Here is a 48,770-nt window from a genome sequence, read left to right as displayed (position 1 = left end):
GCCGCTCTTAAAGATCCCGCCAGCGCTCGAACTGGCGGGAGAAGTGCCTAATAAGAGTGGTGAACCACTCTTATTCCGCCTTAATCCGCGTGAAACGCGGAAATAAGAGCGATCAACCGCTCTTAAAGATCCCGCCAACGCTCGAACTAGCGGGAGAAGTGCCTAATAAGAGTGGTGAACCACTCTTATTCCGTCTTAATCCGCGTGAAACGCGGAAATAAGAGCGGTCAGCCGCTCTTAAAGATCCCGCCAGCGCTCGAACTGGCGTCCGCCCCTTGCATTACCTGCGTGGCGTGTCCAGCGCGCAACTAAAACAAATACGGTTCAGCCGACGTATTAAGCACGTACGAACTTATCCGGCGGTCACCGCTCTCTGGGCGCAGTAATCCCTTCGCGTGGAGCCGCCTTAACCAAGCGCCCGCCGCCTCTCGCCGTATGCCGAGATGTTCGGCTACGCGACTTGATTTAAGCGAATCTGCCCCCATTGCGGCCAATCTAATGATTTCTTTTTCCTGGTAGACAAGGGAATTTGACACACCGCTTTCGCCATACAAGCGCCCAAGCATGTGCAAGATCATTTGCTGACAGCGACGTCTTCGCTGCGTGAGATCATCGTAAGAGAATCGGATGATTTTCCATCCATCCAAGACGAGCTGGTTTTGTCGCATGAGATTATCACTAAAGCGTCCGCGATCAATATCTCTAGCATGAGGGCCATATCCATCAATATCGAAGCTGATCCGATAAGGTGGACGAATATATGCGAAATCGATGAAACGTGTGCCATCTTGAAAGTCTTTAACCTCGTACTCGGGGTGCAAGTGCTGAAAGTGCCCAACAGCTTGCCACCACAGTCCCTCAAGGAATAATTTCTCAGCATGACCATGTCCTTCCACGAGTCTCCTTAACCGTTCACCCGATCTCCTCGCTCGATGTAATTGGATAAAAGCTTCATACGCTACTTGAAATTCCATTCCTGTTACCTCCTCTAAAATAAATAAAACCGCCTCTCCCATAGCTGGGAAAGACGGTGTGCTTCACACGTCATAGTATTTAGTTCGAAAGGATAATGCTTATGGATAATTATGCTTTATTTTACTAATTAAGTGAATAAATAACCTATTTCGACGTTGTATATCTGTATACACTTGCTGTTCAGCAGTGGGATTCTCACCTATACCACACTCGCAATATGATCTTCTATATACTGCTCCAACTTAATCCGCACATATGGCGGCAAGCCTGACAGCATACAGCCATAGCGGAAGCTGCGTCCTTCTGTCACGATGCGAATGACGCGACCCGTGATAGGAGGTAAGCCTGCTTCTTGCGGGAAGTGGATGACAACGAACATATCGGGAGCTAACAGCACATTCGTTGTGATCTGTAGACCGCTCTCCGATAGATCGAAGAGCGTGCCGTCGATATTTTGCCCGGAGAAAGAGCCTTCTTGCTCCCATTGGTAGATGGAAAGCTTTAAGCTAATATCCAGCTGCACGCGTGTATTCTTACGGCGTTCACGACCTGAGAGAGGTGAAGCCGGTTTCACCACTTCAATGACAGGCTCGCTTGGCTTAACAACCTGCTGTCCCATCCATTCCTCGTAGCACTTAATGACAGCGCTGAGATCCTCTTCACCTAAGCCTTTGCTTAGGCCAATTTGGAATATATTGGTAGCCGATTGCAGCATCGGCGTCGGTAATTGAAATTTGCTAGAAATCTCTTGTGCGAGCAGCAAATCCTTTAGCATCAGCTTCAAAGAGAATTGAATGCTGAAATCGCGATCGAGAATTTTCTCGCCTTTGAGCTCGACTTGCTTGCTATTGGCTCCGCCAGAGCGGGCGATTTCTAAGAATTGGCTGGGGTCAATGCCAGCTTTAGTTGCAATGGACAAGCCTTCGGCAAGCCCTGCAAGGTTAATGCCGACCATCGTGTTGTGAGCGAGCTTCGCATAGGAACCTGAACCGCTCGGCCCGAGGTAAAGTGCTTTGCTGCCAAGTATGTGGAACAAGTCTTGCTGCTCCTCAAATACTGCTTGGCTGCCGCCGACCATGAACGTAAGCGTACCGGCTTCTGCAGCTGGCTTCGTGCCTGTCACAGGTGCGTCGAGGAAGTCGACGAAATGCGCTGCGAGCTCTTCCGCGAGCTTTTGGCTTGTGTGGGGCGATACGGTACTGGAATCAATAATGGTGAGTGCTGGATGGATCCCGCTCAGAATACCTTGCTCACTGTAAAATGTTTCAAGAAGCGCAGCATCATTGCTGAGCATTGTAAATAGGACATCTGAACTACGAGCTACTTCTGCCGGCGAATAGCCAACCTCAGCACCGAGTTGCGCAAGCTCGTCCACTTTTCCAGCAGTACGATTATACACGGTTACCATAAAACCTTTTTGAATAAGGTTAGCAGCCATAGGCTTACCCATAGTGCCAAGTCCAATAAAGCCGATACGTTTCATGTCCCTCACCTCTAACTTCATTTTAACATGGGAATTAATACCTGTGAATTACTTTATAGGATCTTTGACCTGAGACCAAAGTCTCTCTGCTTACGCCATCTTTCATCGTTAAATGTCATGTAAAATAGGATCGCTTGCTTGCATTTATACAAGCAAATAAGTATGCTAGGAAAAGGTAAAAAATAGAGATGGAGGCGAACCTATTGAGTAAAAAACTACAGTTTGATTACAGCAAGGCATTATCCTTTTTATCCCAGCATGAAGTCGATTATTTGGCAGCTCAAGTCGAGCTCGCACATGATCAACTGCATAACAAAACAGGCGCAGGCTCTGATTATTTAGGCTGGGTGGATCTTCCTGAGAACTACAATCGTGAAGAGTTTGCCCGCATTCAAGCATCTGCAAAACAAATTCAATCGGATTCCGACGTACTTATCGTGATCGGTATTGGTGGTTCCTATCTAGGTGCACGTGCTGCACTTGAAATGTTGTCTCATTCTTTTTATAACATTTTGCCAAAAGATAAACGTAAAACGCCTGAGATTTATTTCGTGGGAAATAATATCTCCTCGACATATGTGACACATTTGCTTCAATTGCTTGAAGGTAAAGATTTCTCTGTGAACGTAATTTCCAAATCCGGTACGACAACGGAGCCAGCGATTGCTTTCCGTATTTTCCGCGAATTATTGGAGAAGAAATACGGTAAGGAAGCTGCTCGCAAACGGATCTACGCAACAACGGATCAAGAGAAAGGCGCTCTCAAAACGCTAGCAACTGCCGAAGGTTACGAGACTTTCGTTATTCCGGATGATGTTGGTGGACGTTACTCCGTCCTAACAGCGGTTGGATTGCTTCCAATTGCAACAGCAGGCATTGACGTTGAAGCGATTATGAAAGGTGCGGCAGATGCGCAGCAAGAGTTCTCCAATCCGAAGCTCAGCGAAAATCAAGCCTACCAATACGCAGCAGTGCGTAACTCCCTGTATCGTAAAGGGAAAACGATCGAGATCCTCGTAAACTATGAGCCATCCTTGCACTTCGTTTCGGAGTGGTGGAAGCAATTGTTCGGGGAGAGCGAAGGCAAGGATTACAAAGGGATTTACCCTGCTTCCGTAGACTTCTCAACGGATCTTCACTCCATGGGACAATTCGTTCAAGATGGCAGCCGGATTTTGTTCGAAACCGTTATCCAAGTTGACCAAGTGGCTGATCATATCACCATTGGTACAGATGCGGATGATCTGGATGGACTGAATTTCCTTAGCGGCAAAACGATGGACTTCGTGAACAAGAAGGCTTTCCAAGGCACAATGCTTGCGCACACAGACGGTCAAGTACCAAACCTGATCGTAACTTTGCCGGATATGACACCTTACTCTTTCGGATATATGGTCTACTTCTTTGAAAAAGCATGCGGCATCAGCGGTTATTTGATGGGTGTGAATCCGTTCGATCAACCGGGTGTTGAAGCGTACAAAAAGAACATGTTTGCTCTATTAGGCAAGCCTGGCTATGAGAAAGAAAAAGCGGAGCTTGAAGCTCGCTTGCAACAATAATCTTCAACTTCAGTTAAAAACGATCAATCCTATCGGATAGGTCGTTTTTTTGCACCTTTTTTTCCATTATTTATGTGGTAAATTTTCTTTCCATATTGTCGAAGTCCTATGTTGTGTGTAGAATATAATGAAACAGTTGTTTCCTTCTACCGAGAAAGGTTGGCTATGCTAGCACATTATCGCACAATCCATTCGTATGGTTCGTCTGAGATTATCATCAAGAAGTCACGTTTCATCGGTCATGCTAAGCCCGTAGAGTCAGAAGAAGAAGCAATCCAGTTCATTGAAGCGATCAAGAAAGAACACAGGTCGGCTACGCATAATTGCAGTGCGTATGTCATTGGTGAGCGGGATCAAATCCAGAAGCAATCCGATGACGGAGAACCCAGCGGTACCGCAGGGAAGCCGATTCTGGAAGTGATGAAGCATCAAGGGCTCAAGAATACCGTTGTCGTGGTTACTCGTTATTTTGGTGGCATCATGTTGGGCGCTGGCGGACTCATTCGTGCATATACGGATGGGGCTGTTGCAGGCATAGAAGCAGGAAAGCCGATTTATAAAGTAAATCATCAGCTCGTGCTGATTGAAGTCGATTATACATGGTATGGCAAGCTGGAAAATGAACTGCGAAATCAAAAGATGCTGCTTGGGGACATTCAATTTACGGATAAAGTAACCGTTCCTTGTTATCCTTTGGCGGCTGAAGCGGAAGCATTCATGAATTGGGCAACTGATGTTACACAAGGTCAAAGCTTAATCGTCGCTGGTGAGAACGAATATATCGTTCACGAGAGCTTGCCTGAATAGACAGGCTCCCAGAAGACCAAAACAAATTTCATATGAGCTGAGGATGCGGAGGGATAGGAATGGCTAGGAAAGCAGTCGCGCAAGAGCTTAGTAGAGAACGAATTCTTACAGAGGCGCGGGAATTATTCGCTACTTTTGGCTATCGCGCTTTAACGATGCGAAGCATTGCTAAAGCAATGGGGTACAGTCATGGTGCGTTATATTACCATTTTAATGAGAAAGCTGAATTATTTTATGCACTAATTAAAGACGATTTCGCCTTACTTCTGCAGCGTCAGAAGGAAATGATTGTTCGTGAGCAGGGGTTTAGCGTGAATTTGCTTCAAAAGTTAATGATGGAATTCGTCTGGTTTGGTTTAAACAATCCGAATCACTACGAAATGATGTTTATGATTAACGAGCCAGAACTACAGCAGTACTCGCGTACCGAACAAGCTCAGTGCTTGGAGATGTTCGCCATTGTCATTCGTGAAGTCTTGGCAGATCAGCCAGGAGCTGAGAGTCGTAAGTTTACGCTTCCGTGGAATTTGTTTATGTCTTTACATGGCTTTATTTCTTATTGTATTCAGTTTAAGCTATCCTACGAAGAAGCACGCAAATTGGCAGATGAGCATATCCGACTGATCTGTGTTAGCCTGGATGTGGATTCAGCTGAACTGCAGCGTCCGCTAGTCAAAATGGTTGGGTCGAATGTACGGAAATCATTCGTAATATAGAAGCATGAAGGAAGTGAGACAATCTGTCTTTGCTTCCTTTTTCAATTTTGAGACAAACTACATTTTACATTACCCAGCCTGTGCTTTAAAATGATGAAAAGACACCGATGGAAGGATGATTACGATGGATTTGAATATATGGTCGGAAGAAAATGTTGAATTTATGTTTGAAGGCATCACGAGAAAGCTGCGTATGGCAACAGGAGGTTCCATTAAAGCCTCCAACGTGAAAGAAGAGAAGTACGAGGATTTGAAGGATCTTTATGATATGGTGACGAGCAAGGACCGCTTCAGCATTAGCGAGATTGATGCGATTACAACAGAGCTAGGGAAAATTCGTAAAGCGTAGTACAACATAAGCATGCCGCTGTTTCTGACCTTGAGTTGGAATGGCGGCTTTTTTTGTCGATGTGTGATTGGGTCATAATGACAATGAGTATCTGCTCTTCATACATACTAACACACCAATAGGGACAAAATAGGTAGAAATTGGCACATAAGGAGAACGTAAAATTGACTCAACATGGCGAGGCTTCCACTGCAACTTTGCCGCAATTCCCAAAGTCATTCTGGCTCGACTCTGTGGAGAAGATCCCTCAGTTTCCCAATCTGACAACCGATATGAAGACGGATGTAGTCGTCATTGGCGCAGGTATTACAGGGATCACTACTGCGTATTTACTCGCCAAAAAGGGTGTCAAGGTTGTCGTCCTGAATGCGGGTCCGATTCTGGAAGGTACAACAGGACACACCACTGCCAAACTTACCGTCCAGCATGGACTTATTTATCATGAGTTTCTTTCCCATTTTGGCGAGGAGAAGACTCGGCTGTATTATGAAGCGAACCACGAAGCGCTGATGCTTGTCAAACAAACGATCGAGGAGCTAGGCATTGAATGTCAATTTACCGAAGAAGATGCTTATCTGTATACGAGTGATGATGCGTATTTAAATCAAATACAAGACGAATATTTGGCATATGGGAAACTGCAAATCCCTGCAGATTATCTGGAATCAAACCCTTTGCCTTTCGCGACGAAAGCAGCGATTAGAATGAGGGCGCAGGCCCGATTCAATCCGGTGCCCTATCTAATTCGACTCATTCAGGAGATCACACAGCTGGGCGGTCAAATTTTTGAAGGAACAACGGTCGTCGGTGCATCCCATGAGCAGCCATCCATCGTTAAAACAAAGCAAGGGCATCAAGTTACTTGCAATTATGTCATCACAGCCTCCCACTACCCGTTCAACGACATCAAAGGCGCCTACTTCACTCGCCTGCATGCGGAGAAGTCGTATGTGATCGCTGCGCGTACGGAGAAAGCTTATCCTGGGGGGATGTACATCAATGTGGAGCAGCCAACTCGCTCTCTGCGTGCTGTCACCATCAATGGGGAACCTGCGGTTCTTATTGGCGGTGAGGGGCATAAGACAGGGCAAGGCCTGTGTACCCATCAATATTATGAGAATCTACAGAAGTTTGGGGAAGAGACGCTCGGACTGAAGGAGATTCTGTACCGTTGGTCGGCTCAAGATGTGTTCACACTAGATAAAATGCCTTACATCGGTCAGGCATTTTCCGATGCTCCTCATCTTCTCATGGCGACTGGCTTTCGCAAATGGGGGATGACCACAAGCATGGCAGCGGCGATGCTGAATACGAAAATAATTCTAGGGGAGCAAAGCCCCTACGAAGAAGTGTTCACACCGCATCGGTTCCATGCCGATCCTAGCGTCAAAACATTTGTCATGCAGAACGCCAACGTCGCGAAGCATTTTGTGGCTGGGAAGTTCGATTTACTGCATAAGCAACCAGAAGAACTTTCGCCCGATGAGGGCTCCGTCGTCAGCGTGAAGGGCAAGCGAGCGGGTGCCTACCGGGAACCCAATGGGGAGCTGCACGTGGTCGATACGACTTGTACCCATTTGGGGTGTGAAGTCGAGTGGAACGATGCGGAGCGAACCTGGGATTGCCCATGCCACGGGTCCAGATACAACTTCCAAGGAGATGTGATTGAAGGGCCTGCTAAGAAGGCGCTGGGAAAGCTGAGTTTGTCGTGAAGACTATTCCAAGTTATTAAGCGTACTGACCCTATAACTCCTATAGGGTTTATTTTTGATTTTGCGGCCCAGAGAGTGAGGGCCACTAAAATATTTATTGTAATAATTTGGAATTACTGATATATTCAGTTTTAAAAAAGAGGGGGAAGGAACACTGATGAATAGACATCTCGTACTATCGGTCAAGAATTTAAGAAAGACGTATAAAGGCACTAAAAATGAAATCAAAGCATTGAACGATGTCTCCTTTGATTTATTTAGTGGAGAAATGATTGCGGTCATGGGCACCAGTGGCTCTGGTAAAAGCACCTTACTCAACATACTGGGAACATTAGATGAACCGGATCAAGGGACGGTTACGCTTAACGGAAAAGTGACAGAGAATATGTTTCTTGAACCATATTCAACGAAATATCGCCGTGATAACATCGGATTTATATTCCAATCCTATCATTTGCTGAAGGATCTATCTGTAGCAGAAAATATAGCATTACCACTTCTTCTCAAGGGTGAAAAATCACAGGTTATTGATGAGAAAGTCCAGCGAATTACACAACTTGTTGGGTTGACGTCTTGGCAGAAACATCGGCCGTTTCAACTTTCCGGCGGGCAGCAGCAACGTGTAGCTATTGGTCGTGCATTGATTACTTCTCCACCCATTATTCTGGCAGATGAACTGACTGGGAATTTAGATTTCAACACGACGACGGACATCTTGAATGTATTAATTAATATGAAAAATGAGCTGGAACAGAGCATTATCCTTGTTACTCATGATCCATTTGTGGCCACTTACGCAGATCGGGTGCTCTTCTTCCATGATGGGCAAATTGTGAACGAGTATGCCTGTAGTCAGGAAAATGATAATATGGCATGCATTCTACAGAAATTCAGAGAAATTATGGAGAACCCTCAACGATGAAATCAATTCAAGGGTTAGCTTTCCGTTTCTTTAAGGCAAATAAATTCATTGCTTTTTCAACCATTATGAGTGTTACACTTTCGATATCTTTGATTATTACTATGGCGATTTTTTCGGCTCACGCGAAGCAGTCCCTTGTAGATGAAATGAAGAAGTTGTATGGTGACATGGACTTATCAGTTGGGTATAACATTAATCAAAAAAAGATTATTGATAAATCCCTTGAGAGTAAGCTAACGTCACAATTAAATATTAAACAGTTTTCTAGTGTAGTAGTGACTAGGTTACATGTTGATGATTTGAAGGCTGATGTATACACGGTTGGAGTTGACAATGATTCTTTAGCTCAAAGTAGATATAAATTCACTGAACATATAGACGATCATGAAATTTTGCTAAATAAAAGTTTAGCCGAAGCGTTGAAAGTAGGCGTGGGTAGTACAATCATGGTCCAAAACAACCCTTTTCTAGTGAAAGAGATTTTAAAAGATTCAGATACGACAGGTCCACTTGTGGACATTCTCCTAATCACCAGAGCCAAAGCTCAACAGCTCATGGCTATTGGGAATAAACAGAAGATTGAAGCGACTTTTGTCATGATTAAGGCGAATGCCAAAGAAAACATAACTTCATTAACCCAATCGATACAACAAATAGATCCAGACTTAAGAGTGGATGTGGCACTGGAAGATGAATTTGCACAGAAGAACTTGGCTTCCTTAGAGATATTTATGATCGTGTTATCGATTCTCATATTATTCGTGACCGCGTTCTTAATAAATTCCAATTTCGAAGTGTTTTTATATAAATATAAGAATCAACTTGCCATCCTGAGAGCAATTGGAGCAACAAAAGGTCAGATTTATTACGTTGTTTTCTTACAATGCAGCATGATTAATGGAGTTGGGGCGATTTTAGGTTTCGGGCTGTCCATTTTCAGCTATCACTATGTCCTGAAGTGGTTCGCAACATTATTTTCATTTTCGATGCCAGTGATACATTTTGACTATGGGGTAGCAATCACCATGTTGATTATCAGCATGTTCGTGATCGAGTGTTTTATGCTTTTTCCGTCACATAGAGCTGCGAAAGTATCACCACTTAAGATCATGCAGGAAAATGAACAGATTGACTTTTCGTACAAGAAAGGACGCAAAAAATTCGGGATTATCTTACTTGTGATCGGCATTAGTTTAGTTATCATTGTGAAAATCAACAATATAATATCGGAGAACTCGGATGCAGCTGGTTTTGTACTGTTTGCAGCACTGTTCGTACTCCTAGGGATATTTATATTATTTCCAGTTTATCTTGGTCCTATATTAACTAAACTATTACCTGTAGTTAAGAGATTTGCCGGGAACACAGCTTATTTAGCAATCAAAAGCGTCATTCCACAAGTGAAGAAGAATACGTTTGTAACTTTGATGATCAGTACACTGATGTCGATCGCTATCTTTGGATCTGCATTGTTTCAAACCGTTCAGCAAAGTGAGGAAGCCTATATAAAGTCTCAATATCCTACCCCTATTATTGTTGAAAGTCGTTTGATAGGAAAATCAACAATTAATCCTGAGGATTTACGAAAGAAACTCCTGGAAATTAAAGGAGTTAATGCAGCGAGTACACTGAGTTCGATACAAAGAGCAGAGTTAAAGCGCAATGGTAAATATATTAGTTTTAACTATATTCTTGGAGACTTGAATGTATTTGTGCAACAAGGCTTACTTCCAAGGATGGAAGGAGATGTTAAGGATCATTTAATCATTTCCAAGCAGTACGCTAATCGAAATAATCTACATAAGGGAGATCGAATTGAATTTGGCGCGTATTCCAATGCAGCGCAGAAAATACTACCTGTTGGTACTGCAATTGTAGGAGAAGTTGTAGACACATTACCGAATCCTTACGTTAGTGCCATACTGGATTGGAACAATACAACTTTAAAGCCAGAGCACGCCGTTGTATTCAATAAAGCTTTCATTAGTACGGATGATCCAGTGAGTACGTTGGAGCAACTACAAGTATTGAAGCAACAATTTCCGGAGCTGAAAATAAGCAGTTATGCACAATCATTAAAAGAGTCCGAGCTCATGTTCTATCAACGTTGGTCGATTTTTATCATTGTCATGATCATCATTTTACTAAGTGTTATGTTAGGGGTGTTCTTTTCACTCATCAACAATATATATGCTAAGAGGAAGGAATTCGCGATACTACGAACAATCTCACTTAGTAAGAATGGTGTTATTCAAGTCATAGTATCACAGGTGCTGCTATACATCTTTATCGGGCTCACTCTAGGCATGTTTTCTGGGTTTACATTAACCTACGTCCTAAGTTTAATTGATTCAAAATCACAAACATATTTCGATTATAGCTTTATAACCATCATGGCATCGATAATGATCGGAATGGCACTGCTCATTTTCATCCCATTTGCAAATCAACTGGGTAAGAAAAATATTTACTTAGAGTTAACACAAGATAATAAATAAGCTGAGTCACCTGTCCCCTCAGGACAAGAGCGTATTTTTGCATAAAAATGGACAGCTATCCATGCGATGTTACCCCATAAGCCATACACTGTAGAGCAATGTATCTCTGCTCACGTGAAGGAGGTGGACGTTCGTGGCATCCAGAATTCGTAAAGAAGAAGTTCGTAAATTGATCGGGAAAGACATTTTGGCTGTTAAGAAGGATGGTACACAGGTTACTGGTAAATTGGTGCGGATCAGCGGTAACACGTTGATTGTTGCTCCACAAAACGGCAAAAAAGTGCAAGTCAAAGCGATTATCCCATTGGTATTATTCGACTTGCTGGCTATTGGTACAGCACCTTATGCTTACGGTGGCTTCGGTGGTGGCTTTGGTGGTTATGGCTTTGGCGGTGGCTTTGGTCCTGGCTTTGGCGGTGGCTTCGGCCCTGGCTTTGGCTTTGGCGGCGGCTTCGGTGGTCCAGGACTCTGGTTCTGAGAATGCAATTAAAAGACTCTTTCCTACTGGGGAAAGAGTCTTTTGTTGTTTTGAGATCCATGTGGAAATGCGCACCAATCCGCTGCCCACTGAATAGGCTAAGATACAGGTTTACGGCTTGAGGCACCGGCAACACGCGCTGCCAGCTGGAACTAACCGCGGACAGGGAGTGAGCAGCATGCCGAGTTCCATCGTGTTTAACATGATCAATATTAATAATCAGAATACGAATGCAACGATCGGGATTGGTGAGAACGCACAATCCAGCTGGGATTCCCATAGCAAAAACAATTACGGCACCGGTGAATTCATCGGTAATTCGATCGCCTGCAACTTCGTCAATACCATCTTTGATAATGACTTTATTGATTCACCAATTAATGATCAGGACTTTAAACCAGCCGTAACCAATCAAGTTTAGTTGAAAGGGTGTAGGCTATGCAGAAGCTGTTGTCCGGTCCGTTAGATCCCCCATTGATCCAATTTGATGCGATTCACGTGAACTCAATAGCTGATGCTTCTGGTATATTTATTGGTGCGAATGCCCAAGTGAATTGGTCAACAAGCAGTAAAAGCAACAGTGGCCTAGGTGAAGTGAGCGGTGAACATAATGTGGTGTGGAACAATATAAACACGGTTTACGATAACGATATCATCGATGCACCGTATACGAAGGGTGATTTAATCATTGGTCGTGTTTGAAAAAAAGCTCCGCGACAGCCTTATTCGGCCATTTGCGGAGCTTTTGTCGTTGCTTCTGATACGGGAGTCGAGGCGGCAGTCGGACCCGCGGTGAAACCAGACGTCTGCGCTTGCGCGGTAATCATCTCCTGCAGCCACTCTGGCGTTTCGTTATCACCGACATTGAGCATGTCGAGGAAATCCGAATCGTTCAGCATGGAGCGGGTACCGACCAACTGATTGTGATCGCCTTCGACGGCGCCAAACCCTTGAACCGTTTTTTGATTACTTTGAAAATCAGTCGGCCAATTATTCCCCATATTGATACAGGAGGCACTTTCCACGGAACCGATGCGGATCGAACCGATAATAAAAGTTGGAGACATGAAAGAAGACACCGATAATCACCTCATTTTTCCGCTTTAGGCTGTGGCGGTGTGTAACGGTAGCCCGTTGAAGTTCGCTCAGGCCCTGAACCATCTTGTACGGATGAAGAATGTGAAACACCGTCTGTAGACCTCTCTGACCTTGATTCTTTGGTCACCTGTGAACGTTGGAAGGCCTTATCCACAGCTTCATTCTGCTCTTTCCCATTTGGTTTAGCACCGAAATTGTTCCCTAAATTCAACGAACCGCTCAGTTCCTTAATATCGAGATGATCGAGTCGGAAGGTCAAATTCTCGAGAACAGGCTGATGGACGTGAAGGTTATCGATGTGAATACGCGGATGCTTGGCAGATAAGTCAGCCAATTGTTCTTCAAGCCTTCGCAGCCGCTGTTCCAATAAATGAACGGTTTGCGTGTCCTTGTCCTTGGAAGACAATGCCTCGTTTCTCACAGGGGATGGCACATTAGGAGCAGCGGATGGTCTAGTGGGAAGTGGCGACGATTTTTTTTTTTGAAACCACATGGATCGTCTTCAGCTCTTTCGTGATTTCGGTTTAAAGTCAAACGTATCATTGTCTAGGACCGTATGCTTCCCGCCCAACACCATGTTGTGATCCCCTGTCAATTCACCGATCCCCTGATTCGTTTTGGCAGAATGCCTTCTTCCGCTGATCCGATTGCTACCTTTGTTAACGCTAGAGTTTTCTGCTATGTCTTCGATATGAATGGATTTAAATTGAATCCGAACCATCGTTATTCCCTCCAAATCTTTTTCAGCATCTCCCTCCCATGTATATGGGGACAAACGCAAAATCATTTCTCTTTTTGCAAAACAAAAAGATCACCGAGTCTCCCCCATGAAGTGGAGTCGGTAATCTTCATCAACCTTTGTCTCACGTAAATTGTATTGGGATGACCTTCTCGCCATCTGGAGGAGCAAGCGGAATACGAATAATAAGCAATCCATTATGGTACTGCGCTCGCATCTGATCCGTCAAGGCTCTGCCTGGCAAGCGGATCGCTCGCTCAAATGTGCCAAAATAACGCTCAGAAAGCCGCATTTGCTCATCACTAACTTGATATGGACGAACGAGCATCCCTCGAATCAGGAGCGATTGGTCGCGGAAAGATAGCTGAATGTTCTCAGGGGAAGACAGTCCTGGCACCTCAGCGACCACAACGAGCTCTTGAGGCGTCTCATACATATCAACTCTGGGTCCGGTCAGCGGAATAATGCTGGCTATGTCCTGCCAGAACTCGGGGCCAAGCACATCGCCGGCTTGCGCCGACAGTCCCTTCCAATCGGGCTTTGACGAACGATTGCCTGGAGGATTCATCTGCCATCATCACCTGACTTCACGATTAAAAGTAGAGCTGCAAGCAGCTTGCTACTAGTTTATGTGCAACCGCGGCGGATTATGGCTGACTTCTAGACTCGGGACATACTTACTGTTGCGGTGGCCGCTGATTTAAGAGTTGCTGCTGCGCCATGCGTACAAGCTCCCGCACCATCGCGCCGCCGATTGGACCACCGACTCTGCCGGCGTCTTCCGAGCTGAGTTGCCCATTATAGCCTTGTTGCAAAGGAACGCCAAGCGTGCGTGCGACCTCATACTTCACAAGATCAGGTCGTTCTGGATTAACGGCGTAACCTTGGTTTTGCATGACGTGAGCTTTGAGAAGCCCTAAGCCATGTTCGGATCCGGGCACCATAGCCCGGTTTCTTCTTCTTCGTGACATTGTCTATCACCTCTTAGGTGTTAGGATGCCCTGTCCCTTTTCGAAATATAAAGAATTAATGTTTTACTTTATACATCGGCTATATTTTTGGATAAACGCTTCCGTCCAATAAGGACGGCGTAGTCGTTTATTTTAGATCATGAGTACGGAAGGTGAAATATTTATGCCCGACGTAATTGCCAATCGTGTACAAGCCATTTCCAACCAGAATGGCACCATTATGGAGCCAGCTCGTACTGGCATTCGTCAGATAGGATCCTAGCGCTTCGGCAAGAAGCCAACTGATCCCATAGGAAAAACCGTAGCAGACGAGGATTACTAGTGCGAACTTCCACCAACTGCTGCCTATGCTGGCATTCGAACGAAAGGTAAACGTGCGATTAAGCAGATAACTCACTACAGCACCGATCGTATTCCCACCAAAGGTCGATACCCAATAATTAAGATCAAATAGGTTAAAGAGAGCAAAGCTGGCCGACAAGCCTACCAGCGTATTCAACACACCAACAAGTAAAAAACGCGCGAAGCTGCCTGTTAACAAGGATTTAATGGCATTGGAATTCATCCGATTACCGCCTAGCAGTGACAGGTTGAATCGCCTGCGAAGTGACAGCTACTATTTCCTGAGCGTGCTCTGTCAATTCCTTTTCGATAACAAACAGGGGGCGCTGCTTCACTTCTTTATAAATCTTACCTATGTATTCGCCGATCAAACCGAGAGCAAGAAGCTGTACACCGCCGATGAACCAAACCGAGAGCACAAGTGATGTCCAACCGGTCACGTTGGCGCCTAGAATTTTACCTATAATCGCATAAAGGGCTGCAACGACGCTCATCGCGAAGAGGACGAAGCCCATCACCGTGACGAAACGAATGGGAGTTACACTGAATGACGTGATGCCGTCGAGGGCAAAAGCCAACATTTTACGCAGCGGATATTTGGATTCCCCAGCAAATCGTTCTTTACGGTCATAATAAACCTGTGTGGAGGGAAATCCTAGCAGAGGTACTAAACCCCGAAGGAATAAGTTAACCTCTTGAAATTTCTCTAAATTATCAAGGGTTCGCTTACTCATTAAGCGGAAATCTGCATGATTGTACTGTATTTTCACACCTAGCGATGTCATGAGTTTATAAAAGCCTTGCGCTGTCGCTCGCTTGAAGAAGGTATCTGCTGAGCGATCTTGACGAATACCGTAGACAATGTCGTAGCCTTCATGATATTTAACGAGAAATTCACGAATGACCGCTGTATCATCTTGGAGATCGGCGTCGATCGAGACGACGCAGTCGGAATACGCTTTCGCTTTCAGAAGTCCGGCAAGTAAGGCGCTTTGATGACCGGCATTTTTGGCCAGCTTAAGCCCCGTAATGAATGGATTGGAGAGGTGGAATCGCTCAATGAGCGACCAGGTTGCATCTTTGCTGCCATCGTCTACAAACAATACCGTACTATTGGGGGCAACCAATTGATCGGTAATGAGAGAATCTAAGACCTCGCTGAGCTGAAATACAGTTTCCGGGAGTACTTCTTCTTCGTTATAACAAGGGACCACAATGGTCAAAATCGGTTTAGACACAATACCTCGTCTCCGTCCTAAATAGGTAGTAGATGAAATTCCTAGCTTAAGATTTAATTATAGCTAAAAGGGCTAGAAAAAGTAAGCGGCCGGAACGGAAATCATCGTCCCAACCGCTATGGCTTTTTAATTACCAACCAAATCCGAAAGTAGCAAGAACGATAACCAAGAGTACGTATAGAACGAGGACAACAGCAGCGCTAGAACCACCAGCAGGGTAACCACAACTCATGTCAATCCCTCCCTTCACAAAATTACTATATGTCATCCGACTAAAGGGTGTATGGATGAATGACCCGAATGCGGAATAAATAATTAGGCAACGTGTCCAAATTTCAGGACATGCGTGGAGAGAATTCAATGGGAGAGCGTACATGATAGATGAACGAAATGAGGGGGACCTCATACGAGATGGAGGCACATACATGCGTTATGAGGAACGCCAGCCGGATGAGACATTACAGCGATATATCAAATGTTATTGGTATTTGGAGCGGGATTACAGCGGGGGAGAAGAGGGAGAAACCCTGTGGCCAGATGGCTGCCAAGAGCTGATCTTTCATTATGGAGCCGATTATTCCGCAGGCGGGCAAGTGATGCCAAGGGCGTTTTTTATCGGTACGCTTTCACAGTATCATCCGCTTACGGCAGAAGGCCCCATCCGTTTATTCGGTGTGCGATTGCTGCCGTGGGGTTTGCATGCCTTCAAAGAGATGGATAGTCGCGCGCTCAAAGACAAGTTTCTTCCACTCACTGACTTTTTTCCCGAGCATGAACTCGCGGAGCTTGTTCCGAAGCTGGCAGAGGCAGATTTGGATGAGGGTATCGCCTTACTGACGGTATATATGTATCGTCATCTCCAAGCAGAAACCAAGCATACCGCGATGATTGATATTTTGTCCAAGCTATATCGAACACCGATGGAGCAGGATGTTCCCATCAGCGTAGCCGAGAGTGGTTATTCACAGCGGCATTTTGAGCGTATTTGCTCGGAACTCGTCGGCATGTCGCCTAAGCAATTAAATTCCGTGTCGCGATTTAATTTGGCTCGGCTTCAAATCTTCTTCAATCCGGCAGTGGACATTCCGAGCTGTATGGGGCAGTTCGGCTATCATAATTACGCGCACTTTTCCAAGGAATTTAAGAGGTGCCTTGGAATTACACCGACGGAGTATAAGAAGTGGCTGCTGCGACTGAAGGAGAGATCACTACGATAAGGTTTCCCACTTCGCCCACATTTCCCTAGGATTCAATTCATAGATTTCACTTTCCCGAAACATAAACTGATGCATAATCAATTCTCGGCGCAAGGTAGCAAAATCCGGATGAAAGTTTTTGAGGATGGCGTTTAGTTCTTTCTCGGCGTAGGAGCGTCCTTTTTCAAGCTCGGCAACCAAATGCTCGAGAACAATCAGTTTTTTCTTGAGCTGGGCTGGAATATGTTTGAGCTTGCCGTCTAGCGTGAAAAAGTTCCGTAAAATAGACTGCTTTAGACTTGAGTTTTTGTCTTCCGTTTCCATAGATGCAGGCGCCTCCTTTTTATTTTTGAAAATAAGATCAGATGTCGCCTGACCGTGACTGCGAATGAAGGCGTCATTCAATGTGAAGAAAATTGTATTTTTGTCACGACGCTCATGAATCAAGTTGGCTTCGCGAAGTTTCGATGCATGATGGGTAACTGTTGCTGGGGTAACGCCCAGGTTCTCAGCGAGAGCTTGACCGTTCGATTCGCCGTCCGCTAATAAAATAAGTATACGAATACGCGTCGCGTCTGAAAGCGCTTTGTGATAGGTAATAATTTTATCTAGTTGCATAAAAGCAGCTCCCATTAAACTAATTTAATAAACTTCTAATTAGATAATATTTAAATTTGGTGTGCGTGTCAAGCGTGAAAGTTTCCTTCTGTACAGGGGTCATGTAAAATACCTGTATAGAAGTCAAAGCTTAAAGGGGAAACAACCATGCGAATACTTGTCATGACAGCAGTTGCTCCAGAACGAGATGCCATTCAAAGAGGGCTTGGTCAAGATAGCCGGTTCGAATATGCATTAGCCGGAGTGGGGCTTGCCGCGGCGGCGGTGAATGGGGCCCTGGAGCTTGCCAAAGTCGACTATGACCTATTGATTATCGCCGGCATCGCCGGCGGTTTTGTAGGTCAAGCGGACATCGGCTCGCTTGTTATCGCGAGCGAGATTATCGCCGCCGATCTTGGCGTAGAGCTGCTGGACGGCTTCAGCAGCTTGGACGAGCTGGGCTTCGGCTCAACGCGTATCAGCGTTGCAGCCGACTTGGCTCAGCGCGTGACTGCGGCGCTGCAAGCCGCCGGCCTACAGGCGCAAGCGGCGCCGGTGCTCACGGTGGCCACGGCCACCGGAACAGCGGCAACCGCCGCTGCGCTTGCGGCGCGTGTGCCTGGCGCTGCCGCCGAAGCCATGGAAGGCTTCGGCATAGCGACCGCTGCGCAGCAGCGTGGCGTGCCTGTGCTGGAGATCCGCGCGATCTCCAACGCGGTCGGCCCCCGAGACCGAGACGCCTGGCGGATCGGGGATGCCTTGAGAGCTTTAGAAGCAGCAGGTTCAGTTTTAGCGGAGGTGCTTTAAAATGAAAATCGCGTTTTCACCATGCCCAAACGATACGTTCGTGTTCCACGCCTGGGCACATGGTTTAATACCAGGCGCACCAGAGCTTGATGTCCTCTACGCGGACATTGATATAACTAACCGTCTGGCCGCCGAAGGCACTGGCCCCGACGTGCTCAAGATCTCTTACGCAGCACTCCCGTGGGTGCTGAAGGACTATGCCCTGCTGCCCTGTGGCGGCGCTTTGGGTAGAGGCTGCGGACCGCTTGTCCTTATGCAGCCAAGCGAAGGCGCGGCTAACCCGGCTGCACTTAGTGGCCGCCGAGTAGCCGTGCCGAGCGAGCGCTCGACCGCGTACTTACTGTTCCGCTTATGGGCGGAACAGAACGTGCCTGGCGGCGTTGGCGAAATCGTGGTCATGCCGTTCCACGAGATCATGCCCGCCGTGCGGGACGGCCTCATTGATGCTGGCCTCGTCATTCATGAAGCGCGATTCACTTACCCGTCGTACGGGTTAGCGCTTCTAACAGATTTGGGCAGCTGGTGGGAGCAAGACACCGGGCTGCCAATCCCACTGGGCGCCATCATTGCACGGCGCTCCATGGATCTGGAGGCGCTCGCGGGCTGGGCTCGCGCCTCGGTTGAATACGCGTGGGCGCATCCGGAAGCATCGCGCGACTACGTCATGCAGCACGCGCAGGAAATGGACCCGCAGGTCGCGCAGCAGCACATCGACCTGTACGTCAACGAGTTCACAGCTGATCTCGGCGAGAGCGGCTATGGCGCGGTCTTGACCTTGCTCCAGCGAGCCGCTGAGACAGGTCTTGTGCCGCAGATGGATTACGCTGCCTTATTGAAGTAGCATTACTTTGGAGTGGTTGAGTAGAATCCAATATGAACACACAAAAGGCTGTCTATCCCGTAGATGAAATCTACATGAATAGACAGCCTTTTGTAATAACCGAGCATACCTGATCTTCCAAGCCACTGTAGTGATGAAAAACATCACTACAGACCCGAGGAAGCCCCAAATCCACGAATGTTCAAGCTGTAACGATGAAAATCATCACTACAGTGACTTGGAAGTGAGTTTTGTTCGCTGTAGTGATGAAAAACATCACTACACGGGAGCAGCCAGGACTCCGATATCCCTACCTAGCCGATCACATTCACTGGTTGCCCCTCGGCAAACGCCCGGGCATTCTCACTCGCAACAGCCATCAACCTGGCTCTAGCTTCCTTCGTTGCCCACGCAATATGCGGCGTGATAATCACATTTTTCGCATGCAACAAAGGGTTGTCGGGCTTCGGCGGTTCTACCGTCAGCACATCCAAACCCGCACCAACGATGCGACCATCGTTCAAAGCTTGCGCTACATCTGCCTCGTTAAGCAGCCCACCTCGGGCCGTGTTAATCAGAATTGCCGACGGTTTCATCAACGCAATCCGCTCCGCATTAATCAGCTCATTCGTCGCCGCCGTCAGTGGGCAATGTAGACTAACTACATCTGCACGCTGTAGTAGTTCCTCAAGTGACACCCATTCAATGCCCTCTACGGGCTCAGGTACACGGCGACCACTACCTGTTGCGATCACCTTCATGCCCATTGCTTGTGCAATGAGCGCCGTTTGCCTTCCAATCTGGCCGAGCCCAATGAGTCCCATCGTTTGACCGCTTAACTCAACGAGTGGGGATCTGCTATAGCTGAAATCGATCGACGCAGCCCAATCCCCCTGAAGCACACTGTCACTATGACGCTGCACGCGATGGCAGAACTCCAACACCAACGCAAACACCAACTGAGCTACCGAATGCGTGCTGTACGCAGGGACATTTGTCACCACAATACCGCGCTCTTTCGCTGCCTGAACATCCACGATATTGTAGCCAGTCGCCAGAACGCCGACATAACGCAACTTCGACAATTGCCCCAGCGTGCCAGCGGAGATAGGCGTTTTATTCGTCAGTACGATGTCAGCATCCGTTGCACGCTCTACGATTTCGCTCTCAGCCGTCCGATCATAGACAACGAGCTCACCCAAAGCTTCAAAGCCGTTCCAGTCCAAATCACCGGGATTTAACGTGTAACCATCTAGCACAACAATTTTCATTGATCTACTCCCTGAGTTAATTTACTACTGCTTTTTACGTTATTCTTTGTCTAAGAAGCTTTTACTTTTTCACACCTGGCTCCTTAAAAGGATTCAAAAACAACTTTGGAATATGCGTCTCAAAACGCATTAACTTTCCGGTCGTCGGGTGCAAAAAGGCAAGCACACGCGCATGCAGTCCAAGTCGATTAATCTCCTTCGATTTGGAGCCATACTTTTTATCTCCAGCAACCGGGTGCCCGATATCCTGCATATGTACGCGAATCTGGTTTTTACGTCCAGTCTCCAAGTTGACCTCAAGCAGTGAGAAGCTTTTGTTCGCTTGCAGCGTTTTGTAATGCGTCACGGCGTGTTGCCCATCGGTTGGGTACGGTGTGGAGTACATTTTGAGTGATTTCGCGTGCTCTTTGAGCCACGATGAAATCGTTCCTTCCGGCTTGCGCACCATACCTTCCACCAAGGCCACATAGGTCCGCTCTTTGACGCTTTCCTGCCATGTGTTTTGCAGCTGCTGTTGGGCTTGTTCAGTTTTGGCAAACATCATCACACCGGACGTATCCCGATCCAAACGATGAACGACAAAAATCCGCGCCTTCGGATCATGGTTCCGCACATGTGCCGTGAGCTGGCGATAGGCCGTGATCTGATTTTCCTGCGTATCCGTCGCGATGGATAGAAGGCCAGCATCCTTTTGAATCACAATGACATCGTTATCTTCGTACAAAATACTCATGCCAGCGAGAGGGATATCCTCGACCACTTTATCCTTGTTAATTGTGACCGTCATCTCGGGCTTTAAGGGGTGATTATAAGCCGTTACCGCTTTGCCATTCACAGCGACTTGTCCGCGAGCGAGGATCGCTTTTACAGCATTCCGGCCTAAGCTCGATAGCTTTTCTAACAAAAAGGGCAGAAGCTCCATGGGCTCCTTCACCGTATACTGACGAGTGCTCGAGTCCTGGCTCACCTTAGCAGTTTGCGAGGGTTGGCCCTGTGGCTTATGAGTACCGAATTTGGGTTTATGGCTGAGGCTTCCTTTTGGACGTGAACCTTGTTTTTTCTGCATATTAATATACCTCCTATTGCGATGGCTTACCTTCCGGTCAGTTCATTCGACCTCCAATATACCACGTTCCTAAAAGCAAATGAAACGCTAACTCTTATCCCTGCAACTTATGAATCGTACTCCCTGTGAAAAAATCACCCTGCAGCCGCACATGTTCAAAAGGTAAATGCGGATTCGCAATCCGCCATAGCATGCGATCCGCTGCGCGATAGCCGGCCTCTCGAATCGGCAGCTGAGGGCGAGAGCAGAGCGGCAGCGTATCGCTTTGCTCATTGAGCAGGGCGACTAGCGAGCAGTGCTGCGGTACTTGAACGCCTAATTGGCGCAGCGTGTGATACACCGGCGCAGCTTCCTCATCAATGCCGCATATCACAGCAGTTGGCTTCCGTACCTGATACATCCGCTCAAAATTCCCCAACCAATCCTCGGAACCATCCCGCTCAATCGCATGTTCCTGTGGATCCACGGTCACGCCAGCTTCTTTCATCGCTTCGACGAAAGCCTGCCAACGAATGACGAATCCGCGTTGATCCTTCGTATCCCCGACATATAAGATGTTCCGATGGCCCATCCTTACCAATCTCCGAACCGCCTGATATACAGCCTCATACACATCCCAAATGACACTATCGACTTTGGACTCCGGCGGCGGAAAATTCAGCAGAATGCGAGGGAGCTGCAATTCCAGCAGCTTTTGCTCCAAGAGATCCCAATTCATCCGTGGCGCAATGAACACGCCTTCTGCATACAGGAGCCCTTGATCCTCGGCCCAGTCATCAAATTGAGAGGGCTTCAGTTTAGCTGGAATGAGAAGCGGCTGAACGGTATGGCCAAACTCCATGAAGCGTTCATGCAAGCCTTGCAGCAGCAGGCGATTGAAGTTCAAGGATTGCTTGTTCTGGACGAGCACGAACCTGCGCTGCACTACGGGATACGGTGAGATGAGGTCCTGCTGTAGCGTTTGCTTCTGATCTTTGGTCATATAGCCAAGCTCGCGCGCAAGCTTGAAAACTTCACTTCGTGTCTGCTCTGACATGCCAGGCAGTCCACGCAGCGCTTTGGATACTGTTTGTATCGTTAAGCCAAGCTGAGCGGCCAAATCATGGAGCGTAATTCGTTTGCGCATACGTCTGTGATGTCTCCTTCTTTGCTACCTTCTGTATCTCCAATTTTAAACTAAATTTAAACTAAAAAGAAGGTTATTTTTAAACTAAACTAAGAGAGAAGCAAGGCATGGAAGAGGCAAGTGAGATACCAAACAAAATTACCTAAGGGAGCGAAGTCAGATGATCAAACAGATAGAAGCAGATGTGGTTGTAGTAGGTGGGGGACCAGCAGGTGTAAATGCGGCAATTGCGGCAGGACGGAGCGGGGCCAAAACCGTTTTAATAGAGAAATACGGCTTTATTGGCGGCATGTCGACGGCTGCGCTGGTGTATCCTTGGATGACGTTTCATACAACGGATGGGAAACAAGTCATTGCTGGACTTGCACAAGAAATTATTGACCGTCTCATGGCGATGAACGCATCCCCAGGACATCTTCGGGATACCGTTGGTTTCGTGAATACGATTACGCCTTACCACCCAGAGATTTATAAGGTATTGGCTGTCGATATGTTGAAGGAAGCGGGAGTTAAGCTGCTTTTCCATAGCTTTGTAGATCATGTTGAGACCGTGGATAATCGGATTCAATCCGTACAATTGACGTCCAAATCAGGCCGAATCGATGTCAGTGGCAAAGTGTTTATCGATACCACGGGCGATGCGGACCTCGCGTACCTATCAGGAGCGCCGTGCTTAAAAGGGCGTGATGGCGATAAAGCGACACAACCGATGACGATGAAATTCAGAATGCGCGGTGTGAATCTGCCTGCCGTGAAACAATATATGATCGATCATCCAGACGAGTTTTATAAAAAGACGCCATTCTCCGAGCTCGCGGATCTCCCGCTGTCGGGTGTACTAGGCTATTTCAAGCATTGGAAGGAAGCGAATCTTCCGATCAATCGCGATCAAGTTCTTTTCTTCACAGGCCCAGAAGACGACGAAGTACTGGTCAATACCACGCGTGTGCAGGGGCTGGATGGCACCAATGTCGAGGACTTGACTGAGGCTGAGGAACTTGGACGTAAGCAAGTGCTCATGGTCGCAGAATTCATGCGCAATAACCTGCCTGGCTTTGAAAAAGCCTCCATTTCCAATGTCGGCACACAGATTGGTATCCGTGAAACGCGTCGGATTGATGGTCAGTATGCGCTGCAAGTGGACGATGTCGTGCAAGGCCGTCATTTTGATGACGTTATCGCACGCAGCGGCTATCCGATCGACATTCACGATCCGTCCGGCAAAGGTGTAACCGCAGCTTGGGTCGAAGGGGACGGCGCCTACGACATCCCTTACCGCTGCCTGCTGCCGCAAAAAATCGAAAACCTGCTCACCGCAGGGCGCTGCATCTCCACCACGCACGAAGCGCTCGCGACCACGCGCCTCACGCCAAGCTGCATGGCTACGGGGCAAGCCGCTGGTTCCGCAGCGGGCCTCGCTGTTAAGCATGGCGTGCTTCCAGCGGAGATTAATGTAGCTGAACTGCAAGCTGTCTTGGAACAGGAAGGGGCTTTGTTGAAATAGAAGCTAGCGTTAAATCTGTCACAGATAAATTTAAAGTGAAACCTTAGAGTGTCGGAAAGTCCATGGGACTTTCCGACACTTTTTCGAGTTGAGCTGACCTTTGCGAAGCTGGAAAAACCAGCCTCAGAGCAGCTCAGCTACTCCAACCGACGTTCTGAAGCGGGAAAATCCAGCTTCAGTGAGGCTCAGCTACTCCAACTAACTTTCTGACGTGTGTCGCGAGTTGAGCTGGCCTTTGCGAAGCTGGATTTTGCTCGAAATCCGAGCCTATCCTTGCTTCCTGCATTCACCTCGTCGCCCGCCTCCGCCCCACCCCGAATACGCCACCTCAAATCAGGGAACACTAGCACATACATCATCTATCGTGAGAGAGGCGGGGTCCCTATGCTTTTATACCAATTAACGCAATGGTTCGAAGAACGCACGACGTTGCAGCAAGCGCTGCAACGTGAACCGGCTGAATCCGCAGGCGAAATTCACCAGAAAATCCAAGAAGTCGAGCAGCAGCTCTATTCTCACGCCGAACGCTGGAAAAATGCCATCGAAGAAGCCTCCTACCTGCAATTCCCCTATGAAGTCCCACATTTGGATGACGACATGGTTCTGTAATTGTCTGCAGATGACTGATCCACGTCCTCCGTTTCCCTAAACGCGCTGCTTAAGTCGTCCCTCATGGGAGGGCTTACCTTTGTATTTCCTCCGTTTTCGTGTAGAATTAGAAGGCACGATAACCCAGAATAGAACGAGGTTTTTTTCATATGAAAGTACTTGTATCCACACTGAACGCCAAATTCATTCATACCTCCTTGGCTTTGCGCTATCTGAAAGCGTTCTGCGAGAAGGATTTTGATGTTGAAATATCCGAATATACGATTAAAGATCCCGTCATGAATGTGGTCTCTGACATCTATCAGAAGGCGCCAGACGTGCTGGGCTTTTCTTGCTACATATGGAACATTGAAGAGACGATTAACATTATCAAAATGATCAAAAAAATCAGACCCGAAATCCTCATTGTCCTTGGTGGACCTGAGGTTTCTTATGACACGGACTATTGGATGGCGCGCATTCCTGAGGTTGATTTTATCGTTATGGGCGAAGGGGAAGAAACATTCCACCAGCTACTGACAGAGATCTCAACAACGCGCAAATACCACTTCGTCTACGGCGTCGCCTATCGCAAGGAGCAAGAAGTGATTCTGATGCCAGGCAGACCGAAGCTGAAGCTGGATGATATCCCGTCGCCTCATCGATTCAAGGAAGATATTCCGAGCCTAGCCAACCGTGTTGTCTACTTCGAGACAAGCCGCGGCTGTCCGTTCTCTTGCCAATTTTGCCTATCGAGTATTGAGGTGGGTGTGCGATATTTTGACATGGAGCGAACGAAGTCAGATTTGCTATATCTCATCGACTCAGGTGCGAAGCTGATCAAATTCGTGGATCGTACGTTTAACATTAAACGTGACTATGCGATGGAAATCTTCGAATTCCTCATCCAAAATCACCGCGGCACCGTGTTCCAATTTGAGATTACGGCAGATATCATGCGCCCTGAGGTTCTTGACTATTTAGCTGAAAATGCGCCGCCAGGCACGTTCCGTTTCGAGATCGGTGTCCAATCGACGAATGACACGACGAATGACCTCGTGCAGCGCAGACAGAATTTCTTCAAGCTGAGCCGCACCGTGTCTAAGGTTAAAAACAGCCTCAAAATCGACCAGCATCTCGATCTCATCGCCGGACTGCCTGAAGAAGATTATAACTCGTTCCGGAAGACGTTTAACGATGTGTTCGAGCTAGGGCCAGAAGAACTTCAACTGGGCTTCCTCAAAATGCTGCGTGGCACTGGCATGCGTAACGATGCACATAAATTTGGCTATATTTATATGGATCACGCTCCTTACGAAATTCTCGGCAATGACATCCTGCCGTTCACAGACTTGATTCGCATCAAGCGCGTGGAGGATGTGCTCGAGAAATATTGGAACGCGCACCGCATGGATCATACGGTGAAACATCTCATCGCTAACGAGTTCGCGTCAGCGTTCGATTTCTTCCAAGAGTTCGGCGACTTCTGGGAAGGCCGCGGCTGGCAGAAGATCGGGCATCAGCTCGAGGATCTGTTCACTCGCTTACGCGAGTTCCTCCTTTATCGCGGAACGCCAAACATGCACATCATCGAAGGCCTGATGAAGCTCGACTACTTCCTCGGCCATAAATATAAGCCGCGCAAAATCTGGTGGGACTTCACCTTGGAGAAGTCCGAGCAGAATGCGTACCTGAAGCTGGTCGCGGAGCAGCCTGAGCTCGTCAGCGGAGACTTCCAGAGCCTCCGCATCAACGAGAAAGACCTCCACAAGCATGCGATGCTTGAGGTCTTGCCATTCGCTTTGCAGACGTACCTGCAAAGCGGCGTAATCGACGAAAGCAGCAAGGAGCTGCTTGTCGTGCACTTCCCGCCGGACGCGCAGAAGCCGGCCTCCTATTACACGATGCCGCTGCAGCAGCTGGCAACGATCTAATCTTCCATGCCCCTCACGACCGTCGTGAGGGGTATTTTTTGCCCCGAATTGGGTAATCTAGGGGAGTTAAAGCAGGTTGAGACTGAAAGGAGAGCTTAGTATGATTGAAACGAAAAACTCACAACTTGAAGAGCAAATCATCCAGGTGTTGAACGCCAATCAGGTGTGCTCCTTTGCGACGATTGACGGAAACAAGCCCAAAGTGCGTTACATGGCCTTGTTTCACGACGGTTTGGAGATTTATTTAACGACGAGTAAGAAAACAGATAAGGTAGAAGAACTCCAAGAGAATCCCCATGTGCACATTCTTGTGGGATATGATGGCAAGTCTACGCCAAATATTTTGCAAATTCAGGCTACCGCTACGATCTCTTCGGACAATGCCCTTCGTGAGAAGCTATGGACCGATGATATGAAGCAATGGTTTGAGGGGCCACATGATCCTAACTATGTCGTGATGGACATTTCCCCGTCTTATATTGAATATTCGAGCCAAGGTTCCGAACCTCAAATCTGGACGAAATAACGCCGATTCGCAGCCTACTGAACATTTCCCTAAAAAATCCATTGACCACAGGCAAGGTTCAGTGATAAGATTATAAAAATTTACCTATGGATCAATCAAAGGAGAGACTTTGAGCGATGCTCAAAGATCCCTATATTAGGAGGAAATTGTAAAGTGGCTACGTATTATATGGAACCATCTCGTACGTTTAGTGAGTTTCTGTTGATTCCTAACCTGACGACGAAGGCGTGTACACCAGCAAATGTAAAGTTGAAGACTCCGTTAGTCAAATTTAATAAGGGTGAGGAGCCAGCGATCTCACTGAATATCCCGTTTTCTTCTGCTGTCATGCAAGCCGTATCCGATGATGGAATGGCTATTGCGTTGGCGCGTAGTGGCGGGATTTCGTTTATTTTTGGCTCTCAGTCAATTGAAGAACAAGCACTGATGGTGCGTAAGGTAAAGGGGTACAAGGCTGGTTTCGTCGTAAGTCGTTCTAACCTGAAACCCGAGCAAACGCTTAGTGATGTGCTAGCTTTGAAAGAAGAGACAGGCCATTCCACAGTTGCGATCACCGATGATGGTACAGCGAACGGGATATTGCTGGGGATCGTAACAGGTCGTGACTATCGTCGGAGCCGTGATCCGTTGGATCGTAAGATTTCAGAGTTCATGACACCTTTCGAAAAATTGATTTATGGCAAATCCGGCATTACTTTGTCAGAAGCGAATAATCTCATCTGGGATCACAAGTTGAACTGTTTACCGATTGTAGATGACAATGGGAAATTGGACACGCTTGTTTTCCGCAAGGATTATGACGAGCACAAAGAGAACCCGATGGAGCTGCTGGATAAAAACAAAAGCTACATTGTCGGCGCTGGAATCAACACGAAGGATTATACGGAGCGAGTTCCTGCGCTTGTTGAGGCTGGCGTGGACATTCTCGTTATCGATTCATCCGATGGTTACAGCGAATGGCAGCATGAGACCGTACAATATGTGAAACAGAATTTTGATGTCAAAATTGGTGCGGGTAACGTCGTTGACCGTGAAGGCTTCCGCTATCTAGTAGAGTCAGGTGCTGACTTTATCAAAGTAGGGATCGGTGGCGGTTCTATCTGTATTACGCGGGAACAAAAGGGTATTGGCCGCGGCCAAGCTTCCTCTGTGATGGAGGTTGTTGAAGCGAGAGATGAGTACTTCAGAGAAACCGGTATCTACATTCCGATTTGTTCCGATGGTGGTATCGTACACGACTACCATGTTACCCTTGCTTTGGCGATGGGCGCTGACTTCGTTATGCTGGGCAGATATTTTGCTCGTTTCGATGAGAGCCCGACAAGAAAGCTTAAAGTCGGTAATAACTATGTGAAAGAGTACTGGGGCGAAGGCTCCAATCGTGCTCGTAACTGGCAGCGTTATGACACAGGCGGCAAAAGCAAGCTTCTATTCGAGGAAGGCGTAGATTCCTACGTTCCTTACGCGGGAAGTCTGCAAGAAAACCTGGACAAGACGCTAGGCAAAATCAAATCCACGATGTGCAACTGCGGTTCATTGACGTTGGATGAGTTGAAAGCTAATGCGAGAATCGCACTCGTATCCGCGACATCACTGGTTGAAGGCGGAGCACATGACGTAATTCTAAAAGAAAGCAGTCTTTCGGAAGAATAGGTTAGCTTACAAATAAAAGCTCTCTGACAGTGCCCGTCAAAAGCGGCGCGATCAGAGAGCTTTCTTTAAAATATAAGAATTTATATGTTTCACATTATAATTTGGCTATATTTCTCCATAAAGGCTCTCGTCCTTGAAGGACGGCGTAGCCGTTTATTTTGTTTCGCGATATCTTCGCTTATGGCAAATAACTGCGAATCACCGTCATGCTGCCCTCAAGCAAGTAGCTGCCCAAATCTGCTGGAAGCAAGAAACAGTCGCCAGGCTTCGTCGCGATTTGACCGTCAGCCCATTGCAGCGTGCCGTTGCCATCCGCGATCACCAGGATCACGAAACTATCAGGCGTAGTCGTGAGTTCCCATTGCGGGCCGACAAGGCCTTTTTCTACGGTGAAAAAAGGAGAAGACGCTAGCGTCAGCCACGTACCAGCCTCCGTCAAGTCGGTTTTCATGCGCGTGGAGCCTGAACCTTCATACGCGATGACATTGAGCGAGTCTTTGATATGGAGCTCACGCATTTTGCCATCCAAGCCAGGACGGTTATAATCATACAACCGATACGTGGTATCGGAATTTTGTTGAATTTCGGCTACAAGTACTCCCGCGCCTAACGCGTGCACTGTACCTGCAGGTATGTAAAAGGAATCGCCAGCCTCAACAGGTACTTCTTGCAAGCAGTCCATAATGCGGTTGTCCGCAATAGCTTCGGCAAGGCTTTCCCGTGTTACGCCGTCTTTCATGCCATATATAATTTTGGCGCCGGGCTTCGCATCGAGAATATACCACATTTCTGTTTTGCCAAGCTCACCAGCCGCAAGATTTTCGTAGTGATCATTCGGATGAACTTGCACGGACAGATCGTCTTCACAATCTAGCAGCTTGATGAGAAGCGGGAAACGACCATTTTTCTCGGAAAATCCTTTGGTGCCGAACAATGTTTTGCCGTATTTCTCGCGGATTTCATCCAGACCTAGGCCAGCTAATTCGCCGTTGATGACTTTCGTTGTTCCGTTGGGATGATCGCCGATCATCCAACCTTCACCGATTGCACCTTCAGGAAGCGCAAAGCCAAATCGTTCGAGGGTTCTGCCTCCCCAAACACGTTCTTTCATTTCAGGTTGAAATTGTAGCGGGTATGATTTCAAAACAATCCCTACTTTCCCTAGTCTCTATCAATCTGTTATTCATTACTTCTCTAGCATTATATCATGTGGCTATCTTTTTTCTAGAGCTAAGAGATAGGGCGCGGAGGCGCTTCTATTCATAAATTGATATCGCAGCACTTGAAACGCTGCGAGTGGAAGCAGTGAAGCCCAGCGCTCGACGGCTGCGGCTTCTTCGGATCCGCCATCGTGCCCGCTGTACAGCACGATGGTGACGATTCCGCCTTTGCGCAGCAGGCGGAGGGCAGCTTCAAGAGCAGGAATGGTGGATTCCTGCTCGGTGATAATGGCTGTATCGGCTCCTGGCAGATAGCCGAGATTGAACGTGACCGCGGCGACCTTGCCGTGGCGGTCTTGCGGCACCGCCGCTTCCATGAGCGCATGGCTGCATAAGCTCATGTGCACAGAGGCGTCTGGTAGCTCTTTCGCCAGACGCTGCTCGGTTTGATCCAGCGCAGCCTGTTGGATATCGAAGCCGTACACGCTGCCGCGAGGGCCGACGAGCTTCGCCATAAACAAGGCGTCAACGCCTGTGCCTAACGTGGCATCCACAACAGTATCACCTGGCTGGACACGCTGTCCGATAAGCTGGTGTACATAACTCAGAACTGAAACAAATCCCATATGTAAAGTGCCTCCAATTTTCTGATGTTTTTTCTGAGAACCGGCTCACCGCCGTGGAAGAACAGCACAATAAGGCCCATTTTGGGCCTTATTGGTGCGCCCGAGCGCCAGGACCACTGATTTAACGCCCCAAAAGGGAGCTAAATCTCGCGAACCGGCTCACCGCCGTGGAAGAACAGCGCAATAAGGCCCATTTTGGGCCTTATTGGCGCGCCCGAGCGCCAGGACCACTGATTTAACGCCCCAAAAGGGAGCTAAATCTCGCGAACCGGCTCGCCGCCGCGGAAGAACAGCGCAATAAGGCCCATTTTGGGCCTTATTGGTGCGCCCGAGCGCCAGGACCACTGATTTAACGCCCCAAAAGGGCGTTAAATCTCGCGAACCGGCTCGCCGCCGCGGAAGAACAGCACAATAAGGCCCATTTTGGGCCTTATTGGTGCGCCCGAGCGCCAGGACCACTGATTTAACGCCCCAAAAGGGCGTTAAATTTTACAATTTCACTCGCTTTATCGCCAAAAGAGCACCCTGGTTCCTTGCTCCAGAATGCTCGTGTTGCGGAAAGCGCCTATATTAAGTTGAACCTTCGGTTTTCCCCGCCCAGTACTTCCCTTGCCACGTATTTCTCTCCAACAACAATTTATCAAAAGCGTTCAACACTTCCCATTTCTTGAGGCTCCACATTGGTCCAATTAATAGATCCCGCGGCGCATCCCCAGTGAGTCGATGAACGATCATTTCTGGCGGCAGAATTTCTAATGTATCGACGATTAGCTTCACGTACTCATCCTTTTCCAAGAACTGCAGTAAGCCAGCTTCGTATTGCTTCACCATTGGTGTTTTGCGCATGAGATGTAAGAGATGGATCTTGATGCCTTGCACATCCATCTGAGCAACGGCCTTCCCTGTATCCAGCATCATGTCATGGGTTTCTCCAGGTAAACCATAAATAATGTGCGCACAGACGCGGATATTATGCTTGCGCAGCTTAGCAACGGCATCCAGATAACATTTCGTATCGTGAGCACGGTTGATGAGCTCAGAAGTGGATTCGTGAACGGTCTGCAGACCCATTTCCACCCATAGATACGTGCGCTGATTCAATTCAGCCAAGTATTCAATGACATCATCCGGCAAACAATCGGGCCGCGTCGCAATCGACAAGCCGACAACGCCAGGCTGCTGCAAAATAACTTCATAATACTCACGCAACTGCTCCACTGGTGCGTAGGTGTTCGTATAGGCCTGGAAATAACCGATATAGTTGGCTTCGGGCCATTTTTGATGCTGAAGATCACGTATCTTATTAAATTGTGTGACGAGATCGTCGCGGCGACTTCCTGCAAAATCTCCTGATCCACGTGCGCTGCAAAAGGTACATCCGCCAGTTGCAATATTGCCGTCACGATTGGGGCAGGTGAAGCCCGCATCCAACATAACCTTAAATACTTTTCCGCCAAGTGCTTCGCGCATTTCATAATTCCATGTATGGAAACGTTTATCTCCCCAAAGCTGAGGTGATTCCTGAATTAATGTAGACATAGGACCTGTATCCTTTCTTTCTGTTGCTTCGCATGCTTCCAACCTATATTGTAGCGAAAATTACACATGAAAGCGACCCCTGTCTTTCCAACAAGTCCCCCAATAAAACCGTTCAGATGCGAGCATGATAACCTTGCACCACAATTAAGAGCTGAGAGGGGAAATGGACTACATGAAAAAGTTTCGTACGATAACTTTGGCGGTAGCATTGACAGCAGCTTTAAGTATGGGGGCGGCAGGGGCTCAGGCAAGGAATATGGATATGGGGAATGCAACTGGAACGGGATCACCAATAGGGACATTGGGGACAACAACGGGGACTACGACATCAACGGGCTATACAGGAAGCAACTATGATGCTACTTCACCTGGAATGGGGTTAGGAACTGGCGTCAGCTCGCAAAATTTTAGTGGAAATGGAACGAATGGTATTTACACCGGAAATAGTACGACACCTAATACGTATTCCGGATATGGAACCACGACAAGGGGAACAGGTGTCATGGACCATATTAATGGATATGGAACGAATCCGGTTGAAAGAGGGGCTAACGCGGTTGAAAGAGGTGTTGAACGTGGAGCTAATGCGATTGAGAGGGGTGTCGATCGCAGCGCGAACATGGTCGATAGAATGAGTACAAAGAGCATAGCAACAACGCCACCAAGCACTTATAGAGCTTATGCAACTACGGATACTGACAGTGATATCAGCTGGGGATGGTTAGGTCTTATCGGACTTTTAGGGTTAGCGGGTCTACGAAGCAATAATAGAAGAAGAGACGAAAGTTATAAATAATGTTCATTGAATACCCTCAGAAGCACCTTCCATTTTGGAGGGTGTTTTCTTCTAGTTTACTCCTAAACGTCTCTCATCTATGAGAGAAAGCTTTTGATTTTTTTTATAGAATCGACTATGATTTGTATTCGAAAGCATGTACGTGTAGGAGGAAAATGAATAATGCGTTTACGGGGCAGAAAAGGTATTAGAGAAGATATAGAACGTCAAAAAGAACTCGTTGTGTTGAATGCCAAGGATTATAAGGGCAAATGGGCCGAGTTATTCGGAAATAATAACCCGATTCATGCCGAGCTTGGGATGGGCAAAGGGCGCTTTATTAGTGAAATGAGCAAGAAATATCCGAACATCAATTTCATTGGTGTGGATATGTATGATGAACTGATTCGCAAAGCAAGTGAGAAAGCCAAAGTCGCTCATGAAATTACAGTGGAAAATGAAGAAGATGCGGTGCTGAGTATTCCAAATCTAAGGTTGATGCTGTTCAATATCGAGCATATTGAGGATGCTTTCGCTGAAGGCGAGCTAGAGCGCGTGTATTTGAACTTTAGTGATCCTTGGCCGAAGAAAAAGCATGCACGCAGACGTTTAACGCATCCAGGCTTTGTTTCTAAATATCAACAAATTTTGAATGCGAAAGGCGAAATTCATCTGAAAACCGATTCTCAGTCCTTATTCGAATTTTCGTTGAATTCCTTTGCTGATATGGGACTGAGAATGCGCAATATTTCGTTGAATCTTCATGTGGATGGTATTCATCCAGATCACGTGATGACGGAATACGAAACGAAGTTCGCGGGACAAGGCATGAATATTCATCGTTGTGAAGTTGTGATTGGACAAGAAGCATTGTCTACACATCAAGAGCAATTAAAGCAAGCCGCGGCATCCGCCTTGGCCGCTGAATCGAAAGAATCAGCAGAATAGACTCAAACCAAACAGACTTTCCAATGTTGCGTTTACGCAGCAAGGATCGTCTGTTTTTTTATCCGAGCAATTGAAGGATCACTTCTGATCCATCGCCTGCTGGTAGGTGACTCTTCTTATTTTGATTAGAAACGCGCTTGGCTTGCACATCCGCATAGCGACCAGCTAGCATGGACAACCAGTGAGAGATTGTATCTGCCGATTGGATCGGTTCTCCGAAGCCATGTCTTGTAAAATAATGTACGTTTTCTTCCTCTTGTCCTGGAATGGGATCATAAAATAACATGGGAATCGACTTTGCAAGTCCTTCTGAACACGTCATACCACCTGGCTTGGTCACTAGCAAGTCAGAGACCTCCATGAGCTTGCCTATCTCTTGCGTAAATCCGTGCAGGTGGATATTGGGATGTTGATACCGCGGATCCGCTGCAAGCTTTGTTAGAGATTTCTCATTACGTCCTAAACAGAAAATAAACTGAATTCGGTCTCTCCATGTCAGCAGGTGTTCGCTCAAAGAATCGCCGCCGATCAAACCCCAACCTCCGCCCATGACCAATACGGTAGGCAGGGCAGACAGCTGGAATTGCTGTCGAATCAGTGTCCTATCGTGTACTTCCCTGAAGCTTGGATGAACGGGTATGCCTGTGATTTCGACGTGCGCGGCCGCGATACCATGCACAATGAGCTTGTGTTTAACATCCTCGGAAGACACCATGTATTTATTCACCTCTCGGCTGACCCATGTCCCATGAACATCGTAGTCTGTGATCACTGTGCATAGGGGTATGCGTAAACCTGCTCTTTTCAATCGAGAAACAACAACGCTGGGAAAAGGATGTGTACATACAATGGCTTGGGGCGCCCAATGTCTGATCATGGCTGCCGTTTGCGCATAGAAAATGCGATGAAGCGCAAGCTGAGTCAACGGATTGAGCGATTTTTGATACTGAGCACGGTATAAACGACCATACAGTTTCGGCTGTGTAGAAATCGTTTTCTTATATGCGCTGAGAATCCATGGGGCCAACGTGGGATGGAGGAAGGAGCCGAGCTCTACTACACGTGTTTCGATGGTAGAACAGCGCTGTTCTAAGCTGCTGGCAAGAGCGAATGCAGCTTGTGTATGGCCAGCTCCGAAGCCTTCTGAAAGAATGAGCACTCTTCTTTTTAACGATAGATGTTCCATGATTTACCCCCAGAATGCGACTGTCACTAGCGATGCCGTCGTTCCAAGCAAACAACCTACGATACAATCAGATGGATAGTGAAGTCCCAGGTAAATCCGCGATAGGCCAACACTACATGCAAGAGGAATCAATAGGAGACCGAGACTGGGTGAAGCATATACGAAGGGAACAATAACCGAACAGATAGCCGTGGTATGTCCAGAGGGAAAGGAATGATCCGTTAGGGGGTTTTTATGTGTAATGGTTTGCGGATGGACAAGATATGGCCGAAGCCTTGGGTATCTCTTTTTCATAATAGCAACAGGGATGTGGCTGATTGTCAAAGCGATCAGTGCTTGAATACCGGCTATACGCAGCGAGCCTTGCCCAAAGCATGCCAAGCATACAGAGACCATGATAGCGGCTGTGGCACCGCCTAGATGTGTGATTTTCGTGAAAAAAAGATCGAGGAAATGATGTTGGATCCGTTGATTGACGAAGTGGAAAAGACGTGTTTCATGATGCTGAAGCCAATGGACGACTTTACTCATGAGTTGTTGCCTCCTTCTCACTGAAATTCTTATCTATCTTTATTATACGAAGGGTTTATCAGAGGAGGATTAACTGTATGATAAATATTCATAAATTCAAATTAATGTTGCACTAATCTAGCGTTAACATTTCTATGTTAGGATGACAAATATCTTCGACTCGACTCGGCACAATTTCGCAGTATTTCTTGTTAGTGTTCCCCGAATTTGGAACGACTATCCCGTAGAAATCGCGACGATATGTCCTTATTGTGAACGACGGACTCTTTCCGACTGTGTAATGCGAATGTTGTTAGGGTAGTTAGCTCCATCCATTAATAGGGTAATTAAGCAAAAGTTGTCAGCGTTTAGCTAGGTGACTTATAATAATGAAGTTGCCGCTTAGAAAAGACAGTGTTCGTCTAAATGGTGAACTTTTGGTACACAATAAATGAAAAACGATGAAAACAAGACATTTTCGACCCGATTTCAAGCGCATGCTCTATTCGGTGTGTGCGAACCACCCAAATTTCAAAGAACTGCCGCTTTTTCGGTGTTTGCAGACTTTGACAAACAGGGGGAAAGAGAGGAAAATCAAAAACGATTGTTTCACCGTTTGCCTGTTGACATGAACTACTTGTACATAAACGCACTAGGCATACAAAAAGATAGCTGACGTGCACAAAAAAAAGGGGGATTTTGCTTCATGCTAGACAAGATTATGCTTACCGTTCAAATCTTTTTGGCTTTGATCGGTGCGTATCAGTTGTTTTTAACGTTTTTTGGTTGGTATCGTCCCAAAAACAAAAAGATGTTTGCTCCGCAGAAATCGTTCGCTGTATTGGTTGCCGCTCATAATGAGGAACAAGTCGTTGGTGCCTTGATTGAGAATCTGAAGACGTTGGATTACCCGAAAGAGCTTTTTGATATCTTCGTGATCTGTGACAACTGTACAGATAACACAGCTGACATTGCACGACACCACGGTGTCTACGCCATGGAGCGCCGCAACCCGAACCTCAGAGGAAAAGGGTATGCGATTGAATGGATGCTCAAAGAGTTGTGGAAGCGCGAGCGTCAGTATGACGGAATCGTTATGTTCGATGCGGATAACCTGGTTAGTCCTGATTATTTGATCCATATGAATAACGATCTTTGTTCAGGCTCCCGCGTTATTCAAGCGTACCTGGATACGAAGAATCCGAATGACTCTTGGATTACTGGTTCTTTTGCCATCTCGTACTTCTACGCGAACCGCTTTGTTCAAACGCCTAGAACGAACTTGGGACTTGCCAATTTTCTTGGCGGTACGGGGATGTGCTTCGACTCCAATCTCTTAAAGGAAATTGGCTGGCGGGCAACGAGCTTGGTTGAGGATCTTGAATTCTCGATGAGATGTATCCAAATGGGTATCAAACCGACATTCAATTATGATACGCGGGTTTACGATGAGAAGCCGCTTTCGTTTAATGCTTCCGCGAAGCAGCGTCTTCGTTGGATGCAAGGTCACTTCGAAGTGGCTAAACGTTTCTTCTTCCCGTTGCTATGGCAAGGGATCAAAACGGGCAGCTGGATGAAAATTGACGCGGCGATTTATTCGGCGAATGTATATAATTTCTTCTTTGGTGCTATTCTAACGGTTATGCTATGGATCCAATCCATGACTTCACATGGGACAGCTGAGTCAGCCTTGGTTCATGTTAATCCCGTTGTGATCAATTCACTCAGCTTGGCCATCTACGTATTGCTTCCGATGTCTATGCTTATTGAAAAGGCTCATAAAAAGACGTATAAGTATCTACTGCTATATCCGATTTTCATGCTGTCTTGGTGGCCAATTACGTTCTATGCGTTCTTCACGCAGAACAACAAACAATGGAGTCACACCGAGCATACACGTGTAATTCGGTTGGATGAAATGAAAAGTAAACAAGTGAGTTGACTTTTCTGAACTGAGATGATATTATATTTCGAGTAAAGCAGAAGCGCCCGCTTCTCACCTGACTAACGTGTCGTTGGCTGGTTTGAATGAATCATCATGTACATTCAATAGGTTTTGTTAAGAACCTGTTATTGATGAAGATGTGGGCCCACTGTGCCCGCATCTTTTTTATATTTGGAAGAGAGTTACATACTTTATGGAGGTGGAACACAATTAGCAAAGACCATATGATTAACGACGAGATTCGTGTGAAGGAAGTACGCCTTATCGGGGCGGACGGAGAACAACTTGGCATAACGCCAATTCGCGAAGCTCTTCAAATTGCACTTGACGCGAACCTTGATTTAGTAAACGTTGCACCGACGGCGAAGCCGCCTGTCTGCCGCATTATGGATTACGGCAAGTTCCGTTATGAAACGCAAAAGAAAGAAAAAGAAGCTCGTAAGAACCAGAAGATTGTGGATATCAAAGAAATTCGCCTAAGCGCGACGATCGATGAACATGACTTCCAAACGAAGCTTCGCAACGCAGTTAAGTTTCTTGGTGAAGGCGACAAAGTGAAAGCTAGCGTTCGTTTCCGTGGTCGTGAAATTGCGCACTCGGAGATTGGTCGCAAAGTGCTCGAGCGCCTTGCTACAGAAACTGCTGAAATTTCCTCACAGGAGCGTGCTCCAAAGCTTGAGGGAAGAAGCATGATCATGATCTTAACGCCAAAAGCGACAACTTAGGCGAGTATACTAAATTAGGAGGAACAACAACATGCCGAAAATGAAAACACACAGCAGCCTGAAAGGGCGTTTCAAAATCACTGGCACAGGCAAAGTGATGAGATACAAACAAGGTAAAAACCACTTGCTTTCTGGTAAATCATCCAAGCAAAAACGCGTATTGTCCACGAACCCAACAATGGCTCCTGGCGATGTACGTCGTTTGCAACAACAATTGTCCCTTATCAAAGGTTAATCGTTATCCAGCGTAACATTCGAACATCATTTATATATCCCAGGAGGTAGTTCACAATGGCAAGAGTCAAGGGCGGATTTATTCGCGCTCACCGTCGTAAGAAAATTTTGAAATTAGCAAAAGGTTATTTCGGTTCCAAACACCGCTTATTTAAAACAGCTAAAGAGCAAGTAATGAAGTCATTGGTATATGCATACCGTGACCGTCGTCAAACAAAACGTAACTTCCGTAGACTTTGGATTACTCGTATCAATGCAGGCGCTCGTCAAAACGGCTTGAGCTACAGCAAATTGATGCACGGCCTTAAATTGGCTGGTATCGAAGTTAACCGTAAAATCTTGGCTGACCTAGCTGTGAATGATTCCAAAGCGTTCAACGACTTGGCAACAGCTGCAAAAGCGAAAGTAAACGCGTAAGCTAAGCTTCGCGGTTCAGAGCTTGTCCCCTCACGGGGGCAGGCTCTTTTTGTGTTTTTAGATGTCAGATGGAGGTCTGCTGGGCTGGGATCTTGCGAAAGGGAATCACAATAAACATGATCAGTGGAACGATAACCTGGAAGAGGGGTAAATCTTCACACTGAACTTAAGCCCGAGCCAAACGTGGACGGAATAGTATCTTTTCTCACTATCCAATGTTTTATTCGATCTACCTATTGACTATTGGCCTTCGGATGCATATAATAATCTTTAATCATATTAGATATGGTGAAGCATACGAATGAATCGCTATGAAGAGGAAGAAGTAATAAGGGCACTTATGCGCAGAGAGCGTTGGACTTGCTGAAACCATCGCCTTAATCCCTTACGTACGAAGTCACCTCGGAGCTGTTTTCCTGAACATGCAGATTACTGGCAGGTATTAGGGAGAACCGGAAGAGCACACGTTATCGTGCTGAGGGTAATGTTTGTAAGTAGAACATACCTGCTAAGGTTATGTGCCGTGAGGCATATAGCAAATTTGGGTGGTACCACGGAAGCTTAAACCCCTTTCGTCCCGTTGAGCGCGTTTTGTGCGCGCACGGGATGAATAGGGGTTTTTCTTATTTTCATGGAATGCTAGATGATGACACGAATTGACTTTTCGAGAGGAGGATCACAATGAATGTTCAAACTGAACCAAAACGCTCTAAAGAAGAACTAATTGAGAAGCTGACGAAGCCAGACCTGATTACAGGTTCCGAGATTTTGCTAAGAAGCTTATTGCTGGAGGGTGTGGACTGCGTCTTTGGATATCCAGGCGGCGCTGTATTGTACATCTATGATGCGATGCATGGTTTTGACGATTTCAATCACTTGTTGACTAGACATGAACAAGGCGCGATTCATGCGGCTGATGGCTACGCTCGTTCAACAGGCAAAGTTGGTGTATGTATCGCAACTTCCGGACCGGGGGCTACGAACCTCGTCACAGGTATTGCTACAGCATATATGGATTCTGTTCCTATGGTTGTTATTACAGGTAACGTGGCAACAAGCTTTATCGGTACGGATGCTTTCCAAGAGGCTGACATTACCGGCATTACAATGCCGATTACGAAGCACAGCTATTTGGTAAGAGACGTTAATGATCTGCCGCGTATCATTCACGAAGCCTTCCATATTGCGAACTCAGGACGTAAGGGTCCGGTTCTCATTGACATACCAAAGGATGTCTCCGCTCATAAAACGATATTTAAGCCTGTAACGGATGTAAGCATTCGTGGTTACAACCCTACGGTGCAACCTAACAAGCTGCAAGTGGATAAGTTGATCAAAGCCATCGAAGAGGCTGAACGTCCGGTTATCATTGCAGGGGGCGGCGTTGTTTATGCGGATGCTTCCAATGAATTGATCGAGTTTGTTAATAAAACAAGGATCCCTGTCGCAACAACATTGCTTGGCTTAAGCGGCTTCCCAAGTGCACACGAGCTATGGCTCGGCATGCCGGGAATGCACGGAACGTTTACAGCTAACACAGCGATCCAAAATGCAGATCTACTCATCTCCATCGGTTCCAGATTCGATGATCGGGTAACGATGAATTTGAACGGTTTTGCTCCAAAAGTGAAACTAATCGCTCATATCGATGTGGATCCAGCGGAAATCGGTAAGAACGTGAAAACGGATATCCCTTGCGTAGGTGATGTGAAAGCCGTTCTGGAGTATGCGAATACGAAAGCGAAGCCTGCGAATAACGCAGCGTGGATCACGGAGCTGCAAGAAAGCAAAGAGAAGTTCCCGCTGAAATACGGCGAAACAGAGACTGAGCTTAAGCCGCAATACGTAATCGAAATGATCAGCGAAACAACCAAAGGTGAGGCAATCATTACAACTGACGTTGGTCAGCATCAAATGTGGGCCGCGCAGTTCTATAAATTCAAAAACCCACGTTCCCTCGTTACATCCGGTGGACTTGGTACGATGGGCTTCGGATTCCCGTCCGCGATCGGCGCTCAAATGGGGAACCCGGATAAACTAGTTGTTTCCATTAATGGAGACGGCGGCGTTCAGATGTGTGCACAAGAGCTTGCGATCTGTGCGATCAATAACATTCCGGTTAAAGTGGTTATTATTAACAACCAAGTGCTTGGGATGGTTCGCCAATGGCAAGAAATTATCTATGAGAATCGCTACAGTCACATTGACTTGGCAGGAAGCCCTGATTTCGTGAAGCTTGCAGAAGCTTACGGCGTGAAAGGCTTGCGCGCAACGACGAAGGAAGAAGCAAGAAGAGTATGGCAGGAAGCCCTCGATACACCGGGGCCTGTCGTTATTGATTTCGTCGTACCGAAGGGCGAGAACGTGTTCCCGATGGTTAAAGCGGGCGATACAATTAGTGACATGTTAATGGGGGATTCGGAATGACAACTAAACATACAGTTTCCGTACTCGTAAACAATCAGCCTGGTGTTCTGCAACGTGTATCTGGTTTGTTTGGACGCAGAGGCTTTAACATTGAAAGCATCACCGTAGGAGAGTCCGAGGAAAACGGACTTTCCCGGATGGTTATTGTAACCACGGGTGATGATAACACATTGGAGCAAATCTCCAAGCAATTGTACAAGTTGATTGATGTCATCAAGGTTGTTGATCTTAGCTCCAACCCAATGGTTGCTAGAGAACTCGCACTGATTAAAGTAAATGCTGAACCCCTCATGCGCCCAGAAATTCTAGGCATCGTGGAAACATTCCGCGCGGCAGTTGTCGATATCGGACCTGCATCATTGATCGTGCAAGTTGTTGGAGATTCAGATAAAATAGATGCTATGGTCGAATTACTTCGTCCTTATGGCATTCGTGAGCTTTCCCGTACGGGCGTTACTGCGATGATTCGCGGTTCGGTTAAATAAATAGAAACACCCATTTTCAACGAGAAGTAAGCTCTCTTTGAGTGGGGGTTTCAGCGGAGTACCACGGTAAATCGTTGAAACACCCACTCAAGGGGTAGACAAAACGGATTCATTATATCAAAGGAGGATTTATTCGAATGGCAGTTACTACTTACTATGAAAAAGATGCAGACTTAGCGGTACTTAAAGGTAAAACGATTGCGGTTGTTGGTTATGGTTCCCAAGGGCACGCACAAGCACAAAACTTGCGTGATAGCGGGTTGAACGTTATTATCGGACTTCGTGAAGGCCGTTCATGGAACGCAGCTAAAAACGATGGTTTCGAAGTTGTATCTGTAGAAGAAGCAGCACGTCGCGCTGATGTTATCCAAATTTTGATGCCGGATGAAACACAAGCTCGCGTTTACCGTGAGTCCATTCAACCGAACATGAAAAAAGGCGCAGCAATCATGTTCTCCCACGGATTTAACATCCACTTCGGACAAATCGTTGCTCCTGAAGGTACAGATGTATTCTTGGTAGCTCCTAAATCCCCTGGTCACATGGTACGTCGTACGTACGTTGAAGGCTTTGGTGTACCTGGCTTGATCGCTATTGAGAAAGACGCGACTGGCAATGCAAAAGCAATCGGTCTTGCTTATGCTAAAGGTATCGGCTGTACGCGTGCAGGCGTTATCGAAACTTCTTTCCGTGAAGAAACAGAAACTGATTTGTTCGGTGAGCAAGCTGTTCTTTGTGGCGGTGCTTCTGAGTTAGTTAAAGCTGGTTTCGAAACATTGGTTGAAGCTGGTTATGCACCTGAAATGGCTTACTTCGAGTGTTTGCACGAATTGAAATTGATCGTTGATATGATGTACGAAGGTGGACTTGCTTCCATGCGTAGTTCCATCTCCAACACAGCTGAGTACGGTGACTATGTAACAGGTCCTCGTATCATTACAGCTGAAACGAAAAAAGCAATGAAAGAAGTTCTTTCCGATATCCAACAAGGTAAATTCGCTCGCGATTTCATCTTGGAAAACCAATCCAACTTCGCATTCATGAACGCAACGCGTCGTAACGAAGCTCAACATCCGATTGAAGTTGTTGGCGGTCAATTGCGCGAAATGATGCACTGGATCAAAAAATAATTCGGTATTATTGAATCTTATAGGCTGTACATTCCACAGGGAGTGATTGAGGAGAATTTCCCAATTGCTCCCTGTGAATACTATAATGACTAGGAAAAACATCTTGCAAAAGCTTACGAAGTAAGTTTTCTAACGAAAACTCTCAGGAGGTGACATGGTGCGTAAAATTTTTATTTTTGATACAACCCTTCGTGATGGTGAGCAGTCACCAGGTGTGAACTTGAATACACAGGAGAAGGTTGAGATCGCGTTGCAGTTGGAGAAGCTTGGTGTGGATCGTATGGAAGCTGGTTTTCCTGCGGCATCCCCTGGGGACTTGGCAGGTGTTAATGCGGTCGCTAGAGCGGTTAAGAATGCTTCTGTCATCGGCTTGTCCCGTTCGAGAGAGAATGATATCGAGGCTGTACGTGAAGCCCTTCAGGGTGCACAGGATCCTTGTATCCATCTCTTCCTTGCAACGTCTCCGATTCACCGTCAGCATAAGCTGCGGATGGAGAAGCATCAGGTGTTGGAAACGGCTGAAGCGGCGATTAAATATGCGAAGAAATATTTCAGCAAAATCGAGTTTTCACTTGAGGATGCTGGACGTACGGAGTTGGACTTCATCGCTGAAGTGACCAACATGGCCATTCGCGCCGGTGCTTCTGTCGTGAATATTCCGGATACTGTTGGTTATATGACGCCGTATGACTATGGGAATATTTTCAAAATGCTGAAGGAAACCGTGCCAGGTATTGAAAAAATTCAATTGAGTGCGCACTGCCATGACGACTTAGGCATGGCAACTGCGAACGCGCTCGCTGCGGTTCTGAACGGTGCCGATCAAATCGAAGGCACCATCAACGGGATTGGCGAGCGAGCAGGGAACACCTCGATCGAGGAAGTCGTTATGGCGCTGGAAACACGCCAAGACTTCTACCAAGCGAAAACTTCGCTTGTGCTGAACGAGATCTACCGCACCAGCCGTCTTGTCAGCAAGCTGACAGGCATGGTGGTTCCAGGCAACAAGGCGATTGTTGGCGCTAACGCCTTCGCGCATGAGTCCGGCATCCATCAGGATGGCATGCTCAAAGAGAAAACGACCTACGAGATTATGTCACCGGAAACGATCGGCGTGAAGGAAAGTAAGCTCGTTATGGGCAAACACTCCGGACGTCACGCATTCCGTGAAAAGCTCATTGATCTCGGCTACGAGCTCGGCGAAGAGCAAGTAAATGTGGCTTTTGCCAAGTTCAAGGATTTGGCAGATCGCAAGAAGCAGGTAGAAGACGAAGATATTCGTGCTTTGATCGAAGAAAAATTGATCGAGACACCGGAAATTTTCGCACTTGGCACGCTTCAAGTTGCCTACGGCAACCAAATGACACCAACCGCTACGGTTCATGTTCGTTTCCAAGATGGCAGCGAGGTGGCTGAAAGCGCGGTAGGTAACGGTTCGGTTGACGCGATTTACAACGCGATTGATAAAGCGACGAAGGAAAACGTGGAACTTGATGACTATTCTATCAAATCCGTTTCACACGGGAAAGATGCGCTTGGTGAAGTTCACGTTGTACTGAAGCAGGACTCCATGTCTGTGCAAGGACGCGGCATTTCGACCGATATTCTGGAAGCAAGCGCGAAGGCTTACCTGGACGCTGTGAACAGACTGATCGATAAGCGCAAGAACCCAACAAGTAACAGAAGCAACGTAACGTTAATATAAGCTCTTAGCTTTCATGGCAACCTGGATTAGCACCTCACCTCCACGACTCGAGGAGGGGTGCTTTCTACAAATGCGAAAGGATGCGTCCCTGTATGAAATATCGATTTTCTAAATCGTTGGAAGGCTTCTCCTCATCAGCTGTAAGAGAAATTCTTAAGCTGACACAAGGGAGCTCGATTATTTCCTTTGCTGGCGGATTGCCTGCTGAAGAGTTTTTCCCATTAGACGCGGTTAGTGAAGCGTTCAAACGAGTTGTAGAAGGCGGGAAATCTGCGCTGCAATATGGTTTGACAGAGGGCTATAAGCCGCTGCGCGAATCCTTATGTAAGCGGATGGCCGCGAAAAACATGCTGGTTACACCAGACGAGATGTTGCTCACGACAGGTTCGCAGCAAGCGATCGATCTGTTGACACGTGTGTATATTGATGAAGGCGATGTCATTCTCGTTGAAAGTCCGACGTATTTGGCCGCGATCCAAGTGTTCCAAGCCAAAGGTGCGAAGATTTACTCGGTAGATAGTGATAGCGAGGGCATGATCATGGATGATTTGGCGGCCAAAATCGCTAAGTATAATCCGAAAATGGTCTATGTTATCCCAACCTTCTCCAACCCTGCGGGTCGTGCATGGAGCTTGGAACGCCGTCAAGGCTTGCTGGATATTTGCCGCGGCGCTGATGTTCTTATCCTGGAAGATGACCCGTACGGGGAAATCCAGTTTGACGAGAACGAAAGCTACCCGACTGTCTACTCACTAGGTGGCAAAGCGGAAGGCGGGAATGTTGTTTATACGAGCACATTTTCCAAAACCGTTGCGCCAGCTTTCCGTACAGGTTGGGTAATGGGCGATGAGTCGATCATTCGTCAAGTTGCACGCTTCAAGCAATCCGCGGATCTTCACTCTAGTACGATTGATCAGCAAACACTGTATCATCTGCTTGAGCATTTTGATCTGGACGCTCATATTTCCTTAATTCGTGAACAGTATCTGGATCGGATGAAATTCATGTCAGGTCTGCTTACTGAGCTGAACTGGCCTGGTCTGAAATGGGAAGAGCCAAAGGGCGGCATGTTCATTTGGGTTGAGCTTCCTGAGCAAATTAACGCTGCGGATTTGTTGAAAATCGCGGTCAAAGAAGGCGTAGCCTTTGTTCCCGGTGCTACCTTTTACGCGGAAAAGCCACAGTACAACACGATGCGCCTGAACTACACGCACACCGATAAAGAAACTACCGTTCTGGGCATGAAGAAGCTCGCGAAGGCGATGGAATCTTATTTGCAAAACGCATAAGCTAGAGATGCAGCACCCAAGGTTTTTGGCCTTGGGTGCTTTTTGCGTGAGGATGCTGCGCGCCGGCAGCGGCGGTCGGGATCGGCCTCTCACCTAACCATCTGAACGGCAACTGCCGGATGTAACTGATAGGAGCTTATTCATTGGTGCCCTTCAACCGCAGGGACAAGAAGCTGTTTCTCTTTCATCTGATGAAGGATGTTCCTTGATTTCTTAGCTCTGAATTGAAAAAGTTCAGACACATGACGCGGAGAAATCGCTTTTTCATGTGATAGAGCTAGTCGACAAATCTCTTTTTCAATGATAATTAACTCCCCGTACTGTACTTGCTCCCCAAGCTGATCGCTGAAATATTTCCCTATAAATTGCAGGATAATCTGCTCGCACATGCGCGGACGATCTTTCACATCATCATATGAAAAACGCAATATTTTCCATCCATCGATCATCAAGTGATTTTGGCGTATGAGACCATCGGAGAATTGTATGCGACTGATTTGACTTGCATGTGTGGTGTAACCATCAATTTCGATAGCAAGTTTCAGTCCTTGCCGAATGTAGGCAAAATCTATATAACGAGTGCCATCGCGGACATCTTTGACCTCAAACTCCGGATGCAAATATAGAAATTCGCCTAATGCCCTCCACCACATGACATAATCTAATTTCGCCTCTTTTTTCAGAAAATAAAGAAGCCGCTCCCTAGTATCAGCAAAGGCTGAACTTGAGAAGCGGCGTGTACTTCACTACCATTTTTTAACATTCTACCATTGGCGTGTAGGGGTAATCAAGGAATGGGATCATTTCGCAGTAATTGACTTGGCATTATTTTGAAATTATGATAGGGACAAGGAAGTGAGAAAGGGGATTATCTGACGGATGAATAAGCCGAATCAACCCTTAAAACCAATCCATAGAAGTCGAGCAAGGATCTACGCAGGGATTAAAGCGTACCGTTTGAAACGCTACTGGGCCTGGTTGTTCGATGGAAAAACATATGCCTCCCAAAAACAGAGCGCGTTACTACCTCACCTTGCTTTCACACACCGTACGCCTCTCTTGAGACAGCTGAAAGACGTGGATATGTGGCTTCAGCATAACAAGGTCATAAATTTGAAGCTCGCTGCCAAGCAGTTGAATGGCGTGATCGTCCAGCCTGGCGAGACCTTTTCCTATTGGCGCTTAATTGGTACTACGACCCGTAGAAAGGGATATGTCGATGGGATGGTTCTTTTTCATGGGAAGGTGAAGACAGGAGTTGGGGGTGGGTTATGCCAGCTTTCGAATTTGATCTACTGGATGACCCTGCATACACCGCTTACCGTAACGGAAAGGTATCGTCACAGTTATGATGTTTTTCCAGATGCGGGGAGAGTTCAGCCTTTTGGGAGTGGGGCAACATGTTACTATAATTACTTGGATTTGCAAATTCGGAACGAAACGTTGGATGCGTATCAGCTCGTTATCCGTGTCACAGATACCCATTTGGTAGGAGAATGGCGTACGCTTAGTCCTAGTCTTCATAGCTACGAGATTTATGAAAAAAGCCATAGGATTACAAGAGAATACTGGGGAGGCTATGTCAGACATAATGAAATTCATCGAAAAGTGTTGAATCCAGAAGGGCAGCTCGTGAGGGATGAATGGGTGACAGATAACCATGCCATTATGATGTACGAACCTTTACTGACAGCTGGAGATGAGCATGAAAATGGATGAAATCTCAATTAAAATACTGGGATTTTTTTGATGTGGTCTGAAGCTGATTTTGGCTCTGCGAAAGTTGAGTTAGAAACACTTCCAGATGATAACCTTAAAATACTGATGATTTAAATGAATTCAAAGAAGAAAAATTTAGTTCGCATGATTCCTCCGAAATAATTGATTCCCTAAAAGCTATCACATCCAAGATATAGAGTTAGCTGCGATAATTCCGGAAAGACCAAGTGGAATTAGTAACTTTTTCTTCTTTTTCTTCAAGCAAATTAATGAGCTAAAATAGCTTATGCTTTCCCTGTACCCCTTGCTAAAGCTCCTTGAGTTATATTGTACTTATCAATAAATTTCCCTAATGGAGTCAATAATCCGTTAACTTTTCGATTCCTTAGGAATGGATTTTTTTGTATTCAGTGGGCGTCAAGCCCGTAATAAATTTAAATACTTTGCTGAAGTAGTATTGATTGCTATAGCCGACTAGAGTGGCAATATCTTTAAACTGTAGGTTCGAGTCATCCGTAAGCAATTGTTTGGCCTTGTCAATCCTAAGTTGAGTCAGGTACTCAATAGGAGCGATACCTTTATACTTTTTAAATTACCGGCTCAAGTAAGAAACCTGCGCAAAATCGGATGTTTATCTTCTGCCACTACTACATTTATCATGATGCGTCATCCTCCAGAGCTTCTAGTTGTCCTTTGATACCCATATGTATCCTGCAGCCTCGATCTTCTAGATTATCTATTTGCAAATAAAATGGCTTTCCGTAATGCATCATTAATCTTGCATACGTATTTAAGACGCCTAATCCGCCGATCTTTAGATTCGTTAATAATTTACCATTTAGAAAATTATTTCGATAGGTGGTCATCAATTGATTGATTTCAATCAGTTTGGCAGGCTCAACACCAGAACCGTTATCTTCGATGATCAGTTCCCAATGATCGGGGGTTACCATAGTGCCGGATATCGTTATTTTC

Annotated in this window: 51 protein-coding genes and 1 pseudogene; 30 read left to right on the top strand and 22 right to left on the bottom strand. The window is 46.7% G+C overall.

All coding sequences use genetic code 11. The annotated features are described in order from the left end of the window. Positions 1–308: 308 nt before the first annotated feature. Positions 309–974 (bottom strand): putative endonuclease domain-containing protein, encoded by a 666-nt coding sequence (locus AC58PQ_RS26200; protein ID WP_497246760.1) that lies wholly within the window; start codon positions 972–974, stop codon positions 309–311. Between the two features lie 200 nt (positions 975–1,174). Next, positions 1,175–2,479, bottom strand: coding sequence for an NAD(P)-binding domain-containing protein (locus AC58PQ_RS26195; RefSeq protein WP_497246758.1), 1,305 nt, complete (start codon positions 2,477–2,479; stop codon positions 1,175–1,177). Between the two features lie 182 nt (positions 2,480–2,661). Between AC58PQ_RS26195 and AC58PQ_RS26190 the strand changes: the two genes are divergently transcribed. The 10 genes from AC58PQ_RS26190 to AC58PQ_RS26145 all read left to right on the top strand — a co-directional run bounded on the left by AC58PQ_RS26190 (position 2,662) and on the right by AC58PQ_RS26145 (position 12,201). Then, on the top strand, positions 2,662–4,017 hold the full coding sequence (locus AC58PQ_RS26190; RefSeq protein ID WP_477587658.1) for a glucose-6-phosphate isomerase: 1,356 nt from the start codon (positions 2,662–2,664) through the stop codon (positions 4,015–4,017). A 165-nt stretch (positions 4,018–4,182) separates the two neighbouring features. Continuing rightward, positions 4,183–4,824 (top strand): YigZ family protein, encoded by a 642-nt coding sequence (locus tag AC58PQ_RS26185; RefSeq protein ID WP_497246756.1) that lies wholly within the window; start codon positions 4,183–4,185, stop codon positions 4,822–4,824. A 59-nt stretch (positions 4,825–4,883) separates the two neighbouring features. Continuing rightward, complete coding sequence (locus AC58PQ_RS26180) at positions 4,884–5,540, top strand: TetR/AcrR family transcriptional regulator (RefSeq protein WP_497246754.1); 657 nt, start codon at positions 4,884–4,886, stop codon at positions 5,538–5,540. 124 nt (positions 5,541–5,664) lie between these two features. Then, positions 5,665–5,889, top strand: a complete 225-nt coding sequence (locus tag AC58PQ_RS26175; RefSeq protein ID WP_497246752.1) for a DUF1128 domain-containing protein — start codon at positions 5,665–5,667, stop codon at positions 5,887–5,889. Between the two features lie 164 nt (positions 5,890–6,053). Continuing rightward, positions 6,054–7,601, top strand: coding sequence for an FAD-dependent oxidoreductase (locus AC58PQ_RS26170; protein WP_497246750.1), 1,548 nt, complete (start codon positions 6,054–6,056; stop codon positions 7,599–7,601). A gap of 157 nt (positions 7,602–7,758) precedes the next feature. Then, positions 7,759–8,523 carry an ABC transporter ATP-binding protein gene (locus AC58PQ_RS26165; protein ID WP_497246748.1) on the top strand — a complete coding sequence of 255 codons (765 nt, stop codon included), beginning with the start codon at positions 7,759–7,761 and terminating at the stop codon, positions 8,521–8,523. Next, positions 8,520–11,021 carry an FtsX-like permease family protein gene (locus tag AC58PQ_RS26160; RefSeq protein ID WP_497246746.1) on the top strand — a complete coding sequence of 834 codons (2,502 nt, stop codon included), beginning with the start codon at positions 8,520–8,522 and terminating at the stop codon, positions 11,019–11,021. The genes AC58PQ_RS26165 and AC58PQ_RS26160 overlap by 4 nt, the downstream gene beginning before the upstream one ends. Positions 11,022–11,154: 133 nt before the next feature. Further along, positions 11,155–11,499 (top strand): hypothetical protein, encoded by a 345-nt coding sequence (locus AC58PQ_RS26155; protein WP_497246744.1) that lies wholly within the window; start codon positions 11,155–11,157, stop codon positions 11,497–11,499. Positions 11,500–11,677: 178 nt separating this feature from the next. Next, positions 11,678–11,920 carry a spore germination protein gene (locus tag AC58PQ_RS26150; protein WP_497246742.1) on the top strand — a complete coding sequence of 81 codons (243 nt, stop codon included), beginning with the start codon at positions 11,678–11,680 and terminating at the stop codon, positions 11,918–11,920. A gap of 17 nt (positions 11,921–11,937) precedes the next feature. Continuing rightward, positions 11,938–12,201 carry a hypothetical protein gene (locus AC58PQ_RS26145; protein WP_497246740.1) on the top strand — a complete coding sequence of 88 codons (264 nt, stop codon included), beginning with the start codon at positions 11,938–11,940 and terminating at the stop codon, positions 12,199–12,201. Positions 12,202–12,221: 20 nt separating this feature from the next. Here the strand turns inward: AC58PQ_RS26145 and AC58PQ_RS26140 are convergent, their stop codons facing one another. The 8 genes from AC58PQ_RS26140 to AC58PQ_RS26105 form a co-directional block, all read right to left on the bottom strand. Further along, complete coding sequence (locus AC58PQ_RS26140) at positions 12,222–12,578, bottom strand: hypothetical protein (protein WP_497246738.1); 357 nt, start codon at positions 12,576–12,578, stop codon at positions 12,222–12,224. An 11-nt stretch (positions 12,579–12,589) separates the two neighbouring features. Next, positions 12,590–13,018: a hypothetical protein gene (locus tag AC58PQ_RS26135; RefSeq protein WP_497246736.1), complete on the bottom strand. Its 429-nt coding sequence runs from the start codon at positions 13,016–13,018 to the stop codon at positions 12,590–12,592. Positions 13,019–13,099: 81 nt separating this feature from the next. Further along, complete coding sequence (locus AC58PQ_RS26130) at positions 13,100–13,318, bottom strand: hypothetical protein (protein WP_497246734.1); 219 nt, start codon at positions 13,316–13,318, stop codon at positions 13,100–13,102. 142 nt (positions 13,319–13,460) lie between these two features. Further along, on the bottom strand, positions 13,461–13,904 hold the full coding sequence (locus tag AC58PQ_RS26125) for an Hsp20/alpha crystallin family protein (RefSeq protein WP_171631165.1): 444 nt from the start codon (positions 13,902–13,904) through the stop codon (positions 13,461–13,463). 109 nt (positions 13,905–14,013) lie between these two features. Further along, positions 14,014–14,307 (bottom strand): alpha/beta-type small acid-soluble spore protein, encoded by a 294-nt coding sequence (locus AC58PQ_RS26120; RefSeq protein WP_477587647.1) that lies wholly within the window; start codon positions 14,305–14,307, stop codon positions 14,014–14,016. A gap of 127 nt (positions 14,308–14,434) precedes the next feature. Beyond that, positions 14,435–14,872, bottom strand: coding sequence for a GtrA family protein (locus tag AC58PQ_RS26115; RefSeq protein ID WP_497246732.1), 438 nt, complete (start codon positions 14,870–14,872; stop codon positions 14,435–14,437). A gap of 4 nt (positions 14,873–14,876) precedes the next feature. Continuing rightward, complete coding sequence (locus AC58PQ_RS26110) at positions 14,877–15,887, bottom strand: glycosyltransferase family 2 protein (RefSeq protein ID WP_497246730.1); 1,011 nt, start codon at positions 15,885–15,887, stop codon at positions 14,877–14,879. Positions 15,888–16,017: 130 nt separating this feature from the next. Then, positions 16,018–16,119, bottom strand: coding sequence for a YjcZ family sporulation protein (locus tag AC58PQ_RS26105; RefSeq protein ID WP_477587644.1), 102 nt, complete (start codon positions 16,117–16,119; stop codon positions 16,018–16,020). Positions 16,120–16,312: 193 nt separating this feature from the next. Here AC58PQ_RS26105 and AC58PQ_RS26100 point away from each other — a divergent pair, with 193 nt between their 5' ends. Continuing rightward, complete coding sequence (locus AC58PQ_RS26100) at positions 16,313–17,104, top strand: AraC family transcriptional regulator (protein ID WP_497246728.1); 792 nt, start codon at positions 16,313–16,315, stop codon at positions 17,102–17,104. Here the strand turns inward: AC58PQ_RS26100 and AC58PQ_RS26095 are convergent. Continuing rightward, positions 17,096–17,701, bottom strand: coding sequence for a DUF2087 domain-containing protein (locus AC58PQ_RS26095; protein ID WP_497246726.1), 606 nt, complete (start codon positions 17,699–17,701; stop codon positions 17,096–17,098). The genes AC58PQ_RS26100 and AC58PQ_RS26095 overlap by 9 nt on opposite strands. A gap of 147 nt (positions 17,702–17,848) precedes the next feature. Between AC58PQ_RS26095 and AC58PQ_RS26090 the strand changes: the two genes are divergently transcribed. Both AC58PQ_RS26090 and AC58PQ_RS26085 read left to right on the top strand, forming a co-directional pair. Continuing rightward, positions 17,849–18,487: a futalosine hydrolase gene (locus AC58PQ_RS26090; protein WP_497246724.1), complete on the top strand. Its 639-nt coding sequence runs from the start codon at positions 17,849–17,851 to the stop codon at positions 18,485–18,487. Between the two features lies 1 nt (position 18,488). After that, a complete protein-coding gene (locus AC58PQ_RS26085) occupies positions 18,489–19,328 on the top strand; it encodes a 1,4-dihydroxy-6-naphtoate synthase (protein WP_497246722.1) in 840 nt (279 codons plus the stop codon). A 293-nt stretch (positions 19,329–19,621) separates the two neighbouring features. Here AC58PQ_RS26085 and AC58PQ_RS26080 read toward each other — a convergent pair whose 3' ends face one another. From AC58PQ_RS26080 to AC58PQ_RS26070, 3 genes are all read right to left on the bottom strand, one after another. Next, positions 19,622–20,578 (bottom strand): D-2-hydroxyacid dehydrogenase, encoded by a 957-nt coding sequence (locus AC58PQ_RS26080; protein ID WP_497246720.1) that lies wholly within the window; start codon positions 20,576–20,578, stop codon positions 19,622–19,624. A gap of 61 nt (positions 20,579–20,639) precedes the next feature. Then, entirely contained in the window at positions 20,640–21,644 is a 1,005-nt protein-coding gene (locus tag AC58PQ_RS26075; RefSeq protein ID WP_497246718.1) for an RluA family pseudouridine synthase, read from the bottom strand. A gap of 94 nt (positions 21,645–21,738) precedes the next feature. After that, a complete protein-coding gene (locus AC58PQ_RS26070) occupies positions 21,739–22,770 on the bottom strand; it encodes a LacI family DNA-binding transcriptional regulator (RefSeq protein WP_497246716.1) in 1,032 nt (343 codons plus the stop codon). A gap of 160 nt (positions 22,771–22,930) precedes the next feature. Here AC58PQ_RS26070 and AC58PQ_RS26065 point away from each other — a divergent pair, with 160 nt between their 5' ends. From AC58PQ_RS26065 to AC58PQ_RS26045, 5 genes are all read left to right on the top strand, one after another. Further along, positions 22,931–24,274, top strand: a complete 1,344-nt coding sequence (locus AC58PQ_RS26065; RefSeq protein WP_497246714.1) for an FAD-dependent oxidoreductase — start codon at positions 22,931–22,933, stop codon at positions 24,272–24,274. A gap of 384 nt (positions 24,275–24,658) precedes the next feature. Beyond that, on the top strand, positions 24,659–24,883 hold the full coding sequence (locus AC58PQ_RS26060) for a hypothetical protein (protein WP_477587635.1): 225 nt from the start codon (positions 24,659–24,661) through the stop codon (positions 24,881–24,883). Positions 24,884–25,032: 149 nt separating this feature from the next. Continuing rightward, entirely contained in the window at positions 25,033–26,796 is a 1,764-nt protein-coding gene (locus AC58PQ_RS26055) for a B12-binding domain-containing radical SAM protein (protein ID WP_497246712.1), read from the top strand. A 100-nt stretch (positions 26,797–26,896) separates the two neighbouring features. Then, on the top strand, positions 26,897–27,322 hold the full coding sequence (locus tag AC58PQ_RS26050) for a pyridoxamine 5'-phosphate oxidase family protein (RefSeq protein ID WP_497246710.1): 426 nt from the start codon (positions 26,897–26,899) through the stop codon (positions 27,320–27,322). Between the two features lie 153 nt (positions 27,323–27,475). Beyond that, a complete protein-coding gene (locus tag AC58PQ_RS26045; protein ID WP_497246708.1) occupies positions 27,476–28,975 on the top strand; it encodes an IMP dehydrogenase in 1,500 nt (499 codons plus the stop codon). A gap of 178 nt (positions 28,976–29,153) precedes the next feature. On the opposite strand, the gene AC58PQ_RS26040 is transcribed toward AC58PQ_RS26045, so the two are convergent. The 3 genes from AC58PQ_RS26040 to mnmL form a co-directional block, all read right to left on the bottom strand. Then, on the bottom strand, positions 29,154–30,119 hold the full coding sequence (locus AC58PQ_RS26040; RefSeq protein ID WP_497246706.1) for a type I phosphomannose isomerase catalytic subunit: 966 nt from the start codon (positions 30,117–30,119) through the stop codon (positions 29,154–29,156). Between the two features lie 69 nt (positions 30,120–30,188). Beyond that, positions 30,189–30,761 (bottom strand): tRNA 5-(aminomethyl)-2-thiouridylate-methyltransferase MnmM, encoded by a 573-nt coding sequence (mnmM, locus tag AC58PQ_RS26035; RefSeq protein ID WP_497246704.1) that lies wholly within the window; start codon positions 30,759–30,761, stop codon positions 30,189–30,191. A gap of 570 nt (positions 30,762–31,331) precedes the next feature. Then, entirely contained in the window at positions 31,332–32,300 is a 969-nt protein-coding gene (mnmL, locus tag AC58PQ_RS26030; RefSeq protein ID WP_497246702.1) for a tRNA modification radical SAM protein MnmL/YtqA, read from the bottom strand. Between the two features lie 172 nt (positions 32,301–32,472). Here mnmL and AC58PQ_RS26025 point away from each other — a divergent pair, with 172 nt between their 5' ends. Together AC58PQ_RS26025 and trmB are read left to right on the top strand one after the other, a co-directional pair. Then, the gene (locus AC58PQ_RS26025; RefSeq protein ID WP_497246700.1) at positions 32,473–33,096 is read left to right on the top strand and encodes a WGxxGxxG family protein; all 624 of its coding nucleotides are present in this window, start codon (positions 32,473–32,475) and stop codon (positions 33,094–33,096) included. Positions 33,097–33,258: 162 nt separating this feature from the next. Next, positions 33,259–34,023: a tRNA (guanosine(46)-N7)-methyltransferase TrmB gene (gene trmB, locus AC58PQ_RS26020; protein ID WP_497246698.1), complete on the top strand. Its 765-nt coding sequence runs from the start codon at positions 33,259–33,261 to the stop codon at positions 34,021–34,023. A gap of 58 nt (positions 34,024–34,081) precedes the next feature. Here trmB and AC58PQ_RS26015 read toward each other — a convergent pair whose 3' ends face one another. Further along, entirely contained in the window at positions 34,082–35,209 is a 1,128-nt protein-coding gene (locus AC58PQ_RS26015; protein ID WP_497246696.1) for an MGDG synthase family glycosyltransferase, read from the bottom strand. Between the two features lie 3 nt (positions 35,210–35,212). Then, positions 35,213–35,740: a phosphatase PAP2 family protein gene (locus tag AC58PQ_RS26010; RefSeq protein ID WP_497246694.1), complete on the bottom strand. Its 528-nt coding sequence runs from the start codon at positions 35,738–35,740 to the stop codon at positions 35,213–35,215. 685 nt (positions 35,741–36,425) lie between these two features. Here AC58PQ_RS26010 and AC58PQ_RS26005 point away from each other — a divergent pair. The 9 genes from AC58PQ_RS26005 to AC58PQ_RS25965 all read left to right on the top strand — a co-directional run bounded on the left by AC58PQ_RS26005 (position 36,426) and on the right by AC58PQ_RS25965 (position 46,076). Further along, the gene (locus AC58PQ_RS26005; RefSeq protein WP_497246692.1) at positions 36,426–37,661 is read left to right on the top strand and encodes a glycosyltransferase family 2 protein; all 1,236 of its coding nucleotides are present in this window, start codon (positions 36,426–36,428) and stop codon (positions 37,659–37,661) included. A gap of 227 nt (positions 37,662–37,888) precedes the next feature. Next, positions 37,889–38,389: a translation initiation factor IF-3 gene (infC, locus tag AC58PQ_RS26000; RefSeq protein WP_056609101.1), complete on the top strand. Its 501-nt coding sequence runs from the start codon at positions 37,889–37,891 to the stop codon at positions 38,387–38,389. Between the two features lie 31 nt (positions 38,390–38,420). Continuing rightward, positions 38,421–38,624 (top strand): 50S ribosomal protein L35, encoded by a 204-nt coding sequence (gene rpmI, locus AC58PQ_RS25995; RefSeq protein ID WP_028553997.1) that lies wholly within the window; start codon positions 38,421–38,423, stop codon positions 38,622–38,624. Between the two features lie 56 nt (positions 38,625–38,680). Beyond that, the gene (gene rplT, locus AC58PQ_RS25990; protein WP_028553998.1) at positions 38,681–39,040 is read left to right on the top strand and encodes a 50S ribosomal protein L20; all 360 of its coding nucleotides are present in this window, start codon (positions 38,681–38,683) and stop codon (positions 39,038–39,040) included. Between the two features lie 681 nt (positions 39,041–39,721). Beyond that, a complete protein-coding gene (ilvB, locus tag AC58PQ_RS25985; protein ID WP_497246690.1) occupies positions 39,722–41,467 on the top strand; it encodes a biosynthetic-type acetolactate synthase large subunit in 1,746 nt (581 codons plus the stop codon). Further along, positions 41,464–41,952, top strand: a complete 489-nt coding sequence (gene ilvN, locus AC58PQ_RS25980; RefSeq protein ID WP_171631212.1) for an acetolactate synthase small subunit — start codon at positions 41,464–41,466, stop codon at positions 41,950–41,952. The genes ilvB and ilvN overlap by 4 nt, the downstream gene beginning before the upstream one ends. 137 nt (positions 41,953–42,089) lie before the next feature. After that, positions 42,090–43,082, top strand: coding sequence for a ketol-acid reductoisomerase (gene ilvC, locus AC58PQ_RS25975; RefSeq protein WP_056609110.1), 993 nt, complete (start codon positions 42,090–42,092; stop codon positions 43,080–43,082). Between the two features lie 157 nt (positions 43,083–43,239). Then, complete coding sequence (locus tag AC58PQ_RS25970; protein WP_497246762.1) at positions 43,240–44,787, top strand: 2-isopropylmalate synthase; 1,548 nt, start codon at positions 43,240–43,242, stop codon at positions 44,785–44,787. A 92-nt stretch (positions 44,788–44,879) separates the two neighbouring features. Continuing rightward, the gene (locus tag AC58PQ_RS25965; RefSeq protein WP_497246688.1) at positions 44,880–46,076 is read left to right on the top strand and encodes an aminotransferase-like domain-containing protein; all 1,197 of its coding nucleotides are present in this window, start codon (positions 44,880–44,882) and stop codon (positions 46,074–46,076) included. A 140-nt stretch (positions 46,077–46,216) separates the two neighbouring features. On the opposite strand, the gene AC58PQ_RS25960 is transcribed toward AC58PQ_RS25965, so the two are convergent. Then, on the bottom strand, positions 46,217–46,696 hold the full coding sequence (locus AC58PQ_RS25960) for a DUF559 domain-containing protein (RefSeq protein ID WP_497246686.1): 480 nt from the start codon (positions 46,694–46,696) through the stop codon (positions 46,217–46,219). 259 nt (positions 46,697–46,955) lie between these two features. Here AC58PQ_RS25960 and AC58PQ_RS25955 point away from each other — a divergent pair, with 259 nt between their 5' ends. Next, positions 46,956–47,795, top strand: a complete 840-nt coding sequence (locus tag AC58PQ_RS25955) for a VanW family protein (protein WP_497246684.1) — start codon at positions 46,956–46,958, stop codon at positions 47,793–47,795. Positions 47,796–48,180: 385 nt separating this feature from the next. Here the strand turns inward: AC58PQ_RS25955 and AC58PQ_RS25950 are convergent. Continuing rightward, a pseudogene (locus tag AC58PQ_RS25950) lies at positions 48,181–48,375 on the bottom strand (helix-turn-helix domain-containing protein); the annotation flags it as partial. Positions 48,376–48,451: 76 nt separating this feature from the next. Further along, positions 48,452–48,770, bottom strand: a 319-nt coding sequence (locus tag AC58PQ_RS25945; RefSeq protein WP_497246682.1) for a sensor histidine kinase, incomplete at its 5' end; no start/stop codon positions are given.

It is taken from the genome of Paenibacillus sp. J22P143, assembly GCF_059692035.1.
Note: the sequence above shows the minus strand (reverse complement) of the source record. Positions and strands in the feature narration are given on the sequence as shown.

Bases quoted from the DNA above. Each gene is read 5' to 3' on its own strand.
- AC58PQ_RS26200 (WP_497246760.1), bottom strand. From the start codon at position 974: ATGGAATTTCAAGTAGCGTATGAAGCTTTTATCCAATTACATCGAGCG.
- AC58PQ_RS26195 (WP_497246758.1), bottom strand. From the start codon at position 2,479: ATGAAGTTAGAGGTGAGGGACATGAAACGTATCGGCTTTATTGGACTT.
- AC58PQ_RS26185 (WP_497246756.1), top strand. From the start codon at position 4,183: ATGCTAGCACATTATCGCACAATCCATTCGTATGGTTCGTCTGAGATT.
- AC58PQ_RS26180 (WP_497246754.1), top strand. From the start codon at position 4,884: ATGGCTAGGAAAGCAGTCGCGCAAGAGCTTAGTAGAGAACGAATTCTT.
- AC58PQ_RS26175 (WP_497246752.1), top strand. From the start codon at position 5,665: ATGGATTTGAATATATGGTCGGAAGAAAATGTTGAATTTATGTTTGAA.
- AC58PQ_RS26165 (WP_497246748.1), top strand. From the start codon at position 7,759: ATGAATAGACATCTCGTACTATCGGTCAAGAATTTAAGAAAGACGTAT.
- AC58PQ_RS26160 (WP_497246746.1), top strand. From the start codon at position 8,520: ATGAAATCAATTCAAGGGTTAGCTTTCCGTTTCTTTAAGGCAAATAAA.
- AC58PQ_RS26150 (WP_497246742.1), top strand. From the start codon at position 11,678: ATGCCGAGTTCCATCGTGTTTAACATGATCAATATTAATAATCAGAAT.
- AC58PQ_RS26145 (WP_497246740.1), top strand. From the start codon at position 11,938: ATGCAGAAGCTGTTGTCCGGTCCGTTAGATCCCCCATTGATCCAATTT.
- AC58PQ_RS26130 (WP_497246734.1), bottom strand. From the start codon at position 13,318: ATGGTTCGGATTCAATTTAAATCCATTCATATCGAAGACATAGCAGAA.
- AC58PQ_RS26125 (WP_171631165.1), bottom strand. From the start codon at position 13,904: ATGAATCCTCCAGGCAATCGTTCGTCAAAGCCCGATTGGAAGGGACTG.
- AC58PQ_RS26120 (WP_477587647.1), bottom strand. From the start codon at position 14,307: ATGTCACGAAGAAGAAGAAACCGGGCTATGGTGCCCGGATCCGAACAT.
- AC58PQ_RS26115 (WP_497246732.1), bottom strand. From the start codon at position 14,872: ATGAATTCCAATGCCATTAAATCCTTGTTAACAGGCAGCTTCGCGCGT.
- AC58PQ_RS26105 (WP_477587644.1), bottom strand. From the start codon at position 16,119: ATGAGTTGTGGTTACCCTGCTGGTGGTTCTAGCGCTGCTGTTGTCCTC.
- AC58PQ_RS26100 (WP_497246728.1), top strand. From the start codon at position 16,313: ATGCGTTATGAGGAACGCCAGCCGGATGAGACATTACAGCGATATATC.
- AC58PQ_RS26095 (WP_497246726.1), bottom strand. From the start codon at position 17,701: ATGCAACTAGATAAAATTATTACCTATCACAAAGCGCTTTCAGACGCG.
- AC58PQ_RS26090 (WP_497246724.1), top strand. From the start codon at position 17,849: ATGCGAATACTTGTCATGACAGCAGTTGCTCCAGAACGAGATGCCATT.
- AC58PQ_RS26085 (WP_497246722.1), top strand. From the start codon at position 18,489: ATGAAAATCGCGTTTTCACCATGCCCAAACGATACGTTCGTGTTCCAC.
- AC58PQ_RS26080 (WP_497246720.1), bottom strand. From the start codon at position 20,578: ATGAAAATTGTTGTGCTAGATGGTTACACGTTAAATCCCGGTGATTTG.
- AC58PQ_RS26075 (WP_497246718.1), bottom strand. From the start codon at position 21,644: ATGCAGAAAAAACAAGGTTCACGTCCAAAAGGAAGCCTCAGCCATAAA.
- AC58PQ_RS26070 (WP_497246716.1), bottom strand. From the start codon at position 22,770: ATGCGCAAACGAATTACGCTCCATGATTTGGCCGCTCAGCTTGGCTTA.
- AC58PQ_RS26065 (WP_497246714.1), top strand. From the start codon at position 22,931: ATGATCAAACAGATAGAAGCAGATGTGGTTGTAGTAGGTGGGGGACCA.
- AC58PQ_RS26060 (WP_477587635.1), top strand. From the start codon at position 24,659: ATGCTTTTATACCAATTAACGCAATGGTTCGAAGAACGCACGACGTTG.
- AC58PQ_RS26055 (WP_497246712.1), top strand. From the start codon at position 25,033: ATGAAAGTACTTGTATCCACACTGAACGCCAAATTCATTCATACCTCC.
- AC58PQ_RS26050 (WP_497246710.1), top strand. From the start codon at position 26,897: ATGATTGAAACGAAAAACTCACAACTTGAAGAGCAAATCATCCAGGTG.
- mnmM (WP_497246704.1), bottom strand. From the start codon at position 30,761: ATGGGATTTGTTTCAGTTCTGAGTTATGTACACCAGCTTATCGGACAG.
- mnmL (WP_497246702.1), bottom strand. From the start codon at position 32,300: ATGTCTACATTAATTCAGGAATCACCTCAGCTTTGGGGAGATAAACGT.
- AC58PQ_RS26025 (WP_497246700.1), top strand. From the start codon at position 32,473: ATGAAAAAGTTTCGTACGATAACTTTGGCGGTAGCATTGACAGCAGCT.
- trmB (WP_497246698.1), top strand. From the start codon at position 33,259: ATGCGTTTACGGGGCAGAAAAGGTATTAGAGAAGATATAGAACGTCAA.
- AC58PQ_RS26015 (WP_497246696.1), bottom strand. From the start codon at position 35,209: ATGGAACATCTATCGTTAAAAAGAAGAGTGCTCATTCTTTCAGAAGGC.
- AC58PQ_RS26010 (WP_497246694.1), bottom strand. From the start codon at position 35,740: ATGAGTAAAGTCGTCCATTGGCTTCAGCATCATGAAACACGTCTTTTC.
- AC58PQ_RS26005 (WP_497246692.1), top strand. From the start codon at position 36,426: ATGCTAGACAAGATTATGCTTACCGTTCAAATCTTTTTGGCTTTGATC.
- infC (WP_056609101.1), top strand. From the start codon at position 37,889: ATGATTAACGACGAGATTCGTGTGAAGGAAGTACGCCTTATCGGGGCG.
- rpmI (WP_028553997.1), top strand. From the start codon at position 38,421: ATGCCGAAAATGAAAACACACAGCAGCCTGAAAGGGCGTTTCAAAATC.
- rplT (WP_028553998.1), top strand. From the start codon at position 38,681: ATGGCAAGAGTCAAGGGCGGATTTATTCGCGCTCACCGTCGTAAGAAA.
- ilvB (WP_497246690.1), top strand. From the start codon at position 39,722: ATGAATGTTCAAACTGAACCAAAACGCTCTAAAGAAGAACTAATTGAG.
- ilvN (WP_171631212.1), top strand. From the start codon at position 41,464: ATGACAACTAAACATACAGTTTCCGTACTCGTAAACAATCAGCCTGGT.
- ilvC (WP_056609110.1), top strand. From the start codon at position 42,090: ATGGCAGTTACTACTTACTATGAAAAAGATGCAGACTTAGCGGTACTT.
- AC58PQ_RS25965 (WP_497246688.1), top strand. From the start codon at position 44,880: ATGAAATATCGATTTTCTAAATCGTTGGAAGGCTTCTCCTCATCAGCT.
- AC58PQ_RS25955 (WP_497246684.1), top strand. From the start codon at position 46,956: ATGAATAAGCCGAATCAACCCTTAAAACCAATCCATAGAAGTCGAGCA.